The following is a 50240-nucleotide window of genomic DNA, read 5'->3' as shown; positions in this document are numbered from 1 at the left end:
GCCTGATTGAGGCCTATCACTTTGAGCCGGGCCCGCAAGCTTGCGTAGTGACCCCACTTCGCGCTCTCGGTTGCGGGCCCGGCTCAAAGTGATTTGACGGCCTCAGGCGACGGGATGACCACCCAGCTGCTTTGTGTGGGTTGCTACCGCTTCCACCGCTTCTCTTGTTTCCCTCACGTTGTGTGCTCGGAACACCGCTGCTCCTGCCTTGGCCGCTATGGCCGTTGCCGCCAGGGTTCCCGGTAGGCGGTCCTTTGCCTCTACGTCCAGGGTTTCGCCGATCAGGTCCTTGTTCGACAGGGCCACCAGTACCGGCCAGCCCGTCTCCACCAGGCGGTCGAAGTGGCGTAGGAGCTCCAGGCCGTGGCGGGTGCTCTTGCCGAAGTCGAATGTCGGGTCGATCAAGATTCCTTCGGGTGGTACCCCGGCCGCCGCCGTGCGGGAAGCCGCCTCTGTCAGCTCCGCTGTCACCTCTGCGACTACGTCTTCATAGTGAGGCCAGAACGGTCTCTCCGGGGTCGGTGCCGGGTACGGGTCCGTGCGCAGCGGCATGCCTCCGACGTGGGAACACACGTATCCCGCTCCGAACTCCGCGGCCACCTCGACCAGCTTCGGGTCCGCTCCCGCCCAGGTGTCGTTCAGCAGGTCGGCTCCCGCTTCGCAGACCTGGCGCCCCACCTCGTGGCGCCACGTGTCCACGCTGATCACCAGCTGGGGGTGGCGGCGGCGGACCTCCGCCACGAACGGCACCACCCTGCGGCTCTCCTCGTCGACGTCGACGTCGGGGCCCTCGCCCGCCTTGACGCCGCCGATGTCGACGATGTCCGCGCCGGCCGCGACCGCTCGGTCCACCGCTTCGATGGCCGCCGTGTCGGCGAACGTTGCGCCCTTGTCGTAGAACGAGTCCGGTGTCCGGTTCACGATGGCCATGACCAGGGCGCGGTCGGCGGGCATGCGGCGGCCGCGGAAGACCGTCCCCGGCCGGTTTGACGACGTCATGTCCCCCACCCTGCCAGGTCACGGCTGGGTCCGAAACGCTTCCCGGCGCGCCCGCGGCGGCTATTCTCGGGCGCGCGAACCGAACACGGGGGGACGAAATGAGCGAGGGACCGGCCCGCAGCGACGCCGAACTGATGATCGCCGAGGCCAAGAAGGCACTGTGGGCGATGGTCGCCCTGCTCGTGGTGATGTGGCTCGTGCAGATCGTCAACGCCGTCGAAGGCTACGACCTCAGCCGCGAGCTCGGCATCGAACCGCGGGACCCCTCGTCGCTGCCGGACATCCTGACCTCGCCGTTCATGCACGCCAGCTGGATGCACATCGAGGCCAACTCGGGACCGCTGTTCGTCTTCGGCTTCCTCGCCGCCTACCGCGGGGTGAAGAAGTGGCTCGGCGTGAGCCTGCTGATCATCGTCGCCAGCGGTCTCGGCGTCTGGTTCATCACGCCCTCGAACACCGTCACCGTCGGCGCCAGCGGCCTGCTCTTCGGCTACTTCGGCTACGTCATCGTGCGGGGGCTGTTCGACCGGCACCCGATCGACATCGTGCTCGGGCTCGTGATGGCGTTGTGCTTCGCCTACACGTTCACCTCCCTGCTGCCCACCGACGAAGGGGTCAGCTGGCAGGGCCACCTGTTCGGCTTCGTGGGCGGCATCGTCGGCGGCTGGATCTTCCGCGACCGGCGGCCCAGGGTGGCCGCCGCCCCCGATCCGGCGACCGCCCTGCTGCCCAAGGACCTCAGCTAGGCGGCTCGAACTCCGCCTCGACGTCGATCCGCACGTACCGGCCGATCACCGCGCGCGGCACGCGCATGCCGAGCGGGGCCCGGTCCAGCGTCCCGGTCGCCCGCACGCGGGTGCCGGTGACCCGCTCGACGGTCAGCGTCAGCGGGCACGACGTCCCGCGCAGCCGCAGCTCGCCGGTCACTTCCCAGCCGTCGTCCTGCCGGCGCGCGCCGGTGGCGGTGAAGGTCATGACCGGCCGGGCGGCGCTGTCGAGCAGGTTCGGCTTGCGCAGGTCGAGGTCGCGGCGCTCGTTCTGCGTGTCGAGCGTCCCGAGGTCCAGCTCCGCGTCGACGGCGGTCACCGCGCCGTCGCGCACCTCGACGGTGCCGGTGCGGACGCCGATCGTGCCGCGGACGCGGTTGACGCCGAAGTTGCGGACCTCGAAGGCCGCCGTCGTCCGTCCACTGCGGACGGTCCAGGTGCCGGCGCGCAGCGCGGCCGCGGTGTGCGGGCTCATCGCGCACCCGCCGGGGCCGGCAGGGCGGCGTGCTGCACGCGGTGCAGGTCGACCCGGTCCGGGCCGGGCAGCAGCGCGGGGTCCTCGCCGGGCAGCAGCTCGGTGGCCATGATCGCCTGCTGGACGGCTTCGACCGTCGCCAGCGACGCGGTGAACCCGATGACGACCAGTGACCGGTCTTCGGCGAGCAGGGCGTAGGTCGTGCCGATGCCCTCGATGTCCCGGACGGCGGGCCAGATGCGCTCGCGGCCGGCGCGCTGCTCGGCGGCCGACTGCTCGGCGCCGCGCGGCCCGTCGAACCAGGTGACCTGGGCGTAGACGGCCGCGTCCGACGCCGACTGCACGTCGGCGACCCGGTAGACGCCGGTGTCGAGCCAGGTGGTCCCGGCGGGCCGCCGGGCGGCGGCCTCCCCCGCCGCCACGGCGTCCGGCCAGAAGGTGACGACGGCGCCGGCCTGGCCGCCCAGCTGGGTGAGCGTGGCGGCGCCGAGGGCGCCCTCGGCGAGGTCGTGCGTCCCCAGCGGACTGCGGTACTGGTGGATGGTGGCGTGCATGAGGTGCTCCTTTTCGCTGGTCACGGCGTTGGGAGTCACTCTCGCCGCGGCCGGCGTTCCGGACATCAGTGCCAGTACGGAGACCGGCACGGAAACCGGGCACGGAGGGGATACTGCTCGGGTGACGCGCAGCGAGCCGTTCGTCGGGCGGGCCGATGCCGTGGCCGACCTGCGCGCGTGGCTCGCGGCGGCGGACGGCGGCACCGGCGCGCTGGTGCTCGTCGGCGGCCCGGCCGGGATCGGCAAGACCCGGCTGGCCGAGGCGGTCACCGGCCCGGCCGCGGTCTGGGGCCGGTGCGTCGACGACCCCGGTGCCCCGCCGCTGTGGCCGTGGCGGCGGGTGCTGCGGGCGCTGCCGTCGGCGGACGCGGAGGTCGACCGGGCGTTGGCCGACCTCGACGCCCGCGACGGCGCCGACCTGGTCGCGGCCCGCTTCCGGTTCGTCGCGGTGGCGGCCGACGCGCTGGTCGCGGCGGCCGAGCCGGCCGGACTGGTCGTCGTCCTCGAGGACGTCCACTGGGCCGACGAGGCGTCGCTGCGCCTGCTGCGGCACCTGGCCGGGGAAATCCGCCGGTCACGGCTCGCCGTGGTGGCGACCTACCGGGACACCGGCGCGGCCGGCCCGCTCTTCGACGCCCTGCCCGAGCTGCTCGGGCGGCCGGGAACGGAGAGCCTGCGCCTGGCGCCGCTGACCGAGCCCGACGTCCGCGCCTACCTCGCCGAAGTCGGCCGGGCGGGCGTGGACGCCGTCGACGCGCTCCGGCGCTCGGGCGGGAACCCGCTCTACCTCAAGGCGGTCGCCCGGTCCTCGGCGACCGGCGGCGGCGAGGCCGAGCTGCACCACCTCGTCCGCACCACCGTGGCCGGGCTGGACGCCGGGACGCGGGAGCTGCTGGCGATCGCCTCGGTGCTCGGCGAGGAGGTCGACGCGCACGTCGTCGCCGAGGTCGCCGGACGGCCGGACGGCGAGGTCGTCGCGGCGCTCGACGGGGCGGTGCGCGCCGGCGTGCTGCGGCCCGCCGTCGCCGGCTCGCGGCGGTTCGCCCACGCCGTCGTGCGCGACGGCATCTACGCCGACCTCGACCAGGGCGTCCGCGAACAGCTGCACGCCCGGACGGCGACCGCGCTGGAGCACCGGGCCGAGCCGGGGGTGGTGGCCGGGCACTGGCTGCGGGCCGCGGCGACCCCGGACGCACTGGCCAGGGCCGCGGACTGGGCCGAAGCGGCGGCACGGGACGCCACCCGCTCGCTCGCCTTCACCGAAGCCGCCCGGTTCCTCGGCCTCGCGCTCGACTGCCGCCGCCGCGCGGGCCCCCGCGACGGGCTCGCCGCCCTGCTCGTCGACCTGGCCACCGCGGAGTACCGGGCGGGCCGGTTCGCCCGCAGTCTCGGCCATGCGCGCGAGGCCGCGGCGGCGACGTCCGACCCGGCGCTCGTCGCCGCGGCGGCGCTCGTCGTCCGGGACACCTCGGCGCCCGACCTACTGCCGGAGCTGGCCGAGCTCGCGGCGGCCGCGCTGGCGGCGGTCGGGCCCGGCGCGGACCCGGCTGTCCGCGCGAAGCTGCTGGCCCAGTCGGCGGCCGTGACCGCCGACTACGGCCGGGCGACCGAAGCCGTCGGGACCGCCGACGAGGCACTGGCGCTGGCCGAGCGGTCCGGCGACCAGGAGGCACTGCTCGACGCGGTCCGCGCCCGGATGAAGATCCGCCCGTTCGAGCTGCCGCTGCCCGAGCGGCTGCGGCTCGGCACGCTCGCCGTGGAGCTGGGCGGCACCGGACGGCCGCTGGTGGCGCTGTGGGGTCACAAGTGGCGGCTGGACGCGGCGTTCGAAGTCGGCACCGTCCCGGTCGTCGACGCTGAGCTGGCGGCGATCTCGGCGCTGGCGGCGACCACCCGGCTGCCGCTCGTGCGCTGGCACGAGCTGCGGCTGCGGGCCTCGGTCGCGGCCTACCGCGGCGCGTTCGCCGAAGCCCGCGAGCACAACCGCCTGGCGTGGGAGCTCGCCGAAGCGGAACTGGCCGAGGACCGGTCCGCGGTCGGGATGTCGTTCGCCTTCGCGCAGCAGCTGGCCGAGGTCGTCGGCGACCCGGCCGAGCTGCCCGACGGCTACGACGAGCTCCTGGCGATCGCCCCGCCGTTGCCCATCACGGTCATCTCGCGGCCGCTCTGCGCCCTGGTCACCGGCCGCCGAGACGAGGCGCGGGCGGCGTACGACGCCCTGCGGCCCCGCCTGCGCGACCCCGACTTCATCGGCCAGGCCCCGGGCATCGCGCCGAACCTCCTGCCGCTGCTGGAGGCGTTCGAGGACGTCGAAACGGCGGAGTGGCTCGCCAAACGGCTGGCCGGCACGTCACCGGTCGGGTCGGGCGGGGCGGGCACGTTCTGCAGCGACTGCTCCAGCAGCTGGGCCGGCCGCCTGGCCGCGCTCCTCGGGCGGCACGCCGAAGCCGTGACGCTGTTCGAAGAGGCGATCGCCTGGGACACGCGGCTCGGCGCCCGGCCGTACGTCGTGCACAACCGCGTGCGGCTGGCGGCCGGACTGGCCGTGCTCGGCGAGCCGGCCCGCGCGGAAACCCCGGCCCGGCAGGCCGCCGACGAAGCCCGGCGGCTCGGCATGCCCGGCTGGGTCCGCGACGCCACCGCGCTGCTGGACCGCATCCGCACCGACGCCGACCCGCTGACCGGCCGCGAACGGGAGATCGTCGCGCTGGTGGCCGACGCACTGAGCAACCGCCAGATCGCCCACCGGCTGGTGCTGTCCGAACGCACGGTGGAAAGCCACGTCCGCAGCGTGCTGGCCAAGCTGGGCCTGGCGAACCGCACCGAAGTCGCGGCCTGGGCCCACCGCCGTGGCCTCAAGCCGGATCGAACGCGAACACCGCCTCGGTGAACTGGTCCGGGTCGAAGTCCATGGCCTGGTGGGCCTGGCCGCGCAGCGGCACGACGTTGGCCCCGGGAACCAGCTCCGCGACCGCGTGGGCGGCCGACCGCAGGTAGGAGGGGCTTTCCGTGCCCGCGAACAGCCGGACCGGGACGGCGATCTCGGCGAGCCGCTCGTCGAACACCATGCGCTCGACGACGTCCAGCTCACGCGGGATCGTCGGCGCGGCGGCGACCCGGGCGGGCCAGACCGGCGTCGCGCGCATCGCCTCGATGGCTTCTTCCGGGAGCCGGAGGGCCTCCCGCAGGAAGATTTCGAGGATCTCCTCGGGGTTTTCCGCGGCCCGCATCCGGCTGCGCGCGGCCGGGCCCACGACGGCCCCGCCCGGCGCCGGCCGCGGCGGTTCGTAGGCCACCAGCCGCCGGACCGCCGTCGTGTGCCGGACGGCTTCCAGCGCGCACAGGGCGCCGTAGGAATGGGCGACGAGGTAGACGTCTCCCCCCGCGGCTTCGGCGACGGCGGCGATGTCCTCGCCTTCGCGCCGGAAGTCGTAGGCGGGTGCTTCGGCACGGCTGAGGCCACGGCCGCGGCGGTCGACGAGGTGCAGGCGGTAGCGGCGGGCGAGCCGGTCCTGCACCGCGGCCCAGCGCGTGTGGTCCGCGCCGGTGCCGTGAACGAGGACCAGCGGCGGGCCGTCACCGAGGGTCTCGAAGCCGATGACCGTCCCGTCGGGCGAGGTGACCGATGCCGTCATGGTCCCGAGGCTAACTGCCGCCGTGCCCTCGGACCGCGCCTTCGGTGTTGCCTGTGCGGCGCTGTGCGGGCGCTATGAGGTCGCTGTGCATCCGGCCGCGCACACTGCGGAAGCGCCGCGGCTGTGGTGATCTGAAGTGGTGGCGATCGATCTTCCCCGCACCGCGCTGACGGCCGCGGCGGCGTTGCTGGTCATGGGGACCGGGCTGGTCCTCGGCACCGGCACGACCGCCGACGACGCCTACGCCGCGGGCGAGCCGGCCCCGGTCACCACCACATCCGCCGCTCCTGTCACACCTTCGGCCGCTCCCGCGGCTCCCGCGCCCGCCGCCGCTTCGGCGGTCGGGGCGCTGTTCGCGGGCGGCAGTCACTTCTGCTCGGCGAGCGTCGTGCACTCGGCGGCCGGCGACCTCGTGCTCACCGCCGCGCACTGCGTGCGGGACGGGATGAGCTTCGCCCCGGGCTACCACGACGGCGTCGCGCCGTTCGGCATGTGGACGGTGACCTCGGTGGCCGTCGCCGACGGCTGGAAATCCTCGGCGGACCCGGATCTGGATTTCGCGTTCCTGACCGTCGGGCAGACCGGAAACCCGGCTTCGCTGGAAAGCCTCACCGGCGCGAACGCGCTCGGCACGAACCGCGGTTTCGAGCACCGGATCACCCTCACGGGCTACCCCGACACGACCGATTCCCCGGTGGTTTGCGCCGGGAACACCACCCGTTCCGACACTTATCAGCTGCGCGTCGCCTGCCCCGGTTTCCCGGACGGAACCAGCGGCGGGCCGTGGGTGACCGGCGGCGAAGTCATCGGCGTGATCGGCGGTTACCAGCTCGGCGGCGACACCCCGGACGTTTCCTACAGCGCGTATTTCGACGACGACATCGCGAAGCTGTACGCGTCGGTCACGGGATGAAACGCGAACCGGGCCCGCGTCCCTGGCGGAGGACACGAGCCCGGTTCACCTCTCGGGACCTGTGACATCCGGGGCTTCGCCCCGGGCCGGGGGCTCCGCCACCCGGAACCCCCGAAAAGAACCTCTTAGCAGGTCACGATGAGCCCGGTGAGCGCCGAGCACGTCTTCGACGCGCTGTCGTTGGCGGGGTTGGGATCCGTCGGCGAGCTCGCCGTCCGCACCGCCGTCGTGGTGTACGAACCGAGCGCGAGCAGGCCGCCGTTGACCGAGAACTTCGGCGTCTCCGAAGCGCCACTGGCCAGCGAAGCGACGTCACAGTTCACGGTCCGGGTGCCGGCGACGTGCGCGCAGCCGGTGCCGGAGGCGAACGACAGACCCGCGGGATACGTGGCCACCACCCGGGTTCCGGTCGCGGTGGCCGGACCGGTGTTCGTCACGGTGACGGTGTAGTCGATGCGCGCGTTCAGCCCGCCGCGCCCGGTGGCGCCCAGCGCGACCTTGACGTCGGCCTGCGTGGCCGGCTCGGCGACGGTGATCACGGGGCCGTCGAGCGTTTCGAAGGAGTAGTTGTCACCGACGAACTGGTGCTGCAGCGTGAACTGGCCGGGGGCCGCGGTGTCCTTGACGCGCAACGTCCACACCGTGGTCTTCGTGCCGCCCGCCTCGAGGTCGCCGAACGCGGCGCGGTAACTGCTGCCGGCCTGGAAACAGCCGACCGCCGTCGTGTTCGTGCAGGACACGATGTCGACGACGTCGACGATGGCGGTCGGGGTGCCGTAAATGGCGCCCTTCGCGAAAGTCACCGTGAAATCGGTGGGGTTGTGAATGGTTTGCGTGATCGTGAACGTCTGTCCCGGAAGCACCGTGGTGGGACTGACTTCGACGGAACTGGTGGGCGTATCCGCCTGCGCGGCAGGGGCAATGGCGATGAACGCCGTGGCCAGTGCGGCCACCGAGGACAGGATCGTGGTCCTTCGCCAGCTTCTTCGCATAGTCGTCATCTCGCTGTTCCGGTCCGGGGAATGCCGCTCTGACTGATGGTGCATTGGGGTCTTTTCTGGACAGCCGACGCTGATCAGTCGTCGCGCTCGGAGAATTCGTTACCGCCATCCGGACGCGTCGCGGCACCGCCGTCAGGAGGGACGCCAGCGGCCGTTCATCTCACCCGGCTGCGGCGGCGGGCCCGGCAGATCCGGCCCTTTCGCGGACAACCCTTCGACGAGCAGGCCGAGGTACCGGTGGCGCAGCTGTGAGGTGCGGTCGGGGTCGTCGACGCGGATGGCGGCGCAGCATTCGAGGATCATGCCGATGTCTTCGGTGACCACGTCCGGCCGCAGGCGGCCGCTTTCGTGCGCGCGCTCGACCAGCTTCCGCGTCAGCTCGCCCGCGCGCTGCGCGTCCCGGCCCATCTCGGGCGTGGGGGTGAACGTGCCGGCCAGGTGGACGGTCAGCGAGTGGACGTCGGCTTCGACGACCCGGGTGAGGAACTTGGTCAGCGCGTCCCAGCCGTCCTTCTCCTCCGCGGCGTACTCGGCTTCGCCGATGTAGAGCAGGAGCCCGTCGTGGCAGATGTGGCGGAGCAAGGCTTCCTTGCTCGGGTAGCGGCGGTAGAGCGCGCTGATGCCGACACCGGCCCGCTCGGCGACCTGCGAGATCGGCGCCTTCGGATCGCCGAGGAAGACGTGCCGGGCGGCGTCGAGGATGACGATGTTGTTGCGGGCGGCCTGGCCGCGGCGGCCGGGCAGGGCCGCGGTGTCTGTCTCGCGCATCCGCCGAGATTACCACTGGAACGGATCGTTCCGGTCTGCTAGAGTTCGGAACGAAGCATTCCGTTCCACTCTCCGAGGAGCTCATCATGACGGTCCCCGCCCTCCGCCCGTTCCGCGTCGAGATCCCGCAGGCCGCCCTCGCGGACCTGGAGAACCGCCTGCGCGGGGCGCTGTGGCCGGACGAGCTGCCCGCCGAGTACGGCGTCACGAACGAGCGGGTCCGCGCGCTGGCCGAGTACTGGCTGGAGAAGTTCGACTGGCGGGCGTTCGAGGCGCGGCTCAACGCGTACCCGCAGTTCGTCACGGAGATCGACGGCGAGGAGATCCACTTCCTGCACGTCCGCTCGTCGCGGGCGGACGCGACGCCGCTGGTGCTGACGCACGGGTGGCCGGGCTCGATCGTGGAGTACCTGGACGTGATCGGCCCGCTGACCGAGCCGGCGTCGGCCGGGGAGCCGGCGTTCCACCTGGTCATCCCGTCCCTGCCGGGCTTCGGTTTCTCGGGCCCGACCCGCTCGGCGGGCTGGGGCACCCGGCGCACGGCGGCGGCGTGGGCCGAGCTGATGAGCCGGCTGGGTTACGAGAAGTACGGCGCGGTGGGCAACGACGGCGGATCGATGATCTCGCCGGAGATCGGGCGGCTCGTGCCGGAGAAGGTCGTCGGGGTGCACGTCACGCAGCTGTTCTCGTTCCCCTCGGGCGACCCGGCCGAGATGGCGGACCTGAGCGAAGCCGACCAGGCCGCGCTCGCGCACCTGCAGTGGTTCTCGGAGAACATGTTCTCGTTCAACATCCTGCACAGCCAGCAGCCGCACACGCTGGCGTTCGCGCTGACGGACTCGCCGCTGGGCCTGCTGGCGTGGAACGCCCAGCTGTTCGGCGAGCACCTGGACCCGGAGTTCGTGGTGGCGAACGTGGCGCTGTACTGGCTGACCCGCACCGGCGGCTCGTCGATCCGCTTCTACTACGAGAACGCGAAGGCGACGTCCCACCCGGAGGGCCCGACCACGGTCCCGACGGCCCTGGCGATGTTCGCGGGCGACTTCCAGTCGATCCGCCGCTTCGCCGAGCGCGACCACGCGAACATCGTCAGCTGGAACAGCTACGACGTGACATCGAGCTCGGGCGGCCCCCGCGACGCGGCGGGCCACTACGCGGCGCACGAAGCCACGGAGGTCCTGGTCGCCGACATCCGCAAGTTCTTCGCTCGCTTGAACCGCGGTACGGCGTGGCCGCTCCTGGAGTCGGCGCACGAGGCCCTGCGATCGGTGCTGGCGGGCGTGACGGACTGGGCGGCTCCGACCCCGTGCACGGAGTGGAACGTGACCCAGGTCCTCCAGCACGCAGCGGGAGACCAGCTCGGCTACGCGGCAGCGATCACCGGAACGGGCGGCCCGGACTTCAACCCGTTCGCCCCCTCAGGCACCCTGCCGACCCCGCCGGCGGAGTTCCTGGAGCCGACCCTGTCCGCGGCGTCCTCGGCATTCGCCACGGTCCCGGTCGGCGCGGCGGCGGTCCCGACACCGTTGCCGCAGGGAGCACTCCCGGCCGAGGTGGCGGTAGGAGCGGCAGCACTGGACGCGGCGGTCCACGCGTGGGACATCGCGGTGGCAACGGGCCAGAAGTCCCCGCTGACCCCAGAGCTGGCGGCAGAGCTCCTGCCGGTGGCCCGGCAGCTGGCCGAGCCCCTGCGAGGCTTCGCCTACGCGCCGGCGCTGGAGACATCCCCGTCGGACAACGCAGCGGCGACGCTGCTGCGGTACCTGGGCCGCAACCCGGAGTGGAAGGCCTGACCCGAGGGCCGGAGCGCCGGGAGCCGCACGCGGCTCCCGGCATCGGCACGGGGCCGCCCCGGCCGCCAGCGCACCGGCTACCGCCGGGCCCGCCCCCAGCAGGATTTTCCCGGACCGGTTCCGGGCACCAGCAGGACTTCCCCAGCTCCCCGGGGACCAGCAGCCCCTGCCCAACCAACCGGTCCCAGCCCCCGGTGCCCCCGACCCCCAGCAGAACTTCCCAGCAGCCCTCTCTCACCAGCCGACCCGGGCCCGGCAGAAGCGTCCGACCCACCCATCCCCGCACCGGCAGGCACCCGGCCGCCAGAACTCGCACCAGCCAACCCCGGCATCGGCCGCCCGGCTGCAGTCAATCCTCGGCAGCCGCGGATCTCCACCCGAGCGCCCCGATTCCCGACTGTCGCCGACTTGTCGCCTCTGCCCGCAGCCCTTTCGACCCACCACCAACCGGCTCCCTCCGCGCCGCGCACCGGCCAGCCAGCCCCCGCCTTCCCCACGGGTGTCTCCCCCAGCCGAGCCTGCGCCTTCCGCCCGCAGCCTTCCCGTCACCGCCCGGTCCCCCGCCCCCCGCGAGTGCCTCCCCACCGGGCCGATGCCGCAGCACCCTCGATCACCGCCCCCGCCACCCCCGCGACCGCACATCCCCTGACCTGCACTCCTGACTGTCCGCACAGGCCGACTACCCCACATTCGGCGCCTCCCCCAGCACCCACACCCTCGGTACGGTGACCGCATGATGCGGAAGGCCGTTGCCGTGCGGCGGGAGGAGATTGTGCGGGCCGCCCTTGCGCAAATCCGCTCCCGGGGCATTGCCGGTGTTCGGGCCGCCGATGTCGCCCACTCCCTCGACATCAGCACCGCGCTGATCTTCTACCACTTCGGGACCCTCGAAACGCTCGTCATCGAAGCCTTCCGGCAGGCCGCCGAACACGAACTCGGCAAGCTGGACCACGAACTCGCCAAAGGCGGCTCCCCCGACCAGCGGCTCCGCGCCGTCCTCGCTCTCTACGCCCCCGCGAAACACGACAACTGGCCTCTGTGGATCGAAGCCGGGGCCGCCGCCTTGCGGGATCCGTCCCTGCGGGCCGTGCTGCAGCGGCTTGATCTCCGGTGGCGGGATGCCGTGGTCGCCTTGATCGCGGAAGGGGTCGGCGCCGGGGTTTTCCGGTGCCCCGATCCTCGCGGCGCCGCCTGGCGGCTGACCGCTCTTCTCGACGGGCTCGCCGTTCAGGTCGTCGCGCGGGAAGGGACCGTCACCGCCGGGGACTGTGAGCGGTGGGTTGCCCAGGCCTTGGCGCACGAGCTCGGATGTCGACCGGGGGATCAGGAGGGGCGATGAGCGGAACAGCCTTGCTCGAAGTGGCGTGGACCGACCCCGTCACCGGGTGCCGCGGGTACCTGGTGATCGACCGGCTCGTGCGCGGCGTCGCCAGCGGGGGCCTGAGGATGCGCCGCGGGTGCTCGCTGTTCGAAGTCCGCGGCCTGGCCCGCGGCATGACCCTCAAGGAGGGCCTCAACTACGACCCCGACGGCCGCTACATCCCCCTCGGCGGCGCCAAGGGCGGCATCGACTTCGACCCCCACGACGAACGCGCCCGCGACGTCGTCGCCCGGTACCTGCACGCCATGCGGCCGCTCATCGAGCAGTACTGGACCATGGGCGAGGACCTCGGCCTGCGGCAGGACGTCATCGACGGCGTCATCGCCGAGATCGGCCTGCTCAGCCCGGTGCAGGCCGTCTACCGGCTGCTCGAAGACCGCGAAGAGGCGACCGCCCGGCTGGCCGACGCCTGCCGGATCGAGGTGGGCGGGCTCGGGCTCGACGAGCTCGTCGGCGGCCTCGGCGTCGCGCAGGCCACGCTCACCGGGCTCGAAATGCTCGGCCTCGAACACCAGGACAACCGGGTCGTGCTGCAGGGCTTCGGCGCGATGGGCGGCGCTACCGCCCGCTTCCTCGCCGACGCCGGGTTGCGCGTCGTCGGGTGTCTCGGACGTCCGCGGGGTGGTCGCCAACCCGGACGGGCTCGACGTCGAGAACCTGCTCCGGCACCGCGACCGCTTCGGCGGCATCGACCGCGACAACCTCAAGCCCGGCGACGAGCTGCTGCCACCGGAAGCCTGGCTCGACGTGCCCGCCGAGGTGCTGGTGCCGGCCGCGATCTCCTACTGCGTCGACGCCGACAACCAGGCCAAGATCGGCGCCGAGCTGATCGTCGAGGCCGCGAACCTGCCGGTCACGCCGGACGCCGAAGAGCTCCTCGACGCCCGCGGCATCCGCGTCGTCCCCGACTTCGTCGCCAACTCGGCGACCAACTCGTGGTGGTGGTGGACGCTGTTCGGCGACGTCGGCGCGGACGCCGAAGAAGCCTTCGGCAAGGTCCGCACCCGGATGCGCGCCCTGGTGACCGGCATTTTCGAGGTCGCCACCCTCGACGGCCTCAGTCTCCGCGACGCCGCGCTGCAGCTGTCGGAGAAGAACCTCGAGGCCATCCAGGCCCGGTTCGGCTGAGGCACGAAGGCCCGGGGAACGAATCCGACCCCGAGATAGTTGAGCGTTGTATGAAACTCGGCATCTACAGCTTCGGTGACCGCGCGCCGGACCCGCGCACGGGCGACCAGCCGTCCGTCGCGCAGACGCTGGCCAACACGCTCGAGCGGATCAAGCTCGCCGACGAGCTGGGCCTCGGCTTCTACGGCCTCGGCGAGCACCACCTCGACCAGTACGCCATCTCGAACCCCGGGACCGTGCTGGCCGCCGCCGCGAGCGTGACGAACCAGATCACCCTCAGCTCCGCCGTCACTGTGCTGAGCACCGAGGACCCGGTCCGCCTCTACCAGCAGTTCACCACGCTCGACCAGCTCAGCCACGGCCGCGCCGAGCTGCTCGCCGGGCGCGGGTCGTTCACCGAGTCGTTCCCGCTGTTCGGCAACGACCTCGGCGACTACGACGAGCTGTTCGAGGAGAAGCTCGCCCTGCTGCTGCACATCGACCGCGAGGACCCGCTGACCTGGTCCGGCAAGTTCCGGCCGCCGCTGGAGAACGCGCGGATCCTGCCCCGGCCGTACGGCGAGCACCTGCGCATCTCGGTCGGCACCGGCGGCAACCCCGAGTCGTCGATCCGCGCCGGCCTGCTCGGCCTGCCGGTCGTCTACGCGGTGATCGGCGGGCAGCCCGAGCGCTTCGCCCCGCTGGTCGACCTCTACCGCCGCGCCGGGGAAGCGGGTGAACAGCAGGACCTGCACGTCACCATGGGCGCGATCGGCTTCATCGCCGAGAAGTCCCAGGACGCCAAGGAAACGTTCTACCCGTACTGGCTCGAGACGATGAAGTACGGCGCCCGCGCCCGCGGCTGGGCGGTCCCGACCCGCGCCGAGTACGACTCATTCACCCGCGACGCGAACGCGCTGTTCGTCGGCAGCCCGCAGGAGATCGCCGAACGCCTGATCTCGGTCGGCAAGCTCACCGGCGCGGACCGGTACGCCATGCAGATGGACTGGTCCGGTGTCCCGCACGCCGAGGTCATGCGGGCCATCGAACTGCTCGGCACCGAAGTGCTCCCGCTGGTGGAAAAGGAGTTCTAGACGTCGTTCCCGGCGATGTAGCCGAAGGTCATCGCCGGGCCGATCGTCGACCCGGCGCCGGCGTAGCTGTGGCCCATCACCGCCGCGCTCGCGTTGCCCGCCGCGTACAGGCCCGGGATCACCGAGCCGTCCGGGCGCAGCACCCGGGCGCGGGCGTCCGTGCGCATGCCGCCCTTCGTGCCGAGGTCGCCGGGGACCAGGCGCAGCGCGTAGTACGGCGCCGTCCGCAGCTGGGCCAGGCAGGAGTTCGGCGTCACCGACGGGTCCGTGTAGTAGTGGTCGTACGCGCTGGCGCCGCGGCTGAACTCGGTGTCCACACCGGACCGGGCAAAGCCGTTGAACCGGTCCACAGTGGACTTCAAGGTGGCGGCAGGCACGCCGATCTGCGTCGCGAGGCCCTGGACGGTCGAGGACTTGAAGACCGCGCCCGCGGCGTACCAGGCGTCCGGGAACGGCAACAGCGGCGCGATGTCGCGGAACAGGTACCGGTTGCGGTAGTTCTGGTCGACGACCAGCCACGCCGGGATGTCCGGCGCCGCCGGGTTCTTGTCGTACATGGTGTGCACGACGTCGCTGTAGGGCGCGGCTTCGTTGACGAACCGCTGCCCGGCCTGGTTCACGATCAGCCCGCCGGGCAGGGTCCGCTCGGCCAGGCAGAAGTACGGGTCGCCCGGGGTCGGGATGGCCGGGCCCCACCAGGCGTCGTCCATCAGGTCGAGGGCGGCGCCGGCCCGCAGCCCGGCGCGGTGGCCGTCACCGGTGTTCTCCTTCGCCCCGACCGTCCAATCGGTGCCGATCGGCTGCCGCTGATACTGCGCGCGCATCGCCGCGTTGTGCTCGAACCCGCCCGAGCCGACGATCACGCCGCGCCGCGCCCGGACCAGCCCGTTCGGCGTCACCACGCCGGTCACCACGCCGGTCACCGCGCCGTTTTCCACGTTGAGGTCGACGAGCGGCGTGTTCAGCAGCACCGGGACGTTCGCGCGCTGCAGGCCCACGCGCAGGCCGGCGGCGAGCGACTGCCCCATGGTGAGCGGCTTCTGCCCGGCCAGCGCGGCGGCCGTGCCGCGGGCCAGGCACTCGGCGGCGACCGCGGCGCCCTTGGCGTTCACCAGGGCGAGGTTCAGCCACTTGTAGTCGGCGCTGAAGACGACGAGCCCGGCCGGCGTGGCGAGGTAGGGCGGGTTCAGGTTGGCCAGCTCGGCACCCAGCAGGTTCCCGTCGAACTGGTCCGGCTCGATCGAGCGGCCGTTCGGCAGCCCGCCCGGCAGCTCCGGGTAGTAGTCGCTGTAGCCCTCCATGAACCGGAACCGCAGCGGGCTGTTGGCCAGCACGAAGGAGATCATCGCCGGGCCGTTGCGCAGGAACGCCTCCTGCCGCGCGGCCGGCACGTCCGGCCCGACGACGGCGGCGAGGTACTGCGCGGCCTTGGCGGGCGTGTCCGGCACGCCGGCGGCGAGCAGCACCTGGTTGTTGGGGATCCAGATGCCGGCGCCGGAGCGGGCCGCCGACCCGCCGAACGTCGGCGCCTTCTCGAGCACGACGACGCTCAGCCCGCGCTTGGCCGCGGTCAGGGCGGCGGTCATGCCGGCCGCACCGGAGCCGACCACGACGACGTCGTACTCGGCCGCCGGCGCGGCGGCAGCGGCGGCCGGCGCGGCGAGCCCGGCGGTGACGGCGAGGCCCATCCCGGCGGCGCCGCCGCGGAGGAGCTGACGGCGGGTCAGGTCGGCATCCATGGCGACTCCTCGCTCGCGGGAACAGCGAGGGCCATGGTCTCCGGCGCGCCGATAAACTGGAACAGGTTCTACCCAAGTGGAGCAGTCCCCCTCGACACGGCTCGGCCGGTGGCGGCAATGTGAACCGGCGTTCGGCGCAGGCGCCAGCAGCGCCAGTTCACCGGCACCTCCTCGGGGTCCGCGCGCCGGCAGCGGTCACTGCGTTGCACCCTTCCGGCAAAATGTCGAACGTCATCACAAACGGAAACGCGTTCTCGTGCCGTTCATCCACCATCCCTTGTGGACATCCAGAGAAAGTTGACGCCACCCTCAACTTGTGGATAAGTTGAGGACGTACTCAACTTGAGGAGGTTCCCTTGCCGAAAGTGCTCGCCGTCCTGGGCGTCGGCCCCGGGCTCGGCTTGTCGATCGCCCACCGCTTCGGCCGCGAAGGCTTCACGACGGCGCTGGTTTCCCGCACCGACGCCCGGCACGCGGGTTACCGTGCGTCGCTCGCCGGCATCGACTCCCTCACCTACACGGCGGACGTGACCGACCCGGACCAGGTCCGTGCCGTGCTGGGCCGCATCAAGGCCGACGCCGGCGAGATCGACACGGTGTACTTCGGGCCGGCCGACGCCACGGCAGGCCCGGGCATCACCCCGCTCACCGAAGCCGGCGCGGGCACGCTGCGCGCGACGTTCGATTCGATCGTGGCCCCGGCGGCGAACCTGGTCGAAGCCGTGCTGCCGGGCTTCCGGGAACGCGGCTCGGGTTCCTTGCTGTTCGCGGGCGGCCTGAGCGGTAAGCACCCGATGCCGATGCTCGGCAGCCTCGCCCCGGCGTCGGCGGCGCTGCGGATGTACGTGCTCACGCTGCACGCGGCCCTGCGGGAGGAGGGCGTCCACGCCGGGATCCTGACCATCGGCGGCCTCATCGAGCGCGGCGACATCCACCGCGTGTTCACCGCGCAGGACCACGGCTTCACCGTGGGCACGCTCGACCCGGACGACATCGCCGACCGCGCGTGGCAGCTGCAGACCGAGCGCGAAGCCGAGGCGGAGTTCAACGCGATGGCGGTGGCCTAGGCGAGGTAGGCGAGTTCCGGGTGCGCGGCCGCGTAGGCGTCGAGCAGCCGACGGCCCACCGGTACCGAGCCGACCAGCGGGTGCAGGGCGAACGCCCGCAGCGCCGCCGCCCGGGATCCTGTCGTCGCCGCTTCGAGCACCGCACGCTCGACCGCCTTCACCGTCGCCACCAGGCCCAGGGCGTGGTCCGCCAGCGGGGCCGTGGCCAGCGGGCGGGCTCCGTCCGCGTCGACCACGCACGGGACTTCCACGACCGCGTCGCCCGGCACGCCGGAGAGCGTGGAACCGTTGCGGACGTTGAGGATCAGCGTCGTGCGCTCGCCGTGCGCGAGGGCACGCATCAGGGCCAGCGCGACCTTCTCGTAGCCGCCGCCTTCGAGGTCGTCGCGCTCGCCTTCGCGCGCCTCGGCCATGTACGTCGCTTCGCGCTCCAGGCGTGTGCGCTCCCACGAGGCCAGCGACGGCTCCGCGTAGAACTCCCGTTGCTGTTCGAGGAGGAACTCACCGCGTGACTCCGCGGCCGCGTGGGGAAAGTAGTAGTAGTAGTAGTGCAGGTACTCGTTGGGGACCGCGCCGAGCGTGCGCAGCCAGTCCGCGCCGAAGAGCTTGCCCTCCTCGAACGACTCGCACGCGGCCGGGTCGGCGAGCAGCCGCGGCAGGACGTCTTCGCCGCCGACGCGGACCGAGCGGAGCCAGCCGAGGTGGTTGAGCCCGGCGTAGTCGAACTTCGCCGCCGACGCGTCGATCCCGAGCGCGCGGGCGACGCGGCGGCACAGCCCGGACGGGGAGTCGCAGATGCCGATCACCCGGCCGCCGAGGTGCGCGGCCATCGCTTCGGTGACCAACCCGGCCGGGTTGGTGAAGTTGATGACCCACGCGCGCGGCGCCAGCTCGCCGACCAGCCGCGCGAGGGCGACCGCGACCGGGACCGTCCGCAGGCCGTAGGCGATCCCGCCCGCGCCGGCGGTTTCCTGGCCCAGCACGCCTTCCGCGTGCGCGATCCGCTCGTCCAGCTGCCTGCCGCGCAGGCCGCCGACCCGGATGGCCGAGAACACGAAGTCCACATCGGACACCGCGGCGCGCAGGTCGGTGGTGGTGGACACCCGGGGTGCGTTCGCCGCGCCGCCGGCCTGCTCGGCCAGCACCCGCTCGATGGCCGCGAGCCGCCCGGCGTCGACGTCGTGCAGGACGAGCTCGGTGACCTCGCCGCCGTCGAGCAGCGCCCCGTGCACCAGCGGCACGCGGAACCCGCCGCCGCCGAGGATCGCCAGCCTCATCGCCCAGAACCGATCGGGTGACAACCTTGCAGCATTCGCCGACCCTAGCAGCCGGGGGCACGCAATCCGTGGTCGAAACGGTTCAGCTCTTGCGAATCTCGCGCGGCTGACGCAGGCTCGGGCCGTCCGCTGCGTGATCCCCTGGAGGCGCCTGTGCCGGCCGAGCCCGCACCCGAAGTCGACGTCTTCCTGTCCGGCCTGCTGTTCTTCGACCTGGTGTTCACCGGGCTGGAACACCCGCCGGCACCGGGCACCGAGGTGTGGACGGGCGGCATGGGCTCGGGCCCGGGCGGCATCGCCAACTTCGCCGTCGCGCTGAGCCGGCTCGGCCTGCGGACGTCGCTGGCGGCGGCGTTCGGCACCGACGTCTACGGGCGCTACTGCTGGGACGTGCTGGCCCGGCAGGAGCACATCGACCTGTCGCGGTCGCGGCGGTTCCCCGAATGGCATTCACCCGTGACGGTGTCGCTGGCCTACGCGGGCGATCGCGCGATGGTCACCCACGGCCACCCGCCGCCCGTCCCGGTCGCCGAGCTCGCCGGCTCGCCGCCGTCGAGCCTGGCCACGGTGGCGCACATCGGCCTCGACACGGCCGAGTGGGTGCACACCGCGCACCAGTCGGGCAGCCTGGTGTTCGCCGACGTCGGCTGGGACCCGTCCGAGGCGTGGTCGCCGGCGCTGCTGGAGCAGCTGGGGTGCTGCCACGCGTTCCTGCCGAACGAGATCGAGGCGATGCGCTACACGCGCACGGACACCCCCGAGGCGGCGCTGGCCAAGCTGGCCGACCTGGTCCCGATCGCGGTGATCACCCGCGGCGGCGAGGGCGTGCTGGCGGTGGACGGGACGACCGGAGAGACGGCGGCGGTCCCGGCCCTCCCGGTCGACGTCCTCGACGCCACCGGCGCGGGTGACGTGTTCGGCGCCGGGTTCGTGGCCGCGACGCTGACCGGCTGGCCGCTGGCCGAGCGCCTCCGGTTCGCCTGCCTGACGGCGAGCCTGTCGGTCCAGCACTTCGGCGGCGCGCTGGCCGCACCGGGCTGGCACGAGATCGCACAGTGGCACGCGCGGACCCGCAGCCCGGAGTACGCGTTCCTGGACGAGGTCCTGCCGTCGGAGACGGTCGCGGGCATCCGCCGCGGCCCGGTGACCCTCGGCTTCGGCGACGACACCTGGCGCTAGCACCCGGCCCGGCCGATCTCGACCTTCCGGACATCCCCCGGCTTCGCCCCGCCCGGGTGCGAATCCGTGCCACGATGGGAAGAGCGGCGACGGAAGGAGGCACCCGGTGCCCAAGCGGGACGTTCGGGACCTGCCTCCGGCCGCGCGGGCGCGCATCGAGCGCTTCGAGGCTTCCGGGCCGAAGACGTCGCTGCTGAGCGTGCCGGGCGCGGTCGGCGCCGAGGCCGCCGGCTTCACGCCGGTCGGCGAGGTCATGGGCTGCGTCGTGCAGCAGGTGGGGTGGACCGCGGTGAGCCAGTGGGCCACCGACCAGGTCTGGCTGCTGGCGGACACGTTGCGGGAGGGCTACGCGACCGCGCTCGGCCGGCTCACCGAGGAAGCGAGCGCGCTCGGTGCGGACGGCGTGCTCGACATCCGGTTCACGACCACCTCCCTCGACGGCACCGCCCAGGAGCTCGTGGCGATGGGCACCGCCGTCCGGGCCGAGACCGCGCAACGGCCCGGCCGGCTGTTCACCACCGACCTGCCGGGCCAGGACGTCGGCAAGCTGATGCAGGCCGGGTGGGTGCCGGTGCGCGTCGCGGTCGGCGTGGCCGCGCGCGGGCGGATCGACAACACCATGCAGCTCCAGACCGGCTTCTGGGCAGGCAACCGCGAAGTCGACACCCCGACCAGGGTCGTCAACCAGGTCCGGGCCGCGGCCCGCGCGGAGTTCGCCCGCGCGATCCAAGACTGCGGCGCCGACGGCAGTATCGTCTCCGACCTGCGGTTGCGGACGTGGCCGGTGCAGGAGGTCGCGGTCCAGGCTTCGTGACCACCGCGGACCCCGCCGCGCAGCACATCCCCGAGGATGCGATGCGCCGGCTCGCCGAGATGAAGCCCGGGCAGAACACCAGCCTGTTCACCTCGGACCTGAGCGTCAACGAGTTCCTCCTCGTGCGCGAAGCCGGTTTCCGGCCGCTCGGGCTGGTGCTCGGCTCGAGCATCTACCACGTCGGGTTCCAGCGGGGACGGTGGAGCGAGAACCAGGAGCTGGAGCGGCTTTCGCAGGCGATGTACCACGCGCGCGAGCTCGCGATGTCCCGGATGGAGCGGGAGGCGGACATCCTCGGCGCCGACGGGATCGTCGCGGTCCGGCTGGAGATCGAGTTCAAGGAGTTCGGCAGCGACCTCGCCGAGTTCATCGCCGTCGGCACCGCGGTGAAGGCCGACGAGCCCGGCGAATGGCGTAACAACACGGGAAAGCCGTTCACCAGCGACCTGTCCGGACAGGACTTCTGGACGCTGGTGCAGGCCGGCTACGCACCGCTGGGCATGGTGATGGGCACGTGCGTCTACCACATCGCGCACCAGCGGTTCCTGCAGAAGATGGGCAACATCGGCCAGAACGTCGAGATCCCGCAGTACACCGAGGCGCTGTACGACGCGCGGGAGCTCGCGATGTCGCGGATGCAGGCCGAGGCCGAGCAGCTGGAGGCGGAGGGCATCGTCGGGGTGCAGCTGCTGTCGCTGCCGCACCGCTGGGGCGGCCACACGACGGAGTTCTTCGCGATCGGAACGGCGGTGAAGCCGTTGCGGGCCGACCACCGGATCGCCAAGCCGCAGCTCGTGCTGCCCCTGACCGACTGATGGGCGGCGAGCTGGACTTCCACCTGGTGGCGGCGGCCCTGCGCACGGACCGCGCGGACGTCGAGTCCTACCACCGGGTCCTGGCGGAGACGCTGGGCAGCGCGCTGCCGCCGGGGATGGTCGAGGTCGACCGGCGCCGCACGTTCGCCGACCGCGTGGCCGGCCGGGACGGGCAGGCGACGGCGGTGCGGGTGCGGACGCCGGACCGGGTGCTGGTGCTGAGCGCCGGGAAGCACGGCGGGGTGGCGGCGGAGATCCACCAGGTGGTGCGCGGTGTGGTGATCAGCCGGAAGGAAACCGCGGTCGACGACTGGCTGACGGCGCTCGCCCGGGAGCTCACCGCGTTGGCGGAGAAGGACGCGAGAGCGCGGGATGCGCTCTCGCGTCTGCTCGGCGGCTAACCGTCCAAACGGGACCAGAACGCGGTCAGGGCGCGCGCCACCGGGTGCGGGTCCGTCACCGGCCACCAGTGCCCGGTACCGGGGAGCTCGGCGAGCTCGGCACCGGCCGCCTCGCCCGCGAACCGGTGCTGCGCGGGCGTTCCGCTGGCCTGGTCGACGTCCGCGAGGGCGATCAGGGCCAGCCCGGGCCGCTGCCGCGCCTTCGCGAGGTCGCGGCCCGCCTCGGCCATGGTGGGCTGGGCGGCCGACCGCAGCAGTGAAAGCACCGCGCGCCCCATGCCGTCGTCCATCCCGGCGGCCACGCGTTCCGCGACCGGGCCGGTCATCCCGAGCGCGGTGACGACCGCCAGCCGCTGCTCGAAGCTGCCGCCGAAGATCTCCTTCACCGAGGCCTCGCCCGCCCCTTCCTGCTGCCACACCTGCGCCCGCGCGTGCCAGACGTAGTCCGGTGCGAAGAGGCCGAGCGCGTCCGAGGCCCAGCTGCGGATCAGGTCCGGGCGGGTCATCGCGATCCGGGCGACGTGCGCGCCGCCCCAGTCGTGGCCGACGAGGTCGACCGGTTCCTTGAACTGCTCCAGCCGCGCGGCGAGCCACTCGCCGTAGCCCGCCACCGTGGCGGAGAAGCCGTCCGACGCGGGCACCCCGAAGCCGGGCGGGGACAGCGTCACCGCGTCGTCCCGGCCGAGGGCGGCGATCAGCGGTCCCCACACGCCTGAGTTCTCCGGGTTGCCGTGCACGAGTACCAGGGGAACAGCCATCTCCACTCCTAACTTGCGTGCATGTACGCAAGTAAGTGTAGCAGCGGACGGCGCCGGACGGCCACGGCCGGAAACTACGGCGTGACGGCGAACGCCGCGCGCACCGAGCGCGTCGCCTCGCGGATGAGAGTGGGGACGTTGCGCACCGGGGGCTGGGCGATGAGCTGCAGCCCGGTGCCCCGGACCAGGGCGACGACCAGCACGGCGGCCGCGGCCGGGTGCACGTCGGACCGGACGGACCCGTCGGCGACGCCCTGGCGGACCACGTCCGCCAGCAGCTGCCGGAAGTCGGCGTCCCGGCGGGCGAACAGCGGCGCCAGCAGGGGGTCGGCCGCGATCGCCTCGCCCCACAGCTGCAGGAAGGCACGCGCGGACGGCGTCCGCCGCACGACGTTGCGCAGGTACGCCTCGACGATCCGCACCAGGTGCTCCAGGCCGTCCCCGTCGTAGGCGGGGACGTCGAACCGCTGCGCCGCGTCGAGCACGGCTTCCAGCAGCCGTTCCCGGCTGCCGAAGTGGTGGTAGACGATGCCGCGGCTGTAGCCGGCGGCCTCACCGACCTCGGCGAGGGTGACGGCGCGTGACCCGCTGCGCGCGATGAGCGCCATGGCCGCGTCCAGCACGCGCCGCTCGGTCTCGGCGCGTCGTTGCTCCTGCGTTCGCCTCGCCGGACGATCGGTCATGCGCGGTGCTCCCCTGCCGGGCGTAGTGGTCGACGAAGTGTGCCACGCTCCGCCGACCACCGTGCCGGCCGGACCTAGCCCACCGACACCCGCAGGATCTTGTTGTGGCTGTTGTGCGGCGTGCTGTCCTTGTCACCGTCCACGCTGGTCGCCAGCCACATCTGGCCGTCCGGCGCGGGCTCGACCGTGCGGAGCCTGCCGTACGTGCCGTTGAAGAACGTCTGGAAGTTGGTCAGCGAGCTGCCGCTGATCACCGCGCGGTAGAGCCGCGCCCCGCGCTGGCAGGCCACGTACAGCGCGTCACGGATGATCGTGATCCCGCTGCAGGAGCCCTGCGCCACCGGGTACGTCTTCTTCGGCGCGATGAACCCGTCGCACGAACCCGACGTCCCTTCGCAGGACGGCCAGCCGTAGTTGCCGCCCTTCACGATCAGGTTCGTCTCGTCCATGATGCTGTTGCCGAACTCCTGCTCCCACAACCGGCCCTGGGAGTCGAACGCCAGGCCCTGGACGTTGCGGTGGCCGTAGCTCCACACCGCGTTGTGGAACGGGTTGTCGGCCGGGATCGAGCCGTCCGGGTTGATCCGCAGCACCTTTCCGTTGAGGCTGCTGGTGTTCGGCGCGTTGGCGCTGTTCTGCGCGTCACCCGTGCCCGCGAACAGGTACTTCCCGTCCGGGCTGAACCGCAGCCGGCCGCCGTTGTGGAACTTGTTGCGCGCGATGCCGGTCAGCAGGACCTGCTCGGTGCTGGTGGTCAGCGAGTCGGCGGCCGGGTCGTACTTGATCCGCACGATCCGGTTGTCGCTGCCCGAAGTGTGCATGATGTAGAGCCAGTGGTCCGAAGCGAACGACGCCGGGTTGATCTCCAGCCCGGTCAGGCCGCCTTCGCCGTCGGTGCTCTGCACGTTCGGCACGGTCCCGATCGTCTTCTTGGCGCCGGTCTTCGGGTTCAGGTGGACGATGTCGTGCGCGTCGCGCTGGTTGTAGAGGATGGTGCCGTCCGGCAGGGTCACCAGGCCCCACACGACGTCGTCGTCGGTGCCGACCTGGGTGGCGCCGCAGACACCCTGCGACGGCGTGCAGGTCGACCCGCCGGTGGTGGTGACGTCCAGGGCAGGCGTGCTCGGGTCGCTGAGGTTGCCGTTGGCGTCGAAGGCCCGGACCTGCAGGTGGTAGGTCGTGTTCGGGGTCAGGCCGCCGAGCGTGGTACCGGTGGTGTCCGACGTGCCGATCTGGGTGCTGCCGTTGTAGATGCGGTAGCCGGCGACGCCGGCTTCGTCGGTCGACGCCGTCCACGCGAGCCCGATCGACGTGCTGTTCACCGCGGTGGTGTGCACGCCCGTCGGCGCGGACGGCGGTGTGTGGTCGTCGGACGGCGGCGTCTTCACCGTCAGCGTGCCGCTGGCCTGCGAGACGTTGCCTGCCGCGTCACGGGCGTTGACGTAGAAGCCGTAGCTGCCGTTCGGGCTGAGGTTGCCGCAGGTCGCGGTCAGCGCGCCGGTCGTGCTCGCGCAGAGCTGGCCGTCGCGGTAGACGTCGTAGCCGGTGACGCCGGCGTTGTCGGTCGCGGCGGTCCACTCGATCGTGGCGCTGGCCGGCGTCACCCCGACGAGCGTCGGCGTGCCGGGCGGTGACGGCGGCTGGACGTCACCGCCCGAGCCGTAGACGCCGAACTCCTGCAGCGAGTAGCCCTTCGACGCGTCGGTGCGGCAGCGTTTCGTGCCGTACACCCGGACGTACCGGCCGGTGCCGTCCAGCGACGTCAGGTCCTCGACGCCGCCCTTGCCCGCGTCCGTCGCGTAGATCTTCGTCCAGCTGACGTGGTCGGCCGAGGTGTCGATCTCGTAGGCGGTGGCGCAGGAGGCGTCCCACTGCAGCCGGACCCGGCTGACGTGCACGGCCGCGCCGAGGTCGACGTAAATCCACTGTGGATCGACACCGGCCGCGCTGGCCCACCGGGTCGAGGAGTTTCCGTCCACCGCGTTCGCCGCCGGGCAGCAGCCGCCCGACGAAGAGGCCGTCACCGGTTTTCCCTGCGACAGCAACGGGTCCGCGGCCGCCGCCGGGGTGATCGTCGCGGCGGCGAGCGCGAGCGCGATCGCCCCCGCCCGAATCAGTCGACTCATACCGTCCTCCATGGGTGATGACGACGGCGGAGTTCGTCCCGACCCTACGAGCGGGCCGGGCCGGTGGTCAACCGGCGTCCCGGTCAACGGGCAGGACCCGGCCGAGGAAGCCGCGGATGTACCCGGCGATCGCGTCCAGGTGCGTCTCGAGGGCGAAATGGCCGGAATCGAGCAGGTGGATCTCGGCGTCGGGCAGGTCGCGGGCGTAGGCGCGGGCGCCGTCGGCGACGAAGATCTCGTCGTTGCCGCCCCAGACGGCCAGCAGCGGCACCCGGCTGGTCCGGAAGTACTCGTGGAACTTCGGGTACAGGGCGACGTTGTGGTGGTAGTCGGCGAGCAGCGCCTGCTGGATGGCCGCGGCTCCGGGCCGGTCCAGCAGCGCCTGGTCGTGGATCCAGACGTCCGGGCTGACCAGCGCCGGGTCGGGCACGCCGTCGAGGTACTGCGCTTTGGTGGCTTCCAGGGTGACCATGCCGCGCAGGTCATCCTCGGTCAGCGTGCCGGCGGCGAGCTTCTGCGGGAGCCCGGCGCCGAGGCCGTCGACGTAGGCGTTGCCGTTCTGGGTGACGATCGCTGTCACCCGATCGGGGTGGGCGGTCGCGATGCGCAGGCCGACCGGCGCGCCGAAGTCCTGGATGTAGAGCGCGAAGCGGCCTAGGCCGAGCTGGTCGAGCAGACCGAGGGTGAGTTCGGCGAGCGCGTCGAAGGTGTAGGTGAACTCGCTGGTGGACGGGGCATCGGAGGCACCGGCGCCCAGGTAGTCCGGCGCGACGACGTGGTAGCGGTCGGCCAGCGCCGGGATCAGGTGCCGGAACATGTGCGAGCTCGTCGGGAAGCCGTGGAGCAGCACGATCGTGGGGGCGTCGGCGGGGCCGGCCTCCCGGTAGAAGAGCCGGTGCCCGTCGACGGTGGCGAAGCGGTGGTGCACGGCGACCATGGTGGTCTCCTCTCATGTTTATTTGCTCATTTATCCATGAGACGGCGTAGGCTGTCAACGGTCGGGGACACTTCGGGGGACGGACTTCGGGAGGCGGACATGGTCACGGCGGCACCCGGCGAGGACCGCGCACCGGCGTTGGCGCTGGTCAACACCGAACGCGTGACGGGGGACGACCTCGCTTCGCCCGCTTCGGCGGTTTCGTGGCTGGGCTCGCACGGGCTGGCGGCTTCGGTGCCCGACGCGGCGTCGCTTCGCCGGTTGACGGAGTTGCGCGGCGCGGTCCGGGAGCTGCTGGCGGCACTGGCGGCGGGCCGTGCCCCGGCACCGGCGGCGCTGGCGGCGGTGAACGCGGCGGCCGGCGCGGACGCGGCCGCACTGGCGCTGACCTGGGGCGACGGGCCGTCACGCGCGTGGGACAGCGCCCGGCCGGGCAGCCTCGACGCGGCGGTGGGGGCGTTGGCCCGGGACGCGATCGAGGTGGTCAGCGGGGAGCTGGGCGCACTGGTGCGGCCGTGCGAGGCGCACGGCTGCATCCGCTACTACGTCCGCGAGCACGCCCGCCGCCGCTGGTGCTCGACAACCTGCGGGGACCGGGTCCGCGCGGCCCGGCACCAGAAACTGGTGGTCGAGCAGCGCGAAGGGACCCGCTGAGGGTTCGCGGCCGCCTCGGTGGCGACGCTTCGGGCGCAAGTGAGCCGACGCTCGCGGCGGTGGCACTGGGCCGCTCGCCGTGAGCGCCTCCTCGGTCGCAAGCCGCCGCGGGCGCCCGGTGGGTTCGCTAGTCGACCAGGGCGCCGCAGCTGATGTTGACCGTGGCCGCCGTCATCGAGGCGGCCCGGTCCGAGGCGACGAAGGCCGCCACCGCTCCCACGTCGGCCAGGGTGGCCGCGCGGCCGAGCATGGTCTTGCCCGCGATGTTCTCCTCCAGGTCGGCGCGGCCGGGGAAGTCCGCCGGGATCGTCTCCGGGATGCCGCCCGTCCGGAGCGTCACCGTGCGGATCCCGTGCGGGCCGAGCTCCGCCGCGAGCTGGCGGCGCATCGCCTCGAGCGCGTGGAACGCCACCTGCAGCCCGCCGACCGCGAATTCCCGCACCGGATCTCCCGCGCCCCCGAAGAACAGGATCGCCCCCGACCGCCGCGGGATCATCTGCCGGGCCGCCGCACGGGCGGTCAGGAAGTGGGTGCGCACGGCCGTCAGCACCGGCCGCTCGTAGTCCGCGAGCGCCATGTCCACCAGCGGGGTGCCCTGGACGTCGCCGTGACCGATGAGGTTGACCGACACGTCGATGGTGCCCACGGCCGCGGCGTGCTCGTCCACCGCGCGCTCGTCGAGGGCGTCGACCTCCGCGGTCTCGGCGCGGCCACCGGCGGCGCGGATGCGGCCGGCCACCTCGTCCAGCCGGGCACGGGTCCGGCCCACGAGGAACACCCGCGCACCTTCCTCGGCGAAGGCGGTGGCGACGGCCGTGCCAATCGGCCCCGCGGCACCGTAGACGATCGCGTTCTTGCCGTCGAGCAACGTCATGAAGACCTCCTGGGTGTCCGGTTACCCTTGCGTCGAACGGCCGGCCCCGGAATCGACGGTCAGGGCCGCGGGACACCCATCGGGTTCGGCACCGGGACGACACCGGCGTCGATCACCGCCCGGCTCAGCGGCACGGCCAGCGTCAGCAGCCGCTCGACGTCGGCGCCCAGCGCCTCGACCGGCGCGGCCGCCAAGCGGTCCGTGTCCTCCTCGATCGTGCGGCGCAGCTCGCGGCCCGCCTCGGTCAGTCGCCCTTCGGCGTCGAGGACCCCGCGGGCCCGCAGCCGGTCCACGGCCGCGTCCCACTGCGCGTCCGACCAGCCGCGGTGGGGCTGGATGTCCGCGCGGGTGATCACGCCGTCACCGATGTGGGTGAGCGTGGTCTCGAGCCCGCTCAGCCCGGCGTGGACCGCCGCGAGGACGTGGCCGTCGCCGCGGTGCTCGCGCAGGATGGTCGTCGCCAGCCACAGCCGGGCCACCGGGTCCGCGTGCTTCGGCACGGCCGCCCACGCCGCCGCGAGCGGGCGGCCGCCGAACTCGCACGCGTCCACCGCCCGCCAGAGCAGCTCGTCGAGTTCCGCGACGTCGCCGACGACCGGGCGCAGGGCCGTCGCAACGGCCTCGATCCGCGACCCGACGACGGCCCCGGGCGCGGCGAACGACCACGCGTCCGGCAGCGCCCGCGCCACCATCGCCGGCGCGAAGCCGAAGAGCATCGCGGCCGCGGGCTCGGGACCGACCGGGCCCAGCGGCGCCAGCCGCCCGGCGAAGTAGCCCATCCAGTAGCCACGCAGCCCGGCCACCTTCGCCGCTTCGGCCGTCTCGGGCGCGAAGTAGACGGCGGCGTGCAACGGTTCCACGGCCGCCCACAGGCGACGAGCTGTCATGGCCACTCCTCACGGGGTCAGCCGGTGCAGGTCACGCGGGAAGAGCGTGACGTCCCGGACGTTCGCGGCGCCGAGCAGCCGCGCGGTCCAGCGTTCCAGACCGATGGCGCACCGGCGCGCGCAACCCGCGCCCCTCACCCCCAAGCCACCGGCAGCTCCCGCACCCCATACACGAGCGTGTTGTGCTTGAAAGCCAACTCCTCCCGCCCCACAGCCAACCGCAGATCCGGCACCCGCCGGAACAACCCCGTCAGCGCCTCCTGCAGCTCCACCCGCGCCAGCTGCTGCCCCACGCACTGGTGCGCCCCGAAGCCGAACGCCACGTGCGTCCGCGGCGACTCGCGGGCGAAGTCCAGCTTGTCCGCCCCCGGGAACACCGACTCGTCGCGGTTCGCCGAGTTCAACGCCGCCACCAGCCACTCCCCCTCCCGGACCGATCGGGATCCGACCTGGGTGTCCGAAGTCGCGTAGCGCAACACGCCCCACTGAACCACCGACAGGTACCGCAGCAGTTCCTCCACCGCGCGCTCCGGTTCCGCCAGCGCGGGCGCCAGCAGGTCCGGGTTCTCCAGCAGCACCAACGTGCTCATCGCGATCATGTTGGCCGTCGTCTCGTGGCCGGCCACCAGGAGGCTGAGGCCGAGGACCACCAGCTCCTCCATCGTCAGCGGGTCGTCCGCGCCGTCGGAAATCAGCCTGCTGAAGAGATCGTCCTGCGGATTCCGCCGCTTCTCGGTGAACAACCCCGCCAAATAATCGGAAAGCTCGTGGTACGCCCGCTCGCCGTCCTCCCGGGTCGCGTCGGTGCTCACCATCGTGGCGCTCTGCCGCTGGAAGCGTGCCCGGTCGGCGTACGGCACCCCGAGCAGTTCGCAGATCACCAGCGACGGGATCGGCAACGCGAAGTCCCGCACCAGATCCGCCGGCGCCCCCTGCGCGAGCATCGCGTCCAGGTGGCTGTCCACCAGTGAACGCACGTATCCGCGCAGCGCCTTCATCCGCCGCACGGTGAACTCCGCGATCACCTTCTTCCGCAGCCGCGCGTGGGCGGCGCCGTCGAGCTGGATGATCGACCCCGGGCTGACCTCCTCGTCGAGGTCGGCGTTCGGGTTGACGTGCACCGAAGACGCGCCGCGCGAGCTCAGCGTGCGGTCGGCGAGCACCGCGCGGACGTCGGCGTAGCGGGTCACCAGCCACGCGTCCATGCCGGCCGGGCACCGCACCTTCGACGTCGGTGCCGTTTCCCGGCGGTCGGCGTACTCCCCTGGCGGGTCGTACGGGCAGCCGTCCGGCCGGGTCGTCGGGAGGGCCGGGGTTTCGGGAGCGGCCGTCACGGCGGATCACCTCTCTCTTCCGGTGGTTCCCACCCTTCCACCATGGAGAGAACGGCGGCCGCGCGCCGCCCCTTCGACCCGGATGGCCTAGCGGGCGCCGTACGCCCCGCCGTTGACGTGCACCACCTGGCCCGTCAGGTGCGCCGCTTCCGGGGCGGCCAGGAACCGCACCGTGTCGGCGATTTCCTCCGGACGGCCGGCCCGCTTGTTGAACGCCAGGGAAATCCGCGGCTCCAGCCACTCGTCGGTCAGCGTGCCGTGGAAGAACTCCGTGTCGAGGACGACGCCCGGCGCGACGACGTTGGCCGTTCCCCCGGCGCCCAGCTGCCGCGCGAGGTCTGTGTTCCACGCCTCGATCGCCGCCTTCGCCGCGCCGTAGGAGCCTGAACCCTGCTTCGCCGCGATGGATCCCAGCGTCACCACCCGCACGTTGTCCGGAAACCGCGGCTTCAGCGCCGCCGTGACGAGCACCGCGGAGAGCACGTTCGCGTCGAAGTTCGCCTGCCACGCGTCGGCGAGGCCCTTCAGGTCACCGGGTGCGGGCGCCACCCGCACCCGGTCGGTGTTGCCGCCGGCGTTGTTGACCAGGACGTCGACCCGCGGAGGCAGGTCCGCCAGCGCGGCCTGCACCGCCGCCGGGTCGCTCGCGTCGAAGGCCACCGCCCGCGCGCCGATCTTTTCCGCCGCCGCTTCGAGGACGTCCTTGCGCCGTCCGGTCACCGTCACCCGCTCGCCCGCCGCCGCGAACCGGGCGGCGATCGCCAGCCCGATGCCGGTGCCGCCCCCGGTGACCACGATTTCCCGCTGTTCGCTCATGCCGCCATCTTCGCCGAGGAACCCCGGCGGCCACCGGATTTTCCCGCCGAGCGGGACACGAAACCGCGTTTGTTAGGAAACTTTACGAATAGGTCTTGACGGACCGGCACCCGCCCGGCGAACCTGGAGCCACGCCGCAGTCACCGTCCGCCCAGTCCTCCCGGAGGCAGCATGACCCGGCGCGCGCTCGTGCTCGTCGTGACCCTGTTCCTCGCCGTGGCCGCCGCGCTTTCCGGCGCCGCCACCGCGAGCGCGGCCACCACGCAGCCGACCTTCCTCACCTTCTACGGCTGGTGGGACAACACCCCGCCGGGCGGGGACATCTCCTACCCGCAGATCCACGACACCGCGGGCGGCAAGGGCAGCTACGCCGACCCGATCACCTTCGCCACCAGCAGCGACGAACTCAAGCCGGGCACCAAGGTCTGGGTCCCGCGGGTGAAGAAGTACTTCATCATGGAGGACGGCTGCGACGAGTGTTCCGACGACTGGAGCGGCCACGGCCCGAACGGCGGCCCCGGCCTGCGCCACATCGACCTCTGGCTCGGCGGCAAGGGCGGCAGCGCCTTCGACGCGATCGACTGCGAAGACGCGCTCACGCACTACAACCCCGACAACACGCCGGTGATGGAACCGGTCGTCGTCGACCCGCCGTCGGACGAACCGTACGACGCCACGCCGATCTTCAACACCGGCACCGGCGAGTGCTGGGGCGGCGCCAAGCCGAACACGACGGTCGGCCAGTACCGGAACACCTCCACCGGCACCTGCCTGGCCGCCCCGGGCAGCGGCACCACGCTGAAGGTGGCCACCTGCACCGGGACCGCCGAGCAGCGGTTCACCTTCCACGGCGCCTTCCTGGTGATCAACGACAAGTGCGCGGGCATCTCCGGCAGTTCCATCGTGCTGCAGACCTGCACCGGCGGGCCGGCCCAGCAGTGGTCGATCAACCCGGACGGCACCATCTCCGACATCCAGACCAGCAAGAAGTGCTTCCGCGCCTCGGGCACCACGCTCACCGCGGGCAGCTGCTCCGGTACCGCCGCCCGCTGGACGTTCACCGCGGCCGGCACCTCCTCGAGCCTCAGCGTGACGCCGTCGTCGATCTCGGTCGCGCCGGGCGCTTCGGCCACGGCCACCGTGACCAGCACGGACGCGGTCACGCCGAGCGCGAGCGGCGCCCCCGCGGGCGTGACCGTGTCCTTCTCCCCCGCGTCGGTGCCGGCCGGCGGGTCCTCGACCGTCACGGTCGCCGCCGCCACGACCGCGTCCCCCGGCTCGGCGACGATCACCGTCACCGGCGGGACGAAGACGGCGTCCCTCGGCGTCACGGTGACCGGTGGCGGCGGCTCGGAAACCCTGCTCTCACAGGGAAAGCCCGCGACGGCGTCCTCCACCGAGTCGTCGTCGTACCCGGCGGGCGCGGCCTTCGACGGCAACCTGACCGGCACCCGCTGGGCGTCGAAGGAGGGGAGCAACGCGGAGTGGCTGCGCGTCGACCTCGGCGCCACGAAGTCCGTCTCGCACGTCAAACTGATCTGGGAAGCCGCGTACGGGAAGGCGTACAGCGTCCAGATCTCGGCCGACGGCACGGCCTGGACGACGATCTACAGCACCACCACCGGCAACGGCGGCACCGACGACCTCACCGGCCTGACCGGCAGCGGCCGGTACGTCCGGATGAACGGGGTCACGCGCGGCACGTCGTACGGCTACTCGCTCTACGAGCTCCAGGTGTACGGGAACTAGTTGCCGAACCGGCAACGAAGTTTGCCTTCCCGGGGACGTCGTCCGCATGCTCGGAGGACGTCCCCGAGGAGGAACCATGCCCCACGACCACCCGATGACCGTCGACGCCATGCTCAAGCAGGACTTCTGGGAAGCGCTGTACCAGCGTGACGAGCACCGGATCTGGAGCGGGAACGTCAACGCCAACCTGCGCACCGAGGTCGAAGGCCTGAAACCCGGGCACGCGCTCGACCTCGGCAGCGGCGAGGGCGGCGACGCGATCTGGCTGGCCAAGCACGGCTGGACGGTCGACGGTGTCGACATCTCGACCACCGCGCTCGCCCGCGCCGCGGAAGCCGGCGCCGAGGCGGGGGTGACGGTGAACTGGCTGCACCGCAACATCCTCGAGTGGCGGCCGGAAGCGCAGTACGACCTGGTGTCGGCGCAGTACATGCACCTCCCGCCGGACCTGCGCCGCGACGTCTTCACGGCGGCCGCGGCGGCGATCCGGCCGGGCGGCACGCTGCTGGTCGTCGGGCACTCGCCGAAGGCCATGCGGCAGTTCGACGGCGAGAAGCCGCCGGAGGAGCTGTTCTTCGAGCCGGAGGAGATCACCGGCTACCTCGGCGACCCGTGGCAGTGGGTGGTCGAGACGTGCGAGACGCGCGGCGAAGGCCACCACACCGACGCCGTCTACCGCGCGCGCCGGCTCGAAGCGTGACCCGCGATGGCCCGCTCACCTCCCCCGACGGCGGTGAGCGGGCCTTCGCCGGGACTCAGGCGAGCTCGAGGCCGTAGGCCTGCAGCTCGAGGGTGAGCGGGTAGAAGTAGCTGGTCACGGTGTCGCCGCCGGACAGCGTGCCGAGGCCCGTGGAGCCGTCGTAGGCCGGGCCGCCGGAGTCGCCGTGGTCGGTGTGCGCGGTGGTGCCGAACTCGTGGTTGAGCACGCCGACGTCGAAGTTGACCGACTCGTCGACCGAGGTCACTTCACCGCTGCCGCCGCCGGTGGTCGAGCCCTGCTTCTGGATCTGTTCCCCGACGGTCGGGGCGGCAGCCGACGTGATCGGCTGGCCGGTGTTGATCTCACCGGGGCCGGAGCCGTTCGGGCGGGTCAGCAGGCCGGAGTCGGCGCCGGGGCAGTCGCTTTCGACGACCTGCGCACCGGAGACGTCACCACCGGACCAGGTGCCGCCGAGGTTGGTGCAGTGGCCCGCGGTCAGCAGGAACGGCGAACCGCCGCGCGTCACGTTGAAGCCCAGCGAACAGCGGCCCTGGCTGTTCTGGATCGCGTCGCCGTCGGCGATGTACAGCGACAGCTTGCCGGTGCGGTGCTCGACGCGGACGCTGTCGCCGTACTTCGCGGCGGCCGCGGACACCTTGTCCGCGGTCTCCTTGCTGGCCGCGTCGTACACCTTCACCACGACCTGGTTGGTCTTCGTGTCGATGCCCCACGCGGTCTGCGGCACGTTCTTCACCGCGTCCATCTGGTTCTTGACGCCGGTGAGCGCGGCGAAGGTGTGCTTGACCTTCTTCGCGGTCAGGCCGGCGGCCTGCACCCGCTGCAGCCCGGCGTCGTCGACGACGTTCACCACGGCCTTGCCGTTTTCGAGGTAGACGCCGCCGGATGCGGCACCGAGCGCGTTCGCCACCTGGGTGGCGCTGGTGATCGCGTGGGCCTGCAGCTCGGCGAGGGCCAGTGGGGACGCGGTGGCAGCCGAAGCGCAAACGCCGCTGGTCAGCGCGGCCGCTGACAGGACGGCGAAGGTCTTGAGGGCGGTCTTCCGGGGAGTCATCAACTTCCTCCAGGTTTGCCGTTCGAAGCCGGTGCCGACACTTTCGTTGCCCGGCAACCAACGCACCACCGACGAAGGTTGGTTAATAACCAAGGGAACCGGACATACCGCGCAGACCACCCCGAACGGCGTAACCGGCCGCCCCGTCCGGCCTACTCGCGGGGCCAGCGGACGTGGTCCTCGTACCCCGGGTGCTTCCGCAGGTACCCGGCGATGAACGGGCAGACCGGCACGATCGTGCCGCCGCGGGCGACGACGTCGTCGAGCGCGCCCGAGGCCAGCACCTTGCCAAGGCCCTGCCCGGAGAAGGCGTCGTCGATCTCGGTGTGGGTGAAGACGGTGAGGTCGCCGCGGCGGTCGTACTGCGCGATGCCGGCCAGCTTCTCGCCGGCCCACAGCTCGTAGCGGTTCTCCTCCGGGTTGTCGACCACCCGGTTTTCGTCGGTCATCTGCTCTCCTCGCTCGGGGACGACCCCCATCGTGCGACGGCCCGCCACCGCGTGCCGATCGGGCCCGGCGGTGCGCTGGGCCGCCCGGGGGAAGCGCTCGTCCCGTTCGTGTGCTTCGCGGCTGTTCCCCTTGGCGGACACCGCGGAGGGCTGGTTGCCTCGCGGGGTGCCCGATCAGCCGTTCGTCCTCCCCGAGTTCTACCTCCCGTACCCGGCGCGCCTGAACCCGCACCTGGAACAGGCGCGCGAGCACAGCAAGGCGTGGGCTCGCGAGCTCGACATGATCGACGTGCCGCAGCACGGCACCGTGATCTGGACCGAGCACGACCTCGACGCCCACGACTACGCCCTGCTGTGCGCCTACACCCACCCCGACGCCGGCGCCGACGAGCTCGACCTGATCACCGACTGGTACGTCTGGGTGTTCTACTTCGACGACCACTTCCTCGAGCTGTACAAGCGCACCGGGGACATCGAGAGCGCGCGCGGCTACCTCGACCGGCTCGAGCTGTTCATGCCCGCCGAACGCGAAATCACCGCGACACCGGAGAACCCGGTCGAGCGCGGCCTCACCGACCTGTGGCGGCGGACGGTCCCGCACCGGACGGCCGGCTGGCGGCGCCGGTTCGTCGCCAGCACGAAGGCGCTGCTCGACGAGTCGCTGTGGGAGCTGGCCAACATCAACGAGGGCCGTCTCGCCAACCCGATCGAGTACGTCGAGATGCGGCGGAAGGTCGGCGGCGCGCCGTGGTCGGCGAACCTGATCGAGCACTCGGTGCACGCCGAAGTGCCGGACGCGATCGCCGCGTCCCGGCCGATGGAAGTCCTGCGAGACTGCTTCGCCGACAGCGTCCACCTCCGCAACGACCTGTTCTCCTACCAGCGCGAGGTGCAGGACGAGGGCGAGCTGTCCAACGGCGTGCTCGTGTTCGAGAAGTTCCTCGGGCTGGGCACCCAGCAGGCGGCGGACGCGGTCAACGACCTGATCACCTCCCGGCTGCACCAGTTCGAGCACACCGCGCTCACCGAGGTACCCGCCCTGCTCGACGACCACTGCGTCGACCCGGCCGCCCGCGCCGCGACGTTCGCCTACGTCAAGGGCCTGCAGGACTGGCAGGCCGGCGGGCACGAATGGCACCTGCGGTCCAGCCGGTACATGAACGAAGGCGCCCTGGCCGGCCACGGCGGCACCGACCTCGGCACGTCCGCGGCCCGCATCTTCTCCTCGGCGCTCGCCACGGCGCCGCAACGGCTGCGGGCCTACGGTTCGACACCGTTTTCCGCGGCCGGCCTGCCGCGGCCGTCGCTCGACCTGCCGTTGCCGCTGCGGCTCAGCCCGCACCTCGCCGAGGCCCGCGTCCGGAACGTCGACTGGGCGCGGCGCACCGGCCTCCTCGACGGCGTGGTCTGGGACGAGCGCAAGCTGCGGGCCGCCGACCTGCCGCGGTGCGCGGCGGGCATCCTCCCGGACGCGACGGCCGACGCCCTCGACCTCACCAGCGACTGGCTGACCTGGCGCACCTACGCCGACGACCACTACCCGCTGGTGTTCGGCGCGACCCGCGACCTCGCCGGCGCGAAGGCGGCCAACTTCCGCCTGCCGGCGTTCATGCCGGCGGACGGCGCACCAATGCCCACGCCGGCGAACCCGCTGGAAGCGGGCCTGGCCGACCTCTGGCCGCGGACCCCGGCGGAGCGACGGCCCACCGTGCGCGCGGCGGTCGAGGCGATGACGTCGAGCTGGCTCTGGGAGCTGGCGAACCAGGCCCAGAACCGCATCCCGGACCCGATCGACTACGTCGAGATGCGGCGCCGGACGTTCGGCGCGGACCTCACGATGAGCCTCTCGCGGCGCCACGCGGTGCCGCCCGAGCTGGCTCGCACGCGGCCGGTGCAGACGCTGGAGCACGCGGCGGCGGACGTGGCGTGCCTGGCCAACGACCTGTACTCCTACCGGAAGGAGATCGAGCACGAAGGCGAGCTGCACAACGCGGTGCTGGTGGTGCGGAACTTCCTGGACTGCACGGAGGAGCGCGCGGCCGGAGTGGTGACGGACCTGATCCACGCCCGCCTGGCGGAGTTCGAGCACTCGGCGGCGACCGAGCTGCCCGCCCTGTACCGCGACGACACGACCGAGGCGACGCTACTCGGGTTCGTCCAGGAGCTGCGCGACTGGATGGCGGGAATCGTGCACTGGCACGAGAACTCGGCCCGCTACACGGACCCGGAGCTGGGCTACCACCCGGCCCCGGTCCCCCTGCCCGGCGCGCCCTTCGGCGGCCCGACCGGCATCGGAACGTCCTCCCTGCGCATCTCCGCCCTGCTCCCGACCCCCTGAGTACGCAAGCCGACCCTCCAGGTACGCAAGCCGACCCTCCAGGTACGCGAACCGACCGTTCCGGTACGCAGGCCGACCCTCGGGGTCGCTGAACGGCGTTGCCCTGGCCACTCCGCCGGGCATTCCCCGGCGGCGGAGGCGATACTCGGGGGCGTGAGCGGCTTCAGCCTGCGGTTCCTCGGCCATTCGACCGTCCGCCTGGACATCGGCGGCCGGGTGGTGCTGACCGATCCCGTGCTCACCGCGCGGGTCGGCGGGCTCGTCCGGGTCGTGCCCGTGCCGCCGCCCGAAAGCTACGCCGGCGTCGACCTCGTCCTGCTCTCCCACCTCCACGGCGACCACCTGCACCTGCCGTCGCTCCAGCTGCTCGGCCGCGGCACCCGGATCGTCGTCCCCCGCGGGGCCGGGACGTGGCTGCGCAAGAAGGGCTTCCAGCGCGTCGAGGAGATCGCGCCCGGCGAGACGCTCACCGACGGCGACCTGACCGTCACCGCCACCGAGGCCGTCCACTCCGGACACCGGTGGGGACCGCGCCTGACCCACGGGCCGCAGAGCCCCGCGCTCGGGCACCTGATCAAAAGCGACGGCACGACGATCTACAACGCCGGCGACACCGACCTGTTCGACGGCATGCGCGAGCTCGGCCCGGTCGACGTCGCCCTGCTGCCCGTCTGGGGCTGGGGGCCGAACCTCGGGCCCGGCCACCTCGATCCCGCGCGCGCCGCGCAGGCCGCCGCGCTGGTCCGGGCCCGCGCGGCCGTCCCGGTGCACTGGGGCACGCTCGCCCTCCCCGGCGTCCGGCGCACGGCCCGGATGCGGCGGCTGCTCGCCGACCCGCCGCGCGTGTTCGCCGCCGAAGCCAACGGCCACACCGACGTGCTCTTCACCGAACCCGGCGCCGACGTGACCCTGCCCGCGCCGAAGGACCGCCCGTGAACTGGACCGACCCCGCCGCCATCGGGTACCCCGCGGTCTTCGGCGGCGTGCTGCTCGGCTCGATCGTCCCGGTCGTGCCGACCGGCGCGGTGGTCGGGGCCGCGGCCGCGGTCGCGACGACCACCGGGCACCTGTCGCTGCCGCTGGTGATCGTCCTCGCCACCCTCGGCGCGTACGTCGGTGACGTCGTGACGTTCGGGATCCCGCGCCTGGGCAGCGAAGCCGCGTTCCGCTGGATCAGCCGCCGCCAGCCCGCCGAGCGGCTCGAGAAGGCGCGCGAGCAGTTCGCCCGCCGCGGCTGGCAGCTCGTGGTGATCGGCAGGCTCGTCCCGGCCGGGCGCATCCCGGTGCTGCTCGCCGCGGCCGCGCTGAGCTACCCGTGGCGGCGCCTGCTGCCCGCCGCACTGGTCGCGTGCGTGCTGTGGGCCTGCGCGTACGCCGTGCTCGGCATCGTCAGCGGCGGCATCTTCGACTCACCCGTGGTCGCGACGCTGCTCGCCACGGTGCTGGTCCTGCTGGTCACCGTGCTGGCCAACCTGATCGCCCGGTGGCGGCGCAAGACGAAGGAGCCGGTGTGACGACGACCGCGCCCAACGGCCGGCTGCTGCGCGGTGGCCGGGCCGTGGCCCGCGCGGTGGGCGTGTGGATCGCGGTGACCGGCGCGCTGCGCCTGCTCGACGTGCTGCTGCCCGGCTTCCGGATGACGCACTGGTGGCAGCCGACGGTCTGCGCGCTGCTGCTCGGGCTGCTCACCGCGGTCGTCTGGCCGCTGGTCATGCGGATCGCCTACCCGCTGGCGTTCTTCACCTTCGGCGGCTTCGGGTTCCTGCTGCTCGGGGCCGGCACCCTCGCGGTCTTCCGGACCGTGCCCGGCGTCGAGGTGGCCGGCTTCCGGACCGCGGTCATCGTCACGCTCGGCATGGCCGCTGTCGGGGCCCTGATTTCCAGCCTGCTCGCGATCGACGAAGACGAGATCTTCTTCCGCCGGGCCGCTCGCCGCCGCCGTCGCCACACCCCGGCCGACGCGACCGCGGACCCGCCGCCCGGCGTGCTGTTCCTGCAGATCGACGGCCTCGGGTACGACACCGTCCGCCGCGCGATCCGCGACGGCGACATGCCGACGTTCGCCGCCTGGCTCGCCGAGGGCAGCCACACGCTGGAGCGCTGGCACACCGACTGGAGCTCGCAGACCGGCGCGAGCGTGTGCGGCATCCTGCACGGCTCCAACCACGACATCCTCGGCTTCCGCTGGTACGAAAAGGACCGCGACCACGTGATGGCGTGCGCGCACCCGGCGGACGCGGCCGAGATCGAGCGGCGGCATTCCGACGGCCGCGGCCTCTTGGCCGGCGACGGCGCGAGCCGCGGCAACCTCTTCTCCGGCGACGCCGCCCACGTCAGCCTCACCATGAGCTCGATCCCGGTGCTGGTGCCGAAGAAGCTCCAGCGACGGCACCGCGACCGCGTCGGCGCGGGCTACTACGCCTACTTCGCGAACCCGGTCAACGCGCTGCGCACGTTCGCCGTCGCGCTCGTCGACGTCTTCCGCGAGATCAGCGCGTCGGTGCGCCAGCGCCGCGCCGGCGTCGTCCCGCGGATCCCGCGCGGCGGCTGGTACCCCCTGGCCCGGCCGGGCACGACGGTGATCGCGCGGGACGTCGTCGTCTCCGCGATCCTCGGCGACATGCTCGCCGGACGGCCCGCGGTGTACGCGGACTTCCTCGGCTACGACGAGGTCGCGCACCACTCCGGCATCGAGCGGTTCGACACCCTGTCCGTGCTGCGCTCGATCGACCAGCAGATCGCGCGGCTGCACCGGGCTTCGCGGCTAGCACCGCGCCGCTACCACGTCGTCGCGCTGTCGGACCACGGCCAGACTCAGGGCCAGGCGTTCTCGCAGCGGTTCGGCGAGACCATCGAGGCGTACGTCGGCCGGCTGTGCGGGGGTTCGCCGTCGCCGGACGCCGGCAAGCGGCGGCAGGCCGAGAGCTGGCAGATCAACGCGGCCCTGGCCGAGGCGACGAAGGGCGGCGGCCTGATCGCGCGCCGCCTGCGCGCCCGGGTGGAGGACGCGGAGTGCGCCGAGGACCGCCCGCGCACGACGTCCGGCTCGCCGGGCGCGGTCACCCGGGTGGCACCCGGCGTGGTGGTGGTCGTGTCGGGACACCTCGCGATGGTTTCGTTCACCGAGCACGACGGCCGCGTCGAGCTGGAGACGATCGAGCGCGAGTTCCCGGACCTGCTGCCGTCGCTGGTGGACCACCCGGGCGTCGGGTTCCTGCTGGTCCGCAGCCGCGAGTTCGGCCCGGTGGTGCTGGGCCGCGACGGCCTGCACCGGCTCGCGTCCGGGGTGGTGATCGGCGAGGACCCGCTGCTGCCGTACGGCGAGCACGCGGCGGACCTGATCCGCCGGGTGGACACGTTCCCGCACTGCGCGGACGTGATGATCAACAGCCGCTACGACCCGGACTCGGACCAGGCGTCGCCGTTCGAGACGCACGTGGGCTCGCACGGCGGGCTGGGCGGGCCGCAGCAGCGCGGGTTCGTCGTGCACCCGCGCGAGCTGGCGTTCCCGGAGGAGGTCGTCGGGGCGGAGGCCCTGCACCGGGTGTTCCGCGGCTGGCTGACAGAGTTGGGCCACCCCGAGCCGGCCGGTGCCGGGGCCTCGGTTCCGGAGGTGGTGGCGTGAAACTGCTGCGGGAGCTGCCGTTGGGCACGCGGGTCGTGGTGCGCTACCGCATCGAGGGCGGCTTCACCGACGCGCTCGGCGATCTGGTGGCCCGCAACGACGTCTCCTGCACGATCGAGACCCGACGTGGCCCGGTCGTGGTCGCGTTCGACGCCGTCGCGCTGGCCAAGCCGGTGCCCCCGCCGCCAGTCCGGAAAACGAAGTTCGACGCGTTGGTGGCCGAAGCCGCGGCGGTGTCCGTCGACGGCTGGGACTTCTCCTGGCTGGACGGCCGCGCCACCGAGGCCCGCCCTTCGTGGGGCTACCAACGCCTCCTGGGCTCCCGTCTCCGGGGCGTGCAGGCGGCGCTCGACCTGGAGACCGGCGGCGGCGAAGTCCTCGACGGCTGCCCGGCCCTGCCGCCGCTGATGGTCGCAACCGAGTCGTGGCCGCCGAACATCGCGAAGGCGTCGGCCCGGCTCCGGCCGCGCGGGGTCACCATCGTGGCCACCGCCGGTTTCCCCTTCCGGGACAACGTGTTCGACCTCGTCAGCAGCCGCCACCCGGTGACAACCGACTGGTCCGAGATCGCCCGTGTCCTGCGTCCCGGCGGAACGTACTTCTCGCAGCAGGTCGGCCCGGCGAGTGTGTTCGAGCTGGTCGAGTTCTTCCTCGGCCCGCAGCCGGAGGACACCCGCACCAGCCGGCACCCGGACCACGCCGTGCGGGCGGCCGCCGAGGCCGGCCTCGAAGTGACGGACCTGCGCTCGGAGTCGCTGCGCACCGAGTTCTTCGACATCGGCGCGGTGGTCTACTTCCTGCGCAAGGTGATCTGGATGGTCCCGGGCTTCACGGTCGGGCAGTACCGGGACAAGCTGCGGGAGCTGCACGAGAAGATCGAGCGCGACGGCCCGTTCGTCGCCCACACGACGAGGTTCCTCATCGAGGCCCGGAAGCCTTGACGATCGCCGTTTCGACGCCGTCCAGGAGCAGTTCCAGGCCCGCCTCGAACGACAGCCGGGCCTCCCGCTCCAGATAAGGCTCCTCGGAATCGGAGGCTTCGTACTCCCCCTCCTCGCCGAGCTTGGCCACCGTCGGGAACCGGGCCGCGAGGTCCGGCGCCAGCTCGCCGAGCAGTGCCGAGCGCGCACCCCACCAGTCCTCTTCGGACTGTCCGGTCTCGCGGGCGGCCTGGCGGGACTCCGCCGCCGCCTGGACCGAGCCGCGGACGATGTTGAGCAGCGCCGCCACCACCCAGCGCACCCGGGACAGCGGCAGGCCGGTCGACGCCAGGACCGACAGCAGCGTCTCCTGCACGTGGAACTCCCCCGGCCCGAGCACCGGGCGCGCCGGCGAGACCTGCAGCAGCCACGGGTGCCGCAAGTGCAGGTCCCACAGCGCGTCGGCCAGGGCCAGCGCGTCCGCGCGCCACCCCGCCGACTCCTGGAACGACGCCGGGAGCTCCCCCAGCGTGCGGTCGTACATCAGGTCGACCAGCTCGGTCTTGCCCGGGACGTACGTGTAGAGCGCCATCGCCGTGCGGCCGAGGCGCTCCCCGACCGAGCGCATCGACAGCGCCGCCATGCCCTCGGCGTCCGCGATCTCGATCGCCGCCGCGACGATCGCCTCGACCGACAGGCCCGGCTTGGGTCCCGGGCCGGTGCGCGGCGCCACCACCCGCGGCCCCCACAGCAGCTCCATGGACCGCCGGGCGTCGCCCTGACCCGCGAAGACGACCACCTTGCCGACTCCTTACACCCTAAAGTATTGTACGCTGGCAGATCACTTTACAGCCTAAAGTATCGAGAAGGACGGTATGACTTCACCCAGGCGGGCCGCCGACACCCACGACGTGATCGAGGTCCGGGGGGCCCGGGAGAACAACCTGACCGGCATCGACCTGGACATCCCGAAGCGACGGCTCACGGTGTTCACGGGTGTCTCCGGCTCCGGCAAGTCGTCCCTGGTCTTCGGCACCATCGCGGCCGAGTCCCAGCGGCTGATCAACGAGACCTACAGCGCCTTCCTCCAGTCGTTCATGCCGAGCCTGTCGCGCCCGGACGTCGACCTGCTGGAGAACCTGAGCGCGGCCATCGTCGTCGACCAGGAGCGGATGGGGGCCAACTCGCGCTCCACGGTCGGCACCGCGACCGACGCGTACGCCATGCTGCGGATCGCCTTCTCGCGGCTCGGCGAGCCGTACGTCGGCACCAGCGGCGCGTTCAGCTTCAACCTGCCCGAAGGCATGTGCCCGGCCTGCGAGGGCCTCGGCCGCGTCTCGGACCTCGACGTCGACGCCCTGCTCGACTTCGACCTCTCCCTCAACGAAGGCGCGATCCGGGTGCCGGGCTTCACGCCGGACACCTGGTACGTGCAGACCTACCTCTCCTCCGGCTTCTACGACCCCGACGCGAAGATCCGCGACTTCACGCCGGAGCAGCTCGACGCCCTGCTGCACAAGGATTCCTGCAAGGTCAAGGTCGGGAAGACCAACGTCACGTACGAGGGCCTCGCGGTGAAGGTCCGGCGGCTCTACCTGCACAAGGACGTCGAGTCGCTGCAGCCGAAACTGCGGGCGTTCATCGAGAAGGCCGCCACGTTCGCCACCTGCGGCGAGTGCGGCGGCGCGCGGCTCAACCAGGCCGCGCTGTCGGCCAAGATCGACGGCAAGAACATCGCCGACTGCGCCGCCCTGCAGATCAGCGACCTCGCCGAGTTCGTGCGGAACCTCGACGCGCCCTCGATCCGGCCGCTGCTGGCCAACCTGCGCGACACCCTGGACTCGCTGGTCGAGATCGGCCTCGGCTACCTTTCACTCGACCGCGAATCCGCGACGCTCTCCGGCGGCGAAGCGCAGCGCGTGAAGATGGTGCGGCACCTGGGTTCCAGCCTCACCGACGTCACCTACGTCTTCGACGAGCCGACCGTCGGGCTGCACCCGCACGACATCGAGCGGATGAACAACCTGCTGCTGTGCCTGCGGGACAAGGGGAACACGATCCTGGTCGTCGAGCACAAGCCGGAGACGATCCGGATCGCCGACCACGTCGTCGACCTCGGCCCCGGCGCGGGCACCGACGGCGGCCGGCTCTGCTACACCGGCAGCGTCGACGGCCTGCGCGCGTCCGGCACGCTCACCGGCCGCCACCTCGACCACCGGGTCACCCTCCGCTCCGAGGTCCGGCAGCCCACCGGGCGCCTCTCGATCACCGGCGCACGCCTCCACAACCTGAAGGACGTCAGCGTCGACGTCCCGCTCGGCGTGCTGACCGTGGTCACCGGGGTGGCCGGGTCCGGGAAGTCGTCGCTGATCCACGGCTCGCTGGCCCGCCGGGACGACGTCGTCGTGGTCGACCAGTCGGCGATCCGCGGGTCCCGGCGGTCCAACCCGGCGACCTACACCGGCCTGCTCGACCCGATCCGGGCGGCGTTCGCCAAGGCCAACGGGGTCAAGGCGAGCCTGTTCAGCGCCAACTCCGAAGGCGCCTGCCCGAAGTGCAAGGGCCTCGGCGTGATCTACACGGACCTGGCGATGATGGCCGGGGTCGCGTCGGTCTGCGAGGAGTGCGAAGGCCGGCGGTTCACGCCCAAGGTGCTCACCTACGAGCTGCGCGGCAAGAACATCGGCGAGGTGCTGGCGATGTCCGTCGCCGAGGCCCGCGAGTTCTTCGCGGGCGGCACCGCGCGGACGGTGCTGGACCGCCTCGCCGACGTCGGCCTCGGCTACCTCACGCTCGGGCAGCCGCTGACCACGCTGTCCGGCGGCGAGCGGCAGCGGCTCAAGCTGGCGATCCGGATGGCCGAACGCGGGTCGACCTACATCCTCGACGAGCCGACGACCGGGCTGCACCTGGCCGACGTCGACCAGCTGCTGGCGCTGCTCGACCGGATCGTCGACGCGGGCAACACGGTGATCGTCATCGAGCACCACCAGGCGGTGATGGCCCACGCCGACTGGCTGATCGACCTCGGCCCCGGGGCAGGCCACGACGGCGGCCGGGTGGTCTTCGAAGGCACCCCGGCCGCGCTCGTCGCGGACGCCTCGACGTTGACCGCCCGCCACCTGCGCGAATACCTGGGGAAGCCGTGAAGCCGGCCGGTCTGCTCGAAGTGACGGCGGTGCGGCGGGTGACGCCGCGCGTCGTGCGCGTCACCTTCACCGGCGACGGCCTGGCCGAGCTGGAAGCGTGGCCGGACCAGCAGCTCAAGCTCCTGTTCCCGCCGCCGGGCCGCCCGGTGCGGCTGCCGTCGGACGGCGACGACGTGCTGCGGTGGTACCAGGCGTACCTGGCGATCCCGGCCGAGGAGCGTCCGGTGATGCGCAGTTACACCGTGCGCGCGCGGGACGGCGACACGATCGACATCGACTTCGTGCTGCACGCCGGCGCGGCGGGACCGGCCACCGCCTGGGCGTTCCGAGCGGCACCGGGTGACGTCCTCGGCCGGTACGGACCGGATCCGGCGTACCGGCGTCCACTGTCCACAGCAGACACACTGCTGTGCGCGGGCGACGAGACGGCCATCCCCGCCATCGCTTCGATCTTGTCCGAAGTGGACGATGTGGTGGCGTTCGTCGAGGTCGCGGACGCGGCGGAGGAGCAGCCGCTGCCCGGCGTCCGGTGGCTGCACCGGAACGGCGCCGAGCACGGCAGCCGTCTTCTGGAGGCGGTGCGCGGGACGGCCCTCCCGGAAGCGGCGTGGCTGGCCGGGGAGGCGTCGACGGTCCGGGCGGTGCGCCGCCACCTCGTCGGGCGGGGGCTGGCGAAGAGCGCCATCGAGTTCACCGGCTACTGGCGGCGGACGCTGACCCAGGACGACGCCCCGACGCCGGAGGACCTGGCCGACGCGGCGGAAAAGCTGGAAGACTCGGCCTCGTGGAAGGGCAGCTGACGGCCTCGGGCATCGACCCGGCGGCGGTGGTGTCGGCCGAGGACATCGGCGGCGGGACGTACAACCGGGCGGTGCGGTTGCGGCTGGCGGACGGACGGCGGCTGGTGCTCAAGATCGCGCCGTCCGGCCCCGGTCTGACCTACGAACACGACCTGCTGGCCACGGAGGCGGCGTACTACCGCCTGGCGGCCGGGCCGCTGCCGTCGGTAGTGGGCGAAGGGCCGGGGTTCCTGCTGATGACGGAGGTGCCGGGCGAGCCGTGGAACCGAGCGCCCGGCACCGGCCCGCACCTGCGCGCGGAGCTGGGCAAGATCGTGGCGGCCCTGCACTCGACGACCGGCGACGGGTTCGGTTACCTCCAGGACCCGTTGCACCCGACGTGGTTTTCGGCGTTCCGGGCGATGGTGGACGCAATCCTGGCGGACGCGGCGACCTACGGCGTCCGCCTGCCCCGCCCGGCGGCGGAGATCGCGCACCTGGTCCGTCGCCACGAGCCGCTGCTGGAGCAGGTCACGACACCGGTTCTGGTCCACTTCGACCTGTGGCAGGGCAACATCCTGGTCGACGGCGGCCGAGTGTCGGGCATCATCGACGCGGAGCGCGCGTTCTGGGGCGACCCGGTGGCGGAGTTCGTCTCGCTGACGTTGTTCCACGACCTGGACGAACCGCTGCTGGAGGGCTACGGCCGGGCGGCCTTCGACGCCCCCGCCCGCCGTCGGCTGACGTTGTACCGGGTGTACCTGGGGTTGATCATGCTGGTGGAGATGGTGCCGAGGCAGGACACGAACGCGGACCGGCAGCGGTTCGTCTCCACGTGGCTGGCGGAGAACCTGGACGCGGCCCAGCGGGCGATCTGATCACCACGTGACCGGCAGGCTGTGCACCCCGTACACCAGCATGTCGTCCTTGAACGCCAGTTCCCCCACCGGTACCGCGAGCCGCAGCCCCGGGATGCGGCGGTACAGCGTCCCGTACACCACCTGCAGCTCCACCCGGGCCAGTGTCTGGCCGAGGCACTGGTGCACGCCGTACCCGAACGCCACGTGGTGGCGGGCCTCGCGGGTCACGTCGAGGCGGTCCGGGTTCTCGAACACCGCCGCGTCGCGGTTGGCCGCGTCGCCCGCCGCGATGATTCCTTCGCCCGCGCGGATCGTCTCGCCGCCGAGTTCGATGTCCGCCGTGGCCACGCGGCGGCGGCCGGTGTGCGTGATGTTCAAGTAGCGCAACAGCTCTTCGACCGCGCGGCGCAGCAGGTCCGCGTCGCCGGTGCGCACCAGCGCCAGTTGCGAGGGGTGCTCCAGCAACGCCACCGTGCCCAGCGCGATCATGTTCGCCGTCGTCTCGTGGCCGGCCACCAGGAGCAGCTGGCCCATCGAAGCGACCTCTTCGGCGGTCAGCTTCCCGGTCGCGTACTGCGTGACCGCCAGCTTGCTCAGCACGTCGTCGCCCGGGTCGGCCGCCTTCCGCGTCACCAGCCCGCCCAAGTAGGCCAGCAGCTCTTCGGTGGCCTGCACCGCTTCCGCCGGCGTCGCCGTGCGGGACACCATCACCTTCGTGATGTCCTGGAACAGCTCGCGATCCTCGTACGGGACGCCGAGCAGTTCGCAGATCACCAGCGACGGCACCGGCAGCGCGAACGCCGTCACCAGGTCGACCGGCTTCGGGCCGGCCAGCAGCCCGTCGACCAGGTCGTCGACGATGCGCTGGATCGCCGGGCGCAGCGCCTCCATCTTCTTGACCAGGAAGTCGCCGGTCAGCAGCTTGCGCTGGGCGGCGTGCGCGGCGCCGTCCATGGTGATGAACGACTTCGCGCGGTGGCGGCGGGCCGCCGACGCCGCGCTCTGGTGCGGGTAGCCCGGGTGGTCGGAGTCGGCGCTGACCCGGGAATCCCGCAGCACCGCGCGGACGTCGTCGTAGCGCGTCACCAGCCACGGCGTGCTGCCGTTCCACAGGCGCACCCGGGAAACCGGGGGCAGTTCGCCGAGTTCGGCGGGCGGGTCGAAGGGACACCGCCGGGTCATCGGAAACGCGGGCACGCCGTCCACCGGATACCTCCCGGAGCCGCCGGAGATTTACATAGCTATGCTAAGCATCCTCCGGCGGGCCGCGCCACCGTCCGATCAGGCGAACACCAGGGACACCAGTTCGTCCACGAACGGCTCCACCAGCTCGGCCCCGGTCCGGTTCAGCGCGCTGTGGAACAACGCGACCCGGCCGTGCGCGCCGACGAACACCACCGCCGCCGCGCGGCCCGGCGTCACGCGCAGCTCGTGCCCCGCCTCGACGCAGCGTTCGAAGCCCGCCGTCAGCCGGTCGATCACGTCCAGGAGCGGGCCGGTCGGGCGGGTGCCGGGCTCCAGGTCGGACGCACCGTTCGCGAGCATCAGCCGGTAATGCCCCGGATTCTGCATCGCGAAGGCGCAGTAGGCGTGAATCTGGGCCCGAATCCGGCCGACGACGTCGGATTCGGGCCGTGACTGCTCCGCCGCGCGCATCGAATCACGCAGCCGGGCGTATTCGTGGTCGAGCAATCCGCGGACCAATTCCGCACGATCGGAAAAATGCTGGTAGATGCTCGCCGGGGCGATGCCGACGGCCCGGGCGACGCCGCGGATCGTCAGCCCGTCCTCGCCGCCGAGCTCGGCGAGGAGCCGTCCGGCGGCGGCCAGGATCTCGCCGCGCAACCGTTCGCCTTCGCCCCAGCGATTTCGTCTCCGGCCCATTCCCGCTTCGACGCGTTCCGCCACCCGCCTATTCATACGCCCGCGACGGAAGGGCCGGTATTCCGGGGTCCGGAAAACCGTTCAGGAAACCAGCGCGGGGTACAGCGCGGGGAGATCGCCGGCGAGCCCGGCCCGCACGTTCCGGCTCACGTCGTCGGCGAGCACCTCGAAGCGGCCTTCTTCGACGCCGTCCAGCGCCAGCTTCGCCACCAGGGCCGGGTCGACCTTCGGGCCGTCGACGTGCTTGGCCATGTCGGTGTCCATGTACCCGACGTGCAGCGCCGTCACCTGCGTCTTCTGCGGCGCGAGCTCCAGCCGCAGCGCGTTGGTCAGCGACCAGGCCGCCGACTTCGCCGCGGAATACGCCGCGACCTGGGGCGCGGTGAACCAGGAAAGCACCGAGAGCACGTTGAGCACCGCGCCGCCGCCGTTGCGCTCGAGGACCGGCGCGAACTCACGCGTCACGGCCAGGGTGCCGAAGTAGTGCGTGTCCATCTCCAGCCGGATGTCCTCGAGGGACCCGCCGAGCAGCGACGCCCCGGTCGACGAACCGGCGTTGTTCACCAGCAGCGTGACGTCGCCGGCGGTCTTCGCGGCTTCCCGGATCGACTCCGGGTCGGTCACGTCGAGCCGCAGCGGGACCACGCCCGGCAGGTCGATCGACTCGGGGTTCCGCGCGGCGGCGTACACCTTGGCCGCGCCGCGCTCCAGCAGCTCCGCGGCGAACCGGCGGCCGAGGCCCCGGTTGGCCCCGGTGACCAGCGCGACCGCACCCGTGATGTCCATGACGAACTCCTCTCGCACCTGGCTTGCTCATTGCAAGCTAGCTGAAGCCGACAGTACGGCGTAAACTTGCTCCAAGCAAGTCAGCTCGAAGGGATCACACGATGAGCCGTCGCATCACCTGGGCGGACGCCGCCTGCCCGATCGCCCGCGCCGCCGACGTCCTCGGCGAGCCGTGGACGCTGCTGATCCTGCGCGACGCCACCGCCGGCACCACCCGGTTCGAGGACTTCCGCAGCCAGCTCGGCATCGCCGACAACGTGCTGACCACCCGGCTGGCGAAGCTCGTCGACCGCGGCCTGCTGACCAGGCTCCCCTACCGCGACGGCGGCCGGACCCGCCACGAGTACCGCCTGACGCAGGCCGGCTTGGACGCCCTGCCGGTGCTGCACGCGCTCGGCACGTGGGGACACACCCACACCTCTTCGGACGCCGGGCCGACGACGTTGGTCCACTCCCGCTGCGGGCAGCCCACCCGGCCGGGCCCGAAGTGCGACAGCTGCGGGAAACCGCTGGCCGCGACCGATCTGGCGTGGCGCGGATCGTGGCTCGGCGAGGACGACGTCCCGCTGGCCGAGCCGGTCGGCTGAGCCGAACGGCCCCAAGCCGTACGAAAGTCGGGTCACAAACGCCGGGCGATTCCGTAAGTTCGACACCCAGCGCGCGCAGACCCGGTAAATTCCCCACGGCAAGGAGTCGTCCCGATGTCCAGGAAGTACCTGCTGCCCGGTGCCGCCGTCGCTCTGGCCATGATCGCGACCCCGCTGACGGCCGGCCCGGCCTCCGCGGCCCCGAAGGCGGCCACGATCGTCTACTACGACACCTCGGACGCCCCCAGCTTCCGCGCGGTGATCAACGCGGGCGCGGCCAACTGGAACGCGGCGGTGTCGAACGTCAAGCTCCAGGAGAGCTCCTCGGGCGCTTCGCTGCACTACACCGAGGGCAACGACCCGCGCGGCTCGTACGCGCAGACCGACGGCCACGGCAGCGGCACCATCTTCATCGACTACACCCAGGCCGGGCAGTACGACCAGACCCGCATCGCGGCCCACGAAACCGGCCACGCGCTCGGCCTGCCGGACCA

The 50240-nt window shown here is 72.3% G+C and carries 49 protein-coding genes and 2 pseudogenes (1 of these 51 only partly in view); 28 read left to right on the top strand and 23 right to left on the bottom strand.

Going from position 1 to position 50240, the window contains the following annotated elements; genetic code table 11:
• Positions 1-102: 102 nt before the first annotated feature.
• Positions 103-954, bottom strand: a complete 852-nt coding sequence (gene folP / locus ABZX11_RS36150; RefSeq protein WP_354921793.1) for a dihydropteroate synthase — start codon at positions 952-954, stop codon at positions 103-105.
• Positions 955-1097: 143 nt separating this feature from the next.
• Between folP and ABZX11_RS36145 the strand changes: the two genes are divergently transcribed.
• Entirely contained in the window at positions 1098-1745 is a 648-nt protein-coding gene (locus tag ABZX11_RS36145) for a rhomboid family intramembrane serine protease (RefSeq protein WP_354921790.1), read from the top strand.
• On the opposite strand, the gene ABZX11_RS36140 is transcribed toward ABZX11_RS36145, so the two are convergent.
• Both ABZX11_RS36140 and ABZX11_RS36135 read right to left on the bottom strand, forming a co-directional pair.
• On the bottom strand, positions 1738-2241 hold the full coding sequence (locus ABZX11_RS36140) for a YceI family protein (protein ID WP_354921787.1): 504 nt from the start codon (positions 2239-2241) through the stop codon (positions 1738-1740). The genes ABZX11_RS36145 and ABZX11_RS36140 overlap by 8 nt on opposite strands.
• The gene (locus ABZX11_RS36135) at positions 2238-2795 is read right to left on the bottom strand and encodes a hypothetical protein (RefSeq protein ID WP_354921784.1); all 558 of its coding nucleotides are present in this window, start codon (positions 2793-2795) and stop codon (positions 2238-2240) included. Before ABZX11_RS36135 ends, ABZX11_RS36140 begins: the two co-directional genes overlap by 4 nt.
• Positions 2796-2916: 121 nt before the next feature.
• On the opposite strand from ABZX11_RS36135, the gene ABZX11_RS36130 reads away from it, so the two are divergent.
• Positions 2917-5685 carry an AAA family ATPase gene (locus ABZX11_RS36130; RefSeq protein ID WP_354921781.1) on the top strand — a complete coding sequence of 923 codons (2769 nt, stop codon included), beginning with the start codon at positions 2917-2919 and terminating at the stop codon, positions 5683-5685.
• Here ABZX11_RS36130 and ABZX11_RS36125 read toward each other — a convergent pair.
• The gene (locus ABZX11_RS36125; protein WP_354921778.1) at positions 5651-6430 is read right to left on the bottom strand and encodes an alpha/beta hydrolase; all 780 of its coding nucleotides are present in this window, start codon (positions 6428-6430) and stop codon (positions 5651-5653) included. The genes ABZX11_RS36130 and ABZX11_RS36125 overlap by 35 nt on opposite strands.
• A gap of 136 nt (positions 6431-6566) precedes the next feature.
• Here ABZX11_RS36125 and ABZX11_RS36120 point away from each other — a divergent pair, with 136 nt between their 5' ends.
• A complete protein-coding gene (locus ABZX11_RS36120) occupies positions 6567-7343 on the top strand; it encodes a trypsin-like peptidase domain-containing protein (RefSeq protein WP_354921775.1) in 777 nt (258 codons plus the stop codon).
• Positions 7344-7468: 125 nt separating this feature from the next.
• Here the strand turns inward: ABZX11_RS36120 and ABZX11_RS36115 are convergent, their stop codons facing one another.
• Entirely contained in the window at positions 7469-8146 is a 678-nt protein-coding gene (locus ABZX11_RS36115) for a DUF11 domain-containing protein (RefSeq protein ID WP_354921772.1), read from the bottom strand.
• 31 nt (positions 8147-8177) lie between these two features.
• Between ABZX11_RS36115 and ABZX11_RS36110 the strand changes: the two genes are divergently transcribed.
• Complete coding sequence (locus ABZX11_RS36110) at positions 8178-8381, top strand: hypothetical protein (RefSeq protein ID WP_254896961.1); 204 nt, start codon at positions 8178-8180, stop codon at positions 8379-8381.
• Positions 8382-8476: 95 nt separating this feature from the next.
• On the opposite strand, the gene ABZX11_RS36105 is transcribed toward ABZX11_RS36110, so the two are convergent.
• Positions 8477-9112 (bottom strand): helix-turn-helix domain-containing protein, encoded by a 636-nt coding sequence (locus ABZX11_RS36105; protein WP_354921769.1) that lies wholly within the window; start codon positions 9110-9112, stop codon positions 8477-8479.
• A gap of 86 nt (positions 9113-9198) precedes the next feature.
• On the opposite strand from ABZX11_RS36105, the gene ABZX11_RS36100 reads away from it, so the two are divergent.
• The 5 genes and pseudogenes from ABZX11_RS36100 (at position 9199) to ABZX11_RS36080 (ending at position 14487) form a co-directional block, all read left to right on the top strand.
• The gene (locus tag ABZX11_RS36100) at positions 9199-10905 is read left to right on the top strand and encodes a TIGR03086 family metal-binding protein (RefSeq protein ID WP_354921766.1); all 1707 of its coding nucleotides are present in this window, start codon (positions 9199-9201) and stop codon (positions 10903-10905) included.
• Between the two features lie 733 nt (positions 10906-11638).
• Complete coding sequence (locus ABZX11_RS36095; RefSeq protein ID WP_176172719.1) at positions 11639-12244, top strand: TetR/AcrR family transcriptional regulator; 606 nt, start codon at positions 11639-11641, stop codon at positions 12242-12244.
• Positions 12214-12537 (top strand): annotated as a pseudogene (locus ABZX11_RS36090) (Glu/Leu/Phe/Val dehydrogenase dimerization domain-containing protein); the annotation flags it as partial. The gene ABZX11_RS36095 and the pseudogene ABZX11_RS36090, both read left to right, overlap by 31 nt.
• 370 nt (positions 12538-12907) lie before the next feature.
• Positions 12908-13414 (top strand): hypothetical protein, encoded by a 507-nt coding sequence (locus ABZX11_RS36085; RefSeq protein ID WP_354921817.1) that lies wholly within the window; start codon positions 12908-12910, stop codon positions 13412-13414.
• Positions 13415-13464: 50 nt separating this feature from the next.
• Complete coding sequence (locus tag ABZX11_RS36080; protein WP_354921814.1) at positions 13465-14487, top strand: LLM class flavin-dependent oxidoreductase; 1023 nt, start codon at positions 13465-13467, stop codon at positions 14485-14487.
• Here the strand turns inward: ABZX11_RS36080 and kstD are convergent.
• Entirely contained in the window at positions 14484-16226 is a 1743-nt protein-coding gene (gene kstD / locus ABZX11_RS36075) for a 3-oxosteroid 1-dehydrogenase (protein ID WP_354921763.1), read from the bottom strand. The two genes, ABZX11_RS36080 and kstD, sit on opposite strands and share 4 nt — an antisense overlap.
• Before the next feature lie 365 nt (positions 16227-16591).
• Here kstD and ABZX11_RS36070 point away from each other — a divergent pair, with 365 nt between their 5' ends.
• Positions 16592-17293, top strand: a complete 702-nt coding sequence (locus ABZX11_RS36070) for an SDR family NAD(P)-dependent oxidoreductase (protein ID WP_354921811.1) — start codon at positions 16592-16594, stop codon at positions 17291-17293.
• On the opposite strand, the gene ABZX11_RS36065 is transcribed toward ABZX11_RS36070, so the two are convergent.
• Positions 17290-18570, bottom strand: a complete 1281-nt coding sequence (locus ABZX11_RS36065) for a 6-phospho-beta-glucosidase (RefSeq protein WP_354921760.1) — start codon at positions 18568-18570, stop codon at positions 17290-17292. The genes ABZX11_RS36070 and ABZX11_RS36065 overlap by 4 nt on opposite strands.
• A 153-nt stretch (positions 18571-18723) precedes the next feature.
• Here ABZX11_RS36065 and ABZX11_RS36060 point away from each other — a divergent pair, with 153 nt between their 5' ends.
• From ABZX11_RS36060 to ABZX11_RS36045, 4 genes are all read left to right on the top strand, one after another.
• Positions 18724-19749, top strand: a complete 1026-nt coding sequence (locus tag ABZX11_RS36060) for a carbohydrate kinase family protein (RefSeq protein WP_354921757.1) — start codon at positions 18724-18726, stop codon at positions 19747-19749.
• A 106-nt stretch (positions 19750-19855) separates the two neighbouring features.
• Positions 19856-20563, top strand: a complete 708-nt coding sequence (locus tag ABZX11_RS36055) for a heavy metal-binding domain-containing protein (RefSeq protein WP_354921754.1) — start codon at positions 19856-19858, stop codon at positions 20561-20563.
• Complete coding sequence (locus ABZX11_RS36050; protein WP_354921752.1) at positions 20560-21378, top strand: heavy metal-binding domain-containing protein; 819 nt, start codon at positions 20560-20562, stop codon at positions 21376-21378. Before ABZX11_RS36055 ends, ABZX11_RS36050 begins: the two co-directional genes overlap by 4 nt.
• On the top strand, positions 21378-21779 hold the full coding sequence (locus ABZX11_RS36045) for a hypothetical protein (RefSeq protein ID WP_354921749.1): 402 nt from the start codon (positions 21378-21380) through the stop codon (positions 21777-21779). Before ABZX11_RS36050 ends, ABZX11_RS36045 begins: the two co-directional genes overlap by 1 nt.
• Here the strand turns inward: ABZX11_RS36045 and ABZX11_RS36040 are convergent.
• The 4 genes from ABZX11_RS36040 to ABZX11_RS36025 form a co-directional block, all read right to left on the bottom strand.
• Complete coding sequence (locus ABZX11_RS36040; RefSeq protein ID WP_354921746.1) at positions 21776-22537, bottom strand: alpha/beta hydrolase; 762 nt, start codon at positions 22535-22537, stop codon at positions 21776-21778. The genes ABZX11_RS36045 and ABZX11_RS36040 overlap by 4 nt on opposite strands.
• Positions 22538-22611: 74 nt before the next feature.
• Positions 22612-23220 carry a TetR/AcrR family transcriptional regulator gene (locus tag ABZX11_RS36035; protein ID WP_176172729.1) on the bottom strand — a complete coding sequence of 203 codons (609 nt, stop codon included), beginning with the start codon at positions 23218-23220 and terminating at the stop codon, positions 22612-22614.
• 74 nt (positions 23221-23294) lie between these two features.
• On the bottom strand, positions 23295-25346 hold the full coding sequence (locus tag ABZX11_RS36030) for a PQQ-dependent sugar dehydrogenase (RefSeq protein ID WP_354921743.1): 2052 nt from the start codon (positions 25344-25346) through the stop codon (positions 23295-23297).
• 67 nt (positions 25347-25413) lie between these two features.
• On the bottom strand, positions 25414-26283 hold the full coding sequence (locus ABZX11_RS36025) for an alpha/beta hydrolase (protein ID WP_354921740.1): 870 nt from the start codon (positions 26281-26283) through the stop codon (positions 25414-25416).
• 99 nt (positions 26284-26382) lie between these two features.
• Here ABZX11_RS36025 and ABZX11_RS36020 point away from each other — a divergent pair, with 99 nt between their 5' ends.
• Positions 26383-26937: a CGNR zinc finger domain-containing protein gene (locus ABZX11_RS36020; protein ID WP_354921737.1), complete on the top strand. Its 555-nt coding sequence runs from the start codon at positions 26383-26385 to the stop codon at positions 26935-26937.
• Positions 26938-27064: 127 nt separating this feature from the next.
• Here the strand turns inward: ABZX11_RS36020 and ABZX11_RS36015 are convergent, their stop codons facing one another.
• From ABZX11_RS36015 to ABZX11_RS35995, 5 genes are all read right to left on the bottom strand, one after another.
• Entirely contained in the window at positions 27065-27811 is a 747-nt protein-coding gene (locus ABZX11_RS36015) for an SDR family oxidoreductase (protein ID WP_354921734.1), read from the bottom strand.
• A gap of 59 nt (positions 27812-27870) precedes the next feature.
• Entirely contained in the window at positions 27871-28698 is an 828-nt protein-coding gene (locus ABZX11_RS36010; protein WP_354921731.1) for a hypothetical protein, read from the bottom strand.
• 9 nt (positions 28699-28707) lie between these two features.
• The gene (locus ABZX11_RS36005; RefSeq protein ID WP_303246972.1) at positions 28708-28836 is read right to left on the bottom strand and encodes an amino acid--tRNA ligase-related protein; all 129 of its coding nucleotides are present in this window, start codon (positions 28834-28836) and stop codon (positions 28708-28710) included.
• Entirely contained in the window at positions 28833-30032 is a 1200-nt protein-coding gene (locus ABZX11_RS36000; RefSeq protein ID WP_354921728.1) for a cytochrome P450, read from the bottom strand. The genes ABZX11_RS36005 and ABZX11_RS36000 overlap by 4 nt, the downstream gene beginning before the upstream one ends.
• 87 nt (positions 30033-30119) lie before the next feature.
• On the bottom strand, positions 30120-30848 hold the full coding sequence (locus tag ABZX11_RS35995; RefSeq protein WP_354921726.1) for an SDR family oxidoreductase: 729 nt from the start codon (positions 30846-30848) through the stop codon (positions 30120-30122).
• 171 nt (positions 30849-31019) lie between these two features.
• On the opposite strand from ABZX11_RS35995, the gene ABZX11_RS35990 reads away from it, so the two are divergent.
• Positions 31020-32597: a discoidin domain-containing protein gene (locus ABZX11_RS35990; protein ID WP_354921723.1), complete on the top strand. Its 1578-nt coding sequence runs from the start codon at positions 31020-31022 to the stop codon at positions 32595-32597.
• A gap of 76 nt (positions 32598-32673) precedes the next feature.
• Entirely contained in the window at positions 32674-33297 is a 624-nt protein-coding gene (locus tag ABZX11_RS35985) for a class I SAM-dependent methyltransferase (RefSeq protein WP_354921720.1), read from the top strand.
• Between the two features lie 55 nt (positions 33298-33352).
• On the opposite strand, the gene ABZX11_RS35980 is transcribed toward ABZX11_RS35985, so the two are convergent.
• Positions 33353-34369: a S1 family peptidase gene (locus ABZX11_RS35980; protein WP_354921717.1), complete on the bottom strand. Its 1017-nt coding sequence runs from the start codon at positions 34367-34369 to the stop codon at positions 33353-33355.
• A 152-nt stretch (positions 34370-34521) separates the two neighbouring features.
• Positions 34522-34818 (bottom strand): GNAT family N-acetyltransferase, encoded by a 297-nt coding sequence (locus tag ABZX11_RS35975; protein ID WP_176177918.1) that lies wholly within the window; start codon positions 34816-34818, stop codon positions 34522-34524.
• A 166-nt stretch (positions 34819-34984) separates the two neighbouring features.
• Between ABZX11_RS35975 and ABZX11_RS35970 the strand changes: the two genes are divergently transcribed.
• From ABZX11_RS35970 to ABZX11_RS35945, 6 genes and pseudogenes are all read left to right on the top strand, one after another.
• The gene (locus ABZX11_RS35970) at positions 34985-37156 is read left to right on the top strand and encodes a germacradienol/geosmin synthase (protein ID WP_354921714.1); all 2172 of its coding nucleotides are present in this window, start codon (positions 34985-34987) and stop codon (positions 37154-37156) included.
• A gap of 153 nt (positions 37157-37309) precedes the next feature.
• A complete protein-coding gene (locus ABZX11_RS35965) occupies positions 37310-38092 on the top strand; it encodes an MBL fold metallo-hydrolase (RefSeq protein ID WP_176172741.1) in 783 nt (260 codons plus the stop codon).
• Positions 38089-38670, top strand: coding sequence for a VTT domain-containing protein (locus ABZX11_RS35960; protein ID WP_176172742.1), 582 nt, complete (start codon positions 38089-38091; stop codon positions 38668-38670). The genes ABZX11_RS35965 and ABZX11_RS35960 overlap by 4 nt, the downstream gene beginning before the upstream one ends.
• Positions 38667-40781: a phage holin family protein gene (locus ABZX11_RS35955; RefSeq protein ID WP_354921711.1), complete on the top strand. Its 2115-nt coding sequence runs from the start codon at positions 38667-38669 to the stop codon at positions 40779-40781. Before ABZX11_RS35960 ends, ABZX11_RS35955 begins: the two co-directional genes overlap by 4 nt.
• A pseudogene (locus ABZX11_RS35950) lies at positions 40778-40981 on the top strand (ferrous iron transport protein A); the annotation flags it as partial. The gene ABZX11_RS35955 and the pseudogene ABZX11_RS35950, both read left to right, overlap by 4 nt.
• A complete protein-coding gene (locus ABZX11_RS35945; protein WP_354921808.1) occupies positions 40955-41722 on the top strand; it encodes a methyltransferase domain-containing protein in 768 nt (255 codons plus the stop codon). The pseudogene ABZX11_RS35950 and the gene ABZX11_RS35945, both read left to right, overlap by 27 nt.
• Here the strand turns inward: ABZX11_RS35945 and ABZX11_RS35940 are convergent.
• A complete protein-coding gene (locus ABZX11_RS35940) occupies positions 41700-42500 on the bottom strand; it encodes a TetR/AcrR family transcriptional regulator C-terminal domain-containing protein (RefSeq protein ID WP_354921709.1) in 801 nt (266 codons plus the stop codon). The two genes, ABZX11_RS35945 and ABZX11_RS35940, sit on opposite strands and share 23 nt — an antisense overlap.
• 76 nt (positions 42501-42576) lie before the next feature.
• Here ABZX11_RS35940 and ABZX11_RS35935 point away from each other — a divergent pair, with 76 nt between their 5' ends.
• Genes ABZX11_RS35935 through ABZX11_RS35925 form a run of 3 tightly spaced genes read left to right on the top strand, consistent with a single transcriptional unit; the run spans position 42577 to position 46507 of the window.
• Positions 42577-44850 (top strand): excinuclease ABC subunit UvrA, encoded by a 2274-nt coding sequence (locus tag ABZX11_RS35935; protein WP_354921706.1) that lies wholly within the window; start codon positions 42577-42579, stop codon positions 44848-44850.
• Positions 44847-45650: a siderophore-interacting protein gene (locus tag ABZX11_RS35930; RefSeq protein WP_354921703.1), complete on the top strand. Its 804-nt coding sequence runs from the start codon at positions 44847-44849 to the stop codon at positions 45648-45650. Before ABZX11_RS35935 ends, ABZX11_RS35930 begins: the two co-directional genes overlap by 4 nt.
• Complete coding sequence (locus ABZX11_RS35925) at positions 45635-46507, top strand: aminoglycoside phosphotransferase family protein (protein WP_354921700.1); 873 nt, start codon at positions 45635-45637, stop codon at positions 46505-46507. Before ABZX11_RS35930 ends, ABZX11_RS35925 begins: the two co-directional genes overlap by 16 nt.
• Here ABZX11_RS35925 and ABZX11_RS35920 read toward each other — a convergent pair whose 3' ends face one another.
• The 3 genes from ABZX11_RS35920 to ABZX11_RS35910 form a co-directional block, all read right to left on the bottom strand.
• Positions 46508-47671 (bottom strand): cytochrome P450, encoded by a 1164-nt coding sequence (locus ABZX11_RS35920; RefSeq protein ID WP_354921805.1) that lies wholly within the window; start codon positions 47669-47671, stop codon positions 46508-46510.
• 99 nt (positions 47672-47770) lie between these two features.
• Positions 47771-48373: a TetR/AcrR family transcriptional regulator gene (locus ABZX11_RS35915; RefSeq protein WP_176177920.1), complete on the bottom strand. Its 603-nt coding sequence runs from the start codon at positions 48371-48373 to the stop codon at positions 47771-47773.
• 81 nt (positions 48374-48454) lie between these two features.
• Positions 48455-49159 carry an SDR family oxidoreductase gene (locus ABZX11_RS35910; RefSeq protein ID WP_354921697.1) on the bottom strand — a complete coding sequence of 235 codons (705 nt, stop codon included), beginning with the start codon at positions 49157-49159 and terminating at the stop codon, positions 48455-48457.
• Between the two features lie 101 nt (positions 49160-49260).
• On the opposite strand from ABZX11_RS35910, the gene ABZX11_RS35905 reads away from it, so the two are divergent.
• Together ABZX11_RS35905 and ABZX11_RS35900 are read left to right on the top strand one after the other, a co-directional pair.
• Positions 49261-49746 (top strand): winged helix-turn-helix transcriptional regulator, encoded by a 486-nt coding sequence (locus ABZX11_RS35905; protein ID WP_176172751.1) that lies wholly within the window; start codon positions 49261-49263, stop codon positions 49744-49746.
• 114 nt (positions 49747-49860) lie between these two features.
• Positions 49861-50240: the 5' portion of a snapalysin family zinc-dependent metalloprotease gene (locus ABZX11_RS35900; RefSeq protein WP_176172752.1), read on the top strand. It continues 175 nt past the right edge of the window; 380 of the gene's 555 nt are visible here — the first part of the coding sequence; its start codon is at positions 49861-49863; the stop codon falls past the right edge of the window.

This window comes from Amycolatopsis sp. NPDC004169 (assembly GCF_040610315.1).
Lineage (GTDB): Bacteria > Actinomycetota > Actinomycetes > Mycobacteriales > Pseudonocardiaceae > Amycolatopsis.
This window is presented reverse-complemented; position numbering and strand designations above follow the sequence as displayed.

Bases quoted from the DNA above. Each gene is read 5' to 3' on its own strand.
- folP (WP_354921793.1), bottom strand. From the start codon at position 954: ATGCCCGCCGACCGCGCCCTGGTCATGGCCATCGTGAACCGGACACCG.
- ABZX11_RS36145 (WP_354921790.1), top strand. From the start codon at position 1,098: ATGAGCGAGGGACCGGCCCGCAGCGACGCCGAACTGATGATCGCCGAG.
- ABZX11_RS36140 (WP_354921787.1), bottom strand. From the start codon at position 2,241: ATGAGCCCGCACACCGCGGCCGCGCTGCGCGCCGGCACCTGGACCGTC.
- ABZX11_RS36135 (WP_354921784.1), bottom strand. From the start codon at position 2,795: ATGCACGCCACCATCCACCAGTACCGCAGTCCGCTGGGGACGCACGAC.
- ABZX11_RS36125 (WP_354921778.1), bottom strand. From the start codon at position 6,430: ATGACGGCATCGGTCACCTCGCCCGACGGGACGGTCATCGGCTTCGAG.
- ABZX11_RS36105 (WP_354921769.1), bottom strand. From the start codon at position 9,112: ATGCGCGAGACAGACACCGCGGCCCTGCCCGGCCGCCGCGGCCAGGCC.
- ABZX11_RS36100 (WP_354921766.1), top strand. From the start codon at position 9,199: ATGACGGTCCCCGCCCTCCGCCCGTTCCGCGTCGAGATCCCGCAGGCC.
- ABZX11_RS36095 (WP_176172719.1), top strand. From the start codon at position 11,639: ATGATGCGGAAGGCCGTTGCCGTGCGGCGGGAGGAGATTGTGCGGGCC.
- ABZX11_RS36080 (WP_354921814.1), top strand. From the start codon at position 13,465: ATGAAACTCGGCATCTACAGCTTCGGTGACCGCGCGCCGGACCCGCGC.
- kstD (WP_354921763.1), bottom strand. From the start codon at position 16,226: ATGGATGCCGACCTGACCCGCCGTCAGCTCCTCCGCGGCGGCGCCGCC.
- ABZX11_RS36065 (WP_354921760.1), bottom strand. From the start codon at position 18,570: ATGAGGCTGGCGATCCTCGGCGGCGGCGGGTTCCGCGTGCCGCTGGTG.
- ABZX11_RS36045 (WP_354921749.1), top strand. From the start codon at position 21,378: ATGGGCGGCGAGCTGGACTTCCACCTGGTGGCGGCGGCCCTGCGCACG.
- ABZX11_RS36040 (WP_354921746.1), bottom strand. From the start codon at position 22,537: ATGGCTGTTCCCCTGGTACTCGTGCACGGCAACCCGGAGAACTCAGGC.
- ABZX11_RS36035 (WP_176172729.1), bottom strand. From the start codon at position 23,220: ATGACCGATCGTCCGGCGAGGCGAACGCAGGAGCAACGACGCGCCGAG.
- ABZX11_RS36030 (WP_354921743.1), bottom strand. From the start codon at position 25,346: ATGAGTCGACTGATTCGGGCGGGGGCGATCGCGCTCGCGCTCGCCGCC.
- ABZX11_RS36025 (WP_354921740.1), bottom strand. From the start codon at position 26,283: ATGGTCGCCGTGCACCACCGCTTCGCCACCGTCGACGGGCACCGGCTC.
- ABZX11_RS36020 (WP_354921737.1), top strand. From the start codon at position 26,383: ATGGTCACGGCGGCACCCGGCGAGGACCGCGCACCGGCGTTGGCGCTG.
- ABZX11_RS36015 (WP_354921734.1), bottom strand. From the start codon at position 27,811: ATGACGTTGCTCGACGGCAAGAACGCGATCGTCTACGGTGCCGCGGGG.
- ABZX11_RS36010 (WP_354921731.1), bottom strand. From the start codon at position 28,698: ATGACAGCTCGTCGCCTGTGGGCGGCCGTGGAACCGTTGCACGCCGCC.
- ABZX11_RS35995 (WP_354921726.1), bottom strand. From the start codon at position 30,848: ATGAGCGAACAGCGGGAAATCGTGGTCACCGGGGGCGGCACCGGCATC.
- ABZX11_RS35990 (WP_354921723.1), top strand. From the start codon at position 31,020: ATGACCCGGCGCGCGCTCGTGCTCGTCGTGACCCTGTTCCTCGCCGTG.
- ABZX11_RS35985 (WP_354921720.1), top strand. From the start codon at position 32,674: ATGCCCCACGACCACCCGATGACCGTCGACGCCATGCTCAAGCAGGAC.
- ABZX11_RS35980 (WP_354921717.1), bottom strand. From the start codon at position 34,369: ATGACTCCCCGGAAGACCGCCCTCAAGACCTTCGCCGTCCTGTCAGCG.
- ABZX11_RS35975 (WP_176177918.1), bottom strand. From the start codon at position 34,818: ATGACCGACGAAAACCGGGTGGTCGACAACCCGGAGGAGAACCGCTAC.
- ABZX11_RS35935 (WP_354921706.1), top strand. From the start codon at position 42,577: ATGACTTCACCCAGGCGGGCCGCCGACACCCACGACGTGATCGAGGTC.
- ABZX11_RS35920 (WP_354921805.1), bottom strand. From the start codon at position 47,671: ATGACCCGGCGGTGTCCCTTCGACCCGCCCGCCGAACTCGGCGAACTG.
- ABZX11_RS35915 (WP_176177920.1), bottom strand. From the start codon at position 48,373: ATGGGCCGGAGACGAAATCGCTGGGGCGAAGGCGAACGGTTGCGCGGC.
- ABZX11_RS35910 (WP_354921697.1), bottom strand. From the start codon at position 49,159: ATGGACATCACGGGTGCGGTCGCGCTGGTCACCGGGGCCAACCGGGGC.
- ABZX11_RS35905 (WP_176172751.1), top strand. From the start codon at position 49,261: ATGAGCCGTCGCATCACCTGGGCGGACGCCGCCTGCCCGATCGCCCGC.